The sequence below is a fragment of the Staphylococcus pasteuri genome (genome assembly GCF_003970495.1).
Classification (GTDB): domain Bacteria; phylum Bacillota; class Bacilli; order Staphylococcales; family Staphylococcaceae; genus Staphylococcus; species Staphylococcus pasteuri.
Map to the genome: position 1 here is coordinate 1 of NZ_RXWW01000078.1, position 57,671 is coordinate 57,671.

Genomic DNA, 57,671 nt, shown 5'->3' on the forward strand with positions numbered 1-57,671 from the left:
ATTAAGGAGTACATTATGAGTAAAACATTAATTCAAAAAGCATTAAAAATATCAATCATATTTTTAATTATCTTTTTCTTACTCAATTATTTTTCTGTTAAAACCCCAAATCTACTACCATTAATTGGTAAGTCACTACTGGCAGCAATTGTTTTCTTTATCATATATGTAGTTGCGTTTACCATTTTAAATTCTCCTGAGAGAAAAATGAAATTTGGAACTACTTTGCCAATAGCCATTATTATTGGATTAATTATTGGTGCCATGATTTCACATATAAAAATAGGCGTTTTAATAGGGATTGTAGTGGGTATTATCGCAGGATTTATTTGGGAATATATTGAAAATAGGAACGGAGGACAAAGTTAATGTCTGTCATTATTGGCGTAATTATTCTTATCTTATTAATTATTAGTTTAATACCAAATTATAACGCTTTAAAATTAGCTAAGTCTCAAGGTCAAAAAACCACTCGTTTTGCCATTATGGTTGGTATTGATGCGATATTAATTGTATTGATTCTAGTTACCTTGTTATTAAAAATTATGTAAATGAAATATTTTAATCAGTAAAAATCCGCTTCAAACTGAGTAAGATCTACTCATAATTGAAGCGGATTTTTTTATAATCTACCTTGTAATAATAAGAAATATCCAATAGTCGCTAATATTAAATATATCATCGTACCAACAAGAAAAGATCGCACATGTATGTGTAAAGGAATACTTTTATTAAACATAGGACCTAATATCAAGTTTCCAATACCAATGATGATAGGCCCAGCTATGAAAAACAGGATTGTATAAAACATTCTATACCTCCTATTTACGACTAAAGAAACGCTTAACAATATTATCGAAATCAATATCTTTAGCTACATAATTAACAGTAGAAAAGTCTTGTTCTTCAGTCATAACATTTGTATTTACAATAACATCCAAACCGGCACTATTTGCAGCCGTTGCACCATTTACTGAATCCTCAATCGCTAAGCAGTTAGTCGGATTATAATTTAGTTGTTGTACTGCTGTTAAATAAGGTTCCGGATTGGGCTTAACATTTTCAACATCTTCTCTACCCACAATCACATCTATATATTTATCTAAACCTAGTTTATGGAATGTAGGTAATATATCTTCTCTATGACTACTAGTCGCAATTGCCATCGGAATATGGCGTTGCTTTAAATATTCCATTAATTGTTGAATCGTTTCTATTATTGGTAAATTTCCACTTGTATCAGTATGTTCTTTATAAATAGCTGCTTTTTTCTCTGGGCCAATAAGTGCTTCAAGATAATTGTGAAGTTCAGTTGCTGCCCCACCTATTGATCTTCTATAAAATTCTAAAGTAATTGGTGATTCATTATGTTTAATTAAATGTTTATTAATGATATCAAAAAGATGTTTTTCTGTATCGATTATAGTTCCATCAAAATCAAAAACAACTGCTCTATACATATGCGTACTCCTTTATCTATATATATAAAATTAAATCTCAATGTCTCATATTTTAACATAATCTAGATACTATCTTAGTAAAAAATGGGATTTAACCTTCTGATAAATGAGTCAATTAAATATCTTTACTTCTAGAAGACCAATATTTTGCAAGAATAGGTCCTGAAATATTATGAACTAAGCTAAATACAGCCCCTGGCACAGCAGCTAAAGGACTAAAATGAACTGTTGCAAGTGATACTGCTAAACCAGAATTTTGCATACCTACTTCTATCGCTACGGCTTTTTTATCTTTATAATCCATTCGGAATACTTTAGCTAATACATAACCGATTGTATAACCAAGAATATTGTGTAAGATAACAACTACAAAAATTAACAATCCTGTTTTCAAAATTTGTGTTTTACTAGCTGCGACTACAGCTGCCAAAATAAGAGAAATGGCAATAACAGAAATTAATGGTAATGCTGTAGCTGTCTTTTGAGCAAAACGTCTTGCTACCTTTTGGAATACAAATCCTATAATAATTGGTATCAATACTACTTGAACGACTGACCATAACATACTAGCAAATGAGACCTTCAACCATTCATGTGCAAAAATATAGATTAATGCTGGTGTAACAAAAGGCGCAATTAAAGTTGAGACACTCGTTATCGCTACAGATAATGCTACATTTGCTTTAGCTAAATAACTCATTACATTACTAGATGTTCCACCTGGACAGCATCCAACTAAAATCACACCTATGGCAATTTCAGGAGGTAATTGAAAGCCTTTAGCAATAAGAAATGCTAAGGTAGGCATAATCGTAAACTGTAAAATAACGCCAATAATGACAGGTTTTGGTGATTGTAAAACAATTTTAAAGTCTTTAGGATCTATAGTCATCCCCATTCCTAACATAACAATCCCAAGCATGTATGGTACGAAACCACCTAATATTGAGATGTGTGAAGGAAAAATAAATCCAAGCACAGCAGCAAATAACATCCAAAATATAAATGTTTTTGTCGCAAATTGACTGATTCGATTTAACATATAAACACACCCTTAATAGTTAATAATGACAAATATTATCATAACTATTTATAATGGACAATGTTATTTTCAGAATTTTCTTATATTTTAAGTTATTTACGGTCCCTGTAATTAGATTTTAATAAAGTCCTTTAATCCATGATACTCATAGTATTGGCTAATGAAATATTCTTTTTTACTAGTCTTCATTCAAAAGTCCTAGTGAATATCAAAAAGAAGCATGGTACAATCATTTTAAAGCAACAAAAACTATTACCCTACTTAACAATAAATTTCTAAACCATGAATGTTAGCAATCGGGAGGCATAACATGTTGATAGACAAATTTGAAACTTACATTATAAATATCGCAGATTTAAAATCTCGATCATCTCGCAAAACATTATCAAAGCTATGTAAGCAGATTAAATTTTGCGAATCCTTTCAATATCAAATATTTAAACAACAAGGTATGTACGCTTTAGAAGTAAGCTTACCAAAACAACAATTACCTTATTTTATTAGCTTTTTAAGTTTTCATAATTTCACTATTTATCAAATATTATCACCAAAACAACTTGATGAACTACTTGATTCAGATCATTTATATCAATCAGCTAAACGATTTGAACTATCTATTGACGGATTACAAGATGCCTTTATTAAAGACAAAGTGATAGATATAATGAATATGTTTATGAATCATTATGATATTAGCTATACATTAAATAAAAATTGTGCAAGTATCATTTGTCCACCTGAAGTTTTTTCTAAATTATTACATACAGTAGCAACACGTAATATAGATATCCTATCAGCTGGTTATAAATCTAAAATGATTCATAAAGCTAGAATTTCCTAATTCAATTAACTATAAAAGGGATTCCAAAACGATATATTTTGGAATCCCTTATTTTTATTTATTATTTATCATTTTCATCATAAACCAGATGTTCAAACGATTCTCTAACCTGTGGTACAGACATTCCTACTACCACTTGAACACTTTTACCACTTTTAACTAGACCGTGAGCCATTTGATTATGTGTAAAATAACTACTATCTTCTACTTTATTTTCATCTTTCACAGTTAAACGTAATCGAGTTGTACAGTTAGTCACATCTTTAATGTTCTCTTTACCGCCTAAACCATCTAAATAATATGCTGCTTTATCATCATACTCATTCCCAGTTGACGTATGTTTTGTAGCATCTTCTTGTCCTTTTTTCTCTTTATAATCTTGTTTAGAGAATAGTTTAACTTCTTCTTCATTTTTGCGTCGTCCAGGTAATGGAATATCAAATTTTAATATTAAGAATCTGAATAAAACATAATATATACCTACGAATATAAGTCCTATTACCACTTGAATCACATACGTCATCCAGTGTTCTTTACCAAGTGGTATCCAGTTAGTAGCTAAGAAATCTAGGACGCCACCACCCATATTACCAACTAAACCGAAACCGTACATAATTGTATCCATTGTTGCAGCTAACAATGCGTGTAATACGAATAAGAATGGTGCGATAAATAAGAATGTAAATTCTAAAGGTTCAGTAATACCTGCTACAACAGCTGTTAATGTTGCAGGTATTAATAAAGCTGCTACTTTTTTACGGTTTTCTTTAGGTGTTGTTGAATACATAGCTAATGCAATACCTAAACAACCAAATACTTTACCATTTCCTTGTAGCATAAAGCCATATGGAAATTGTTCTTTTAATGGTTTACTGCTTTCGGCAAATTGATTTAAATGTTGTAACCATTCCGCTTTAAGTCCATGATTCACGACTACTGGTCCAACTTCAATTGGTGCATAAATAAAGTGATGTAAGCCAGTAGGTATTAATACCCTTTCTAAGAAGTGGTATAACCATACTCCTACATAGCCTGAACCAATAATAAAATGTTGGATAGATGCAATACCATTTTGAATAGTTGGCCATACTACGCAAGTAATTGCAGCAACAGGTAACATCACAAAGAAAGAAATCGTTACTACAAATGTTAGACCTTGGAACACACCTAACATTTCTGGTAAACGTTTACTATAGTAGCGATTATGTATCCAAGTAATGATCCCTGAAATGATAATACCACCTAAAATATTAGTATCTAATGTCTCGATACCCGCTATTGCTTTTAATCCAGTAACATTTTCTACACCTTTTTCCAAGTTAGCACCAAATGTATGTGGCCACTGCGTTAATATCGCATTGATAAATGTATTAAACATTAAATAGCCCATTAATGCTGCTAGTGCGGCATGACCTGGTGCTTTTTTAGCTAATGATAGTGGTAATCCTACTACAAATACGATTTCCATATGATTGAAAATAACCCAACCACCAGATTCTATCACTGACCAAAATTTAAACCAAAACGTATGTTGATCTGCTAAACCACCCATTATAGTAGGATTTTTAAATAAAGTTGCAAATCCAAGGACAATACCAAAGAAAGCAAACATTAATACCGGCACAATCATTGCGCTACCAAATCGTTTGATTGCATTCATTATAATAACCTCCACATCCCAATGTCGTTTTATTCGTATAAAACCTCGTATTTATAAACAAGGTGTCACCGAAATATCTTATATCTAATATATAGTAAACGCTTACATACTCTCAATGTCATTGACGAATTTTGAAAGTATTTTGTATAATCAGATTATGTTTTCATATGATGAAAATTTTTTCAACATTAATAAACGAGGTGTCATCATGATTTTAGATGAACGAGTTAATATGAATTTTAATCAACTTAATGACAACGATTTGCAAATTGCACATTTCGTTAATAACCATATAGATTTATGTAAAAATTTAAAAATACAAGACTTATCTCAACACACACATGCATCTAATGCGACTATTCACCGCTTCACGCGTAAATTGGGGTTTGATGGTTATAGTGATTTCAAATCATTTTTGAAGTTTGAAAGTGAAAAGAAAAATCAGTTACCATCTGACTCTATTGAATCTTTTAGACAAGAAATTGAAAATACATTTAGTTATTTAGATAGAATTGATTATGAGTTATTAACAAATAAAATGAACGAGGCTGGAACAATATACTTATATGGTACAGGGCGAGCACAAATGAATGTGGCTGAAGAAGCACAACGTATCTTATTAACTATGCACAAAAATATTATTATTCTCCATGATGTTCATGAATTAAAGATGGTTTTAAACAAGACAGTGCCTCAAGACTTGTTCTTTATCATTTCCTTATCAGGCGAAACATTTCAACTGAAAGAAGTAACTCAGCTATTAAAATTACACCAAAAATACTTTATATCAGTAACAACGATGAAAGATAATACATTAGCCCAGCAAGCCGATTATAATGTTTATGTATCTAGTAATACTTTTTATTTAAATGATGGCACTGATTATTCTAGTTTTATCAGTTATCATATTTTCTTTGAAACATTACTTCGAAAATATAATGAACGTAAGGAAAAAGAAGAACTCAAATAAAAAACGCAAGCATCGGTAACCTAAATGTTTAGGTTAAACCAATTTGCTTGCGTCTTTTTAATTATTTTTTTGTTCTTCAATTTCTTCCAATACAGTATTCATTTTATCAAACATTAATTCGAAACCATGTGCTGTAGAGTCATGATATTCTTTCTTTTTCTGTTTGTACTCAAGATTAGTCAATCTTCTTTCACGTTCAATATAAGATTGGTAATAGAAAAACATTTGTGTGCCACCTGATTCACGTTCGAAGAATTCAACTTCAATAATATCTTCTTCGTTACTTAATCCAGGCATACCAATAGTCATTTTGACAAATTCATCCATCACTAATTCTTCATAAGTACCTTCAATAATATTTTGCTTACCATTTCTACTATCTACAATGCGGTACTTACCGCCTTCTTGAACGTCAGCTTCAAATGATTTATTCGTACGTTTAGACGTCATAAACCATTGTTTTAAAATATCTTCTTTTGTCCAAGCTTCATAAATAGTTTCAGGTGAATATTTAAATAAACGTTCAATATCAATTTCTACATATTCATTTTCCACATTATACTTTGCCACTATATGTCACCTACTTTCACTCTTATTTCTATTCTAACGTATTTACTCAAACTTCCAAACATTTATCCTTAAAAATGCTTAATCTTTATACATTTAATCTAATTTACCATTAAACCCTATTATTTAAACATCTCTATTATAGAAACTAAGGATAACATTACTTTCATAACAACCATTTAAAAAATCCGAGACTTAGTTCAGTCTCAGATTTATATTAAAATATGATTCATTAGTCAACATTTACGCTATCGTTTTTTTAATTTTGGATAACCTAAGATGATTGCTATTAATCCACAAATACCTAACATAATCGGATAAATACTATAAGGTACTAGTAAAAATGGTGAGATGCCTGCTACACCAGCAGCAGAAATAACTTGGGGACTATATGGTAATAATCCTTGGAAACAACCACCAAATATATCTAATATACTTGCTGATTTACGAGGATCAACATCATATTCATCAGCAATATTTTTGGCTAATGGTCCTGACATAATAATTGAAATCGTATTATTAGCAGTTGATATATCTGCAACACTGACTAAACTAGCAATACCTAATTCCGCGCCTCGTTTAGATCTTACTCTGTCTCTAACGAAATTGAGCAACCAATCAATCCCACCATTATGTTGTATCAGACCGACTAAACCACCAATAAGTAAAGCAATCATTGCAATATCTTCCATTCCGATAATACCTTTGGATACTGCATTCAATAAACCTTTCCATCCGAAAGAGCCGTCGATAAGGCCAATCATTCCAGATAAAACTGTCCCACCAATCAGAACAATAATAACATTAACGCCCACTAGTGCTAATATCAGTACAAGTAAGTACGGAATGACTTTAACTAATTGGAAATCATAACTTTTAGAATGATCCATGGAAATTCCATTCGTTAATAAAAATAGAATAATAATTGTTAAAATCGCACCTGGTAATACAATTCTAAAATTGACTTTAAATTTATCTTTCATCTTTGTATGTTGCGTACGTACTGCTGCAATCGTTGTATCTGAAATCATAGAAAGGTTATCTCCGAACATCGCACCGCCAACTACTGTTGCCATTGCTAGTGCTGCTGATACGTCAGTAGCTTGTGCAAAACCAAATCCAACAGGCGCAATCGCTGCAACTGTTCCAACTGAAGTACCCATAGAAATAGAAACAAACATACAAATGATAAATAAACCTACAATGATTAAGTTTTCAGGAATAAGTGACAAACCAAGATTAACAGTTGAACTCACGCCTCCCATTTTCTCTGTAGTCGTTGAGAAAGCGCCTGCCAAAATAAATATGAGCATCATTAAAATAATATTTGAATGTCCTGCTCCTTTAGTAAATACTTCTACCTTAGTAGCAAATTTTTCCTTACGATTCATTAATAATGCAACGATAACAGTTATTGTAATCGCTACATTTAAAGGCATAGTGGTGAAATCTCCTGAAATAATACCTACACCTAAAAATAACAGCATAAATAATAATAAAGGAAATAACGCCCAAGCATTACCCTTCTTAGTTTTTTCCATAATTAGACCTACTTCCTATATTAATAAAAAATACCTCTTTTCTAATTATTTAAGAAAAGAGGTTTGCCTTCAATTACTATCCCCTTATCTTCAAACCTCAATTGGTTTCTGGAATTGGCACATTATTTTATGTTGCCGAAGCTTCATAGGGCCAGTCCCTCCACTTCTCTAGATAAGTGATTTGCATTTAAATTTTACGTTACAAGATAATTCCAATAACGTCAATCATAAATTATAATTTCGTCGTAAAGTATTTATCATAGATAATTAATCCTATTGCTACTAATAATAGTAATCCAACGGCTATACCAAAGACAATCCACCATTTTAGATAAAGTGAAATTATCATAGCTATAATAGAAATAATGGTAACGATTATGGCTACTATTTTAAGTTGACGTTCAAGTTTTTCAGAAATGACTTTATACTCATGATTAGATTTTTTTAACGTTTGTTCATCGATTTTTAATTTAGTTTCTAAAAAGTAAATGAATGAAGATGCTAATAATAATAGTAAAAACCCAATCCAAGGGTTTGCGCTTTGTAATAAAGCTACTGAAGCAAAACCTATATAAAAAATCCCTGCAATACAACCTAATAATCGATCTATGATTGGACTAATCCATATCTTGTTATGTTTAATATTTCGATTTACAAAATATAAATTCTTCAATATATTGCTAATAACGAATATTGGTACTACTAAAAAGAAAAACCATTTAAATGATGGGAAGAATGGAATAAAACTTATACCTATAACTAATGCAATAAAAGGAATTAATCTAATGATTTGATCTTTATTCATATAGTGTGCTCCTTTATATTTAAAAGATATTTATACAACTAACTAATCACTTTCCCCTATTATTTCTGATTACTGTAATTAAAGTTAAAGCACTTTACATAATTTTATTATTTATTTTGTATTGTAATTATACATTATTCGCATTTAATTTCCAAATTCATTTTGAATTTATTTAATTTAAACTATATGTTAAACATAAAAAAGTCGATAAAGCATCTTAGCTTTATCGACTTAAATTTCAATTATCCATTTAAAATTTCTAATCTATTTGAATGCCGCCTGTGACACCAAATACTTGTCCAGTTGTATAACTAGATTCTTCTGCAGCTAGTAAAACATAAGTACCAGATAATTCAACTGGTTGACCTGCTCTACCTAATGGGGTTTGTTGACCAAATTCAAGAATATTAGATTGTGGTTGGCCTCCTGTAATTTGTAATGGAGACCAGAATGGACCAGGTGCGACGCAGTTAACTCGGATACCTTTAGGACCAAGTTCTTCAGATAAACTTTTAGTTAGTGAAATAATCGCTGCTTTTGAAGCGGCATAGTCGTGTAATATTGGGCTTGGATTATATCCTTGTACAGATGATGTTGTAGTAATTGATGCACCTGGTTGTAAATAATCAAGTGCTTTTTGAACTGTCCAAAAAATTGGGTATACGTTAGTTTCAAATGTTTCTGCGAATGATTGTGTATCAAATCCTTTAATGTCATCATGATATTGTTGATGACCTGCGACTAATGTTACATTATCTAATCCACCTAATTGTTCATAGGCTTTTGTGACCATGTCATAGTTAAATTGTTCATTTCTAACATCACCAGGGATAAGCACTGCTTGTTGTCCTGCTTCTTCAATGACGTGTTTAACTTCTTGTGCATCTTTCTCTTCACTCGGAAGATAATTAATTGCGACATCTGCACCTTCTTTAGCATAGGCTATAGCTGCTGCACGTCCAATAGCTGAGTCGCCACCTGTGACTAACACTTTAAATCCTTTTAATCTGTCATGACCTATATATGATGTTTCACCACAATCTGGCTCTGGTGTTAAATCACTTTGCAAACCAGGGAGTGATTGTTCTTGTTTTTCATATTCAGTTGTTTTAAATTTATTTCTTGGATCTTGTGCTGACATTTCAAAATCATCTCCTAATATCTATATGTTCTGTTTATACCCAAGTATATCTACTCTCTAATCATTTTTAATTTTTCTAAAATTTAATTTAATAAAAAACACAGTTACTATTGATTTAGTAATTTTTTAACTAACTCTACAAAATATGAAGGAACCTTTTCCAATATACGTTCATCCGGATCAAATAGAGGATGATGTAAATCATATTCACTGTTTGAACCAATAAATGCAAATACACCAGGATAACTTTCAGTGTAGCCTGAGAAATCTTCTCCGATTGTCAGTGGCAAGTCCATAATTGAAACATTATAACCAACTGTTTCTGCCACTTCAATTGCGGTCTCTGTTAACTGATCATCATTAATAACAGTACCAGGCAATCTAGTATATTGGCATTCTACTTCTATATTAAATGTCTTCGCTAGGCCACTCGCTATATCTTTCATTCTTTGTTCAATATAATCTCGATGTTCAGGTTTAAATGATCGCACAGTTCCTTGTACATATGCATGATCTGCAATAACGTTCCATGTATTCCCACATGAAATTTCTCCAATAGTAACAACCGCGCTATCAAACGCAGATAAATTTCTACTTACAATTGTTTGTAGACTATTGATAAGCTGTCCTAATGCTACAGTTGGATCATTTCCTTGTTCAGGTTTAGCAGCATGTGCCCCTTTACCTTTAATTTTAAATTCAAATCGGTCGACAGCAGAAGTAATTGCTCCTTTTTTAATAGCAAATTCGCCTATATCCATTGTAGGATAATTATGAAAGCCTAAGACCGCTTTGACTCCATCTAATGCTCCTGTTTTAACTATTTTTCGAGCACCATAACCTAATTCTTCAGCAGGTTGAAATATAATTCTTACACGTCCGTTTAATTCATTTTCTTGTGCTTTTAATTGAGTTGCCACACCTAAAATACTAGCCATATGTATATCATGACCACAAGCGTGCATAACGCCTTCATTAGTAGAAGTAAATTCATGTTCTACTTGTTCATTAATTGGTAGCGCATCTATGTCTGTTCTGACAGCTATTAATTGCTCGCCTTGACCTACTTCAGCAACTAATCCAAATCCAGTATCTAATGGTAAATCTAATATGGTAATGTCGTGTGCTTCTAAAATACGTTTAAGTCGTTGTGTCGTTTCATATTCCTTTTCTGATAGTTCCGGAAATTGGTGAAAAGTCCTTCTCCAATTCACATAATCAGTATAATTAGTCATTTGTAACATCACCCTTCTTAAAGAGATAAAATATAATATAATAAATAATCGTGCCCACTATTACACCTATAGCTAAATTATTAGTCATAAGAATAAGTATGATAGTTAATAACATAATACTACTATGCATAATCGGCGCTTCTTTAATATGACTCACTGTACGTCTATCGAATGTATTAAGAGAAACTGTTACTAATACAACAGCTAGCACTACCATTGGAATTAAACCAACTATTGGCCCTAATAACACCATACATAATACTAATAAAATACCAGTCATTAATGTAGATAGCCGAGTTGTTGCGCCCATTTTATAATTAAATTTAGATTGTCCTACTAACCCACTAGAACCATAACCACCGACAATACCTACGATAATGTTAGAAATTCCTTGTCCTCTTATTTCTTTATCTTTATTAGATGTTGTGTTACTGATTGCATCCATCATATTCGCAGTTAAATTAGTTTGAATGACTGCAATCACTGACATCGTAAATGCATACTTAAATATAATCAACCAATCAAAAATTGTCATTGATGAATTTAGGGATGTTAATTGTGGCATTTTAAATTTAATATTAGCTAAATCGTGAACATACTGTAAATGTGGGTGAATCATTGTCGTTAATAACGTAATGATGATAATAGCTACTAATGGTGCAGGTATGGTTTGAATCCATTTTCCAGATAGATAAATCACTATAAAGGTTAAACACGCAACGATATATGTAGATAATGATACACCGAATATATATTTAATTTGAGTAGTTAATAGTAATATCCCCAATGCATTCATAAAGCCAATGACAACAGTTTTAGGGATATAATTAAGTAATTTATCTATATGACAAAAGCTATATATAATTAAAAGGACACCCATCATTATTGTTGCTAAAAATAAATAATGTGTGCCATATTGATTAACTAAAGGTGCACCTATAATAGATATGCCACTACTTGGACCTGAAACCATTGCAATTCTTTTTCCCAGTATACTCATTAAACACATCATTAACCCACAACTCATTAATCCAATTGAAGGTGGAACATGAACAATAAAAGAAAATGCTATAGTTACAGGTAATAAAGCTAACCCCATTAAAATACCGGAAAGTATGTTTTGTCGATATTGGCCTTGCCATTGTTTTAAGTATTGCGTTCGTACCAACATCATGTGTAGCCAACTCCTTATAAATTCATGTTAACACAATTGTCAAACTATTCTAATAAATGTACATTTTTTCTCTTATATATAAAAAGAACCGTGTCTTCATATCGACACGGTTCCACATGGTTAAATTATGAATGAATTAATCTAATGAAAATTCGTTATCAACAATGACTCTACCATCTTTGATAACTTTTTGTGCATGGTTAATACCAAAGTGATAAGGAATATATTCGTGGTTAGGTGCATTCCAAATAACGATATTGGCTTTGTCACCTTCATTAATTGTACCTGCATCTAAATCAATCGCTTTTGCTGCATTAACTGTAACAGCATTCCAAACTTCATTTGGAGATAGTTTTAATTTTAATGCAGCAATCGCCATAGCTAATTGTAAGTTATTCGTTACACTACTACCTGGATTGTAATCCGTTGCAATAGCAATTGCACCGTTATTATCTAACATGCCTCTTGCATCAGCATAGTCATTTTTATCTAAATAAAATGTTGTAGCTGGTAATAGTACTGCTACTGTATCACTATTTTTTAATTTTGCTTTACCTTCAGCGCTTGAAGCAACAAGGTGATCTGCAGAAATGGCATTTTCATCAATTGCTAATTCTAAGCCACCTAATGGGTCTATTTCATCAGCATGAATTTTCACTTTGAATCCTGCTTCTTTAGCTTTTTGCATATAATGTCTAGATTCTTCAACTGAGAATACACCTGTTTCACAGAAGATATCTGCAAAATCAGCATATTCCTTAACTTCTGGAAGTAATTCAATCATTTCATTTAAGAATGCTTCATTTGATTCTGCTTCCTCAGGTACTGCATGTGGTCCTAAGAAAGTATGTTTCATATCTAATCCATATTTCTCAGCTAAAAGATTAGATACTCTTAATTGTTTAAGTTCATTTTCTTTATCTAAACCATAACCACTTTTACTTTCAACACCTAATACACCATGTTGAACCATAGTTAATAAGTCATGTTCTGCTTTTTTGAATAAGTCATCTTCGCTAATTTCACGTGTAGCTTTTACTGTTGAAAGAATGCCACCGCCAGATTCTAATATTTCTAAATAAGATTTCCCTTGACGTTTAAGTGACATTTCGTGTTCTCTTGAGCCACCGAATATTAAATGCGTATGTGCATCAATTAAGGATGGAGATACTACTTTACCAGTAGCATCTATGATTTGTTCTGCTTCATATTTATCTGTATAAGGGCCAGAATAAACAATCTTTCCATCTTTTACTACAACTGTACCATTTTCAATAACATCTAATTCATCAAGTTCTGCACCTTTTAATGGACGATCAGTAGATTTTGGTAAAATAAGTTCTTTGATATTTTGAATAATTAAATCATTCATTATTTATCCTCCGTTTCATCGATCATAGGAATTTTGATGCCTTTGTCTTTCGCAGTTTGAATTGCGATATCATAACCAGCATCTGCGTGTCTCACTACTCCCATACCCGGATCTGTAGTTAATACACGTCCTAAACGACGATCTGCACGTTCTGAACCATCAGCTACAACAACCATACCAGCGTGTAGAGAATAACCCATACCTACACCGCCACCGTGATGGAATGAAATCCAAGAACCACCAGCTGCAGTGTTAATTAAGGCATTTAATACCGCCCAGTCACCAACTGCGTCACTGCCATCTCTCATACCTTCTGTTTCACGGTTTGGACTAGCTACTGAACCTGAATCTAAGTGATCTCGACCGATAACGATTGGTGCTGAAATTTCACCGTCACGAACTAATTTGTTTAGTGCTAATCCCATTTTCGCACGTTCTTCATAGCCTAACCAAGCAATTCTTGATGGTAAGCCTTGATAAGCAATTTTTTCTTCAGCTAAATCTAACCAACGAATTAATTTTTCATTGTCTGGGAATAATTTTCTCATTTCTTCATCTGCACGTTCGATATCTTTTGGATCTCCACTTAATGCAGCAAAACGGAATGGTCCTTTACCTTCACAGAATAATGGTCTAATGTATGCTGGCACAAATCCTGGGAAGTTAAATGCATTTTCTACACCATTGTCGTAAGCAACTTGACGGATATTATTACCATAGTCAAATGCTACTGCACCTTGTTTTTGGAATTCTAACATTAATTCTACATGTTTAGCCATTGAGTCTTTAGATAATTCAACGTATTTCTTAGGATCTTCTTTACGTAATTGTTTAGCTTCTTCTACTGAATAACCTTGAGGTACATAACCATTTAATGGGTCATGTGCACTTGTTTGGTCAGTAATGATATCAATTTTGAATCCTTTGTCTAAAATAGCTTTGTGTAAATCTACTGCATTACCAACTAGACCGATTGATAAAGCTTCCCCTTTTTGTCTAGCATCTTCAGCTAATTTTAATGCTTCATCTAAATCTTTAGTTTTTACATCACAATATTTTGTTTCTACACGTTTATCAACACGTGTTTCATCGACTTCAACACAAATTGCCACACCATTATTCATTGTTACAGCAAGAGGTTGAGCGCCGCCCATACCGCCTAATCCTGCAGTTAATGTCACTGTACCAGTTAAATCACTGTTATATTCTTGGTTACCAAGTTCTGCGAAAGTTTCATATGTTCCTTGAACAATACCTTGTGAACCAATATAAATCCAACTGCCTGCAGTCATTTGTCCATACATAATTAAACCTTTTTTATCTAATTCATGGAAGTGATCCCAGTTTGCCCATTTAGGTACTAAAACTGAATTTGAGATTAACACACGTGGTGCTTCTTCATGAGTTTTAAATACTGCTACTGGTTTACCAGATTGTACGAGCATTGTTTCATCTGCTTCTAAGTCTCTTAATGTATTTTCGATTGCTTCAAATGCTTTCCAGTTACGTGCCGCTTTACCGATACCTCCATAAACAACAAGTTCTTCAGGATGTTCAGCTACCTCTGGATCTAAATTATTATAAAGCATTCGTAATACCGCTTCTTGTTCCCAACCTTTACACTCAATATCTAAACCTTTTTTTGCATGAATTTCTCTCATTACTATCTCTCCCATCCGAAATAATATCTATAAATTCAAAGTTTTTAATATGTACACTTATAGAATAACCTAAATAATCAAATAATTTAGACTATTGAACATGTACTAAATTAAGTTCTTACACGCCCATTATATTATGCTAAAATATAGATAACAAATATAAATAAACTAATTATTTATAGGTATAAACTATAACTAACTGGAGATGACTTATGAAAATCATTCAATTAGAGTACTTTTTAGCCGTTGTTAAATATAATAGTTTTACAAAAGCTGCCAATTTTTTACATATCAGTCAGCCCTCTTTAACAGCTGCTATTAAAAAGATGGAATCAGATTTAGGCTATGATTTATTTATGCGCACTACAAAAGATATTAAAATTACCGAAAAAGGTATTCAATTCTATAAATATGCGGAACAATTAGTTCAACAATATCGATCAACAATAGAAAAGATGTATGATTTAAATATTTCATCTGAACCGAGAATTAAAATTGGTATTTTAGAATCAACAAGCCAATGGATGGCAAATGTTATTCACGCTCATCATACTCAATATCCAAATCAACAATATCGTATTAATGAGGTACATGATCAACATCAATCAATTGAACAACTTATTAACTTTGATGTGCATTTTGCTTTAACAAATGAAGAAATTAGGCACCAAGATATTACTTCAATTGCACTTTACAAAGAATCCTATATTTTACTAACACCTAAAGATGCTTTTCCTAAACAAAAGACAATTCAACTAGATAATCTACCTTTAATATTACCTAATAAAAGCTCACAAGTTCGTAAACATTTAGATGATTATTTTAATAGAATGAGTATACATCCTAATATTATTATGGAATCTGATCGCTTTGAGTCAGCTACTAATTTTGTACATTTAGGTATAGGATATGCTGTTATTCCACGATTTTATTATCAATCGTTTAATACTAGTAATTTAGACTATATTAAAATACGTCCTAATTTAGGTCGCAAAATTTATATCAACTATTTAAAAAAGAGAAAGCACTCTGAACAAGTACTTTCTCTCATCGAACAATGTATTGAATATTGGAATTTATAATAAGAAATGGTGTACTAAGTTAGCAATCAGTTTCGCAGTTCTATTATCTTGATCATACTTAGGATTCATTTCTGCGATACTAACTGATTTAACCTTATCACTTGGTACAATACGTTTAGCTAATTCAAAAACTGTGTGTGGATAGATACCTAATACTGCTGATGCGCTGACACCTGGTGCAAAGGCACTATCTACAACATCCATACAAATTGTAAACATAATCACGTCATGATCATGAATAAAGCGTTCAATCATATCTTTAATTGGTGGGGATACTTGATGTAGCAATTCATCAGCATAAACAAATGAAATGCCTTTTTCCTCTGCGTAGTCAAATAACCCTTGTGTATTGCCACCTTGAGATATACCTAGAACCATATAGTCGGCATTATCATCTTGTTCAAGAATCTGTCTAAAACTAGTTCCTGACGTTGATTCTCCTTCATCACGTGTATCAAAATGGGCATCAATATTAATAACACCAATGGATTGATTAGGATAAACTTTTCTAGTAGCTAAATATTGAGCATAAGCAATATCATGGCCGCCACCTAGAAGAAATGTTTGTTTGTGATTGTGAATAGATTTCGCTGCTAACTCTGCAAATTCTTTTTGTGTATCAATTAGTTGTTCGTTATCGTGCTCTACATTTCCGTAATCAACAATTTGTTCACATTGATTTAAATCTGGTAATCCTGCAAATGATTGTTTAATCGCATTAGGGCCTTCTTTAGCTCCAACTCGACCTTTATTTAGTTCTACGCCTTTATCAACGGCATAGCCTAACATACCTACACCTTTTTGTTCATTACTATACTCCACATTTCTTAAATCATTAAATTGAATCGTTTGAAAATGTCTAAATTGTTTAGAATCTGTTTCACTATCAAGTCTTCCTGTCCATAAGCTTGGTTCGGCTTGTTGATACATTGCTCTTCCCCCTTGATTTCATTCACTAACATTATATTTTAAGTATAACTTTAGCTTATTTTTTATTCAATGTAGTTATTTTATTCCCGATTCACTGAAATTTAATTACGTTTATAATTCATTCCTATTACATTTTGATGATAATTGAAATAGACAATTTATCTAACATCTTATAACATGTATAATTGTAAATAAAAATAATAATTGCTTGTTTCCGTAATGGAGGTTACATAAAATGAAAAACAATCGAATTTCTGGGTTTCAATGGGCAATGACAATATTCGTATTTTTTGTCATTACGATGGCCTTATTCGTAATACTTAGAGATTTTCAATCGGCAATTGGAGTAAAAAGATTTGTCTTCGATATTACTGATCTTTCTCCTTTTATCGCTGCAATCATATGTCTACTCGTCTTTAGATATAAAAAAGATCAGATGGCGAGTTTAAAACTATCATTGAGCCTTAAAGTTGTGGAGCGTATATTACTCGCTTTAATCATACCTTTATTTATATTTATCATAGGTATGTTCTGTTTCAACACGTTTGCAGATAGTTTCATACTTTTACAGGCATCAGATTTATCAGTTTCAATAACTGCTATTATAATTGGCCATTTAATTATGGCATTTGTAGTAGAATTTGGTTTTCGTTCATATTTACAACATATTGTAGAAGTTAAAATGAATACTTTCTTTGCAAGTATCGTAGTTGGTATCATTTACTCAATCTTCAATGCCAATACTACATATGGAATAGAGTTTGCTGGTTATCATTTCTTATATACATTCGCATTCTCTATGATTGTAGGTGAATTGATTCGCGCAACTAAAGGTAGAACAATTTATATAGCTACTATTTTCCATGCTGCTATGTCATTTGGTTTAGTATTCTTGTTCAGTGAAGAAGTTGGTGACTTATTCTCTATGAAAGTCATCGCATTGGCTACTACTGCAGTAGGTTTAATCTATATTATTTTAAGCTTAATTATACGTGCCATCTTCTATAAAAAGACAAAACAAAGTTTAGACGAAGTTGAACCTAATAATTATTTAGATCACGTTAATGACCATTCTAATGATAGTGAAACTAATAATGAAAATAATCATAATGATATTCAAGAAGATGACGCATCTGATTCTCGTAAACATGATCAATCCTCTGATAATGAACAACATTCTAAAACGTCTATTGATGATGAACAAGAACATGACAATGATTCTTCTGATTATTTAAGAGAACATACTTCTTATAAACAAACACGCCGTTCATCACGTCGTTCATCAGTTGTATCTGAAGCACAGGATGAAATCAAGGACTCTGAAAATTCTAGCCCTAATAACAAATACTAATTATATTAAACTCGTCTTATTCAATTTATTGAATGGATGAGTTTTTTGTTTTAAATATAGATATTTGGGGGTAAACTCTTTCAGTAATAATTTAATTATAACTATGAGTTTAAAAGGAGTAATACAATGAATATAAAAGATAGTAACAACCCTATTACAATTATCGGTGGTGGCATTGGTGGGCTGACTTTAGCTAGAGTGCTATATGTAAATGGTATTCCTGCTAAAGTTTATGAATCTGATGCCTCTCGTGATGCAAGAACTCAAGGTGGACAATTAGATATACATGAATATAATGGACAAGTTGCCTTAGAAAAAGCTAACTTATTGGACGAATTCCAATCAATTATACAAAAAGGCGCTGATGCCTCTCGCATCGTTAACCATAATGGTGACATACTTTTAGATTTACCGGATGATGAATCAAATGGACGACCTGAAGTATTACGTGGTGATTTAAGAAATATATTAATAGACTCATTGCCACATGATATGATTGTTTGGAATAAAAAAGTGGATCATGTTGAAAAATTGGATAATACACAATATAAAGTGGTATTTAGAGATGAGACATCTGTAACTACAGACAAACTTATTGGTGCTGACGGTGCTTGGTCTAAAGTTCGTAACATCTTAAAAGATATTAAACCACATTATTCAGGTTATACATTTATTGAAACATATCTATATGATGTAGATAATCAATATCCTAAGACTGCTCAAAAAGTAGGAAAAGGTGCAATGTATGCTTTATCGCCTAGTAAAGGTATTGTTGCACACAGAGAAGCTGGAGACATCCTTCACACATATGTACAAATGAAATGTGATAGTGAATGGATCGATAGTATAGACTTTGCAAATGGTGAAATAGCGACAAAAACAATTGCTGCAGAATTTGAAGGTTGGTCACCAGAAGTAACTGCCTTAATTACTGAAGCGAATAGTTCAATTACACCTCGTAAAATTAATGCGTTACCTGATACACATCGTTGGGAACGTCAATCAGGGGTTACTTTAATTGGTGATGCTGCACACCTAATGGCTCCTTCTGGGGAGGGTGCTAATTTAGCCATGTTAGATGGAGCTGAGTTAGCTGAATTGATAGCTGAACATAACAATAATTTTGATAAAGCAATCGAATTATATGAAGCAAAAATGTTCCCAAGAAGTGAAGCCGAAGCAAAAGAATCTCATGAATTATTAGATATTTGTCTTGGAGAGAATAGTCCTCAAAGTTTAGTTGATTTATTCAAAAGTGCTCAATAAGAATAAAATTTAGAAAAATAGCCTTAAGATGTTCTAACAAACACCTTAAGGCTATTATTTATATAATATAGAAGTAAAAATTTTATTATTCACGGTACATTTTTTTAACACCTTGTTGTGTACCTATAATGGCTTCGTCAGTAATATCAAGGAAATAACCTGTTTCTAATACACCCGTAATATGTATTAAAAACTCATGCATTTCATATGGATCAACACCTTTTGGTAAGGCACAGTCTAAAATATAGTTACCATTGTCTGTAGTTACAGGCACATCTTCAGTAACACGACGTTGCACGATTACTCCATCAATTGTTTCTATTTTTCTGGCAACCTGATACCAATTAAATTTATCTACTTCTACTGGTAATTTAAATGTTTCTCCTAAATAATTGACTACTTTATTTTCATCAGCAATGACCACAAAACGGTCTGCCATTTCATCAATGACCTTTTCTCTAAATAAGGCACCGCCACCGCCTTTAATTAAGTTGAGGTTTGGATCGACTTCATCTGCCCCATCAATAGCTAAATCGATTTTTTCAACATCATTTACATCAACAATTTCAATATTTAGTTCTTTAGCTAAAAAAGCAGTCTTATTTGAAGTACAAACACCTTTGATGTCGTAATTCTTTTCTTCAACAAGTTGTGCTATTTTAGGAACTAACAATTCAATTGTACTACCTGTACCAATTCCTAGTGTCATACCGTCTTCAATTTGATTCAAAACATCATTCAATGTCATCATTTTAAGTTGTTTTACATCATTCATTACGTCATGAGCCTCTTTTCTAAATCGTTTACATTTCCTATTTTACATGACTTTTTTGATTTAACATACCTTATTTATCGTTTAATTTTTAATATATTTTAAAATTTTACATAAAAGCCTTGAGATATAGTAAACTATCATTTAAATACTTTAAGAGGGAGGATAGAAATGATACCTGTTTACGCTATTTCAACTGGGAAAATAGAATCGCTACAATATAAAGACTCAAAACCAATGCAATCAGCTATTAATAAGCGCCCTTTCGAAGGAGATATGTGGTTATCTAAACTAGGTTTTGTTGATGATGAACAAGCCTATTAAGACCACGGTGGACCAGATAAAGCAGTCTGTTGCTTTAGTAAATCAAACTATGACATGTATAAAGATGATTTAGAAAAACTGCCTGATTATGCAATGTTTGGGGAAAACTTAACTATTAAAAATTTAGATGAAAATGAAGTTTATTTTGGTAATCAATATCGTTTGGGTGAAGCAATTATAGAAGTATCGGAAATCAGAGAACCTTGTTGGAAAATACAAGCAAAATATGGTTTACCCAATTTAGTGAAGCGCATGTCTAAATCAGGATAAACAGGATTTTATTGTCGCGTAATTAAAGAAGGATTTGTCAGTCAAAATCATCATTTAGAATTAATTAAAGAAGCAGACCCGAAGACTCAATTATCGGTTCAAGAATTAAATGATATTTATTATAATGATAGAAAAAATACTAAGAGAATTTCACAAGCTTTAAAAAATCCATATTTATCAATGAAAAGATATGAAAAATTAGAAAAGATGTACCAACGTGCAACAAAATCATCATAATTAAAATACTTTCTAAGTATAAAGAAAGAGTGAAACCAATGGAATCAAAACCGTAGGCTTCACTCTTAATAATTACTTTTCATTTATTTCATAACTTGTTTGAGAATAAAATGTATCATTGGCTTTTAAAATAGACGAAGCGTCTTCACCATACATATTAATATCATTTGGTAAAAATTGAGATTCAATAGCTAAGCCAGAATGTGCCTTATAAATATTAGAATCACTATTCCAATCTTTTGGTTGATTAAATGTATATAATACATAATTTGGCATATCAGTTTTTACATCTAATTGAAACTCACCGTTATCTATTGATAATTGATGGCCTCCAACTTTGAATGGATGATCCAAGCCATTAAAAGTGTCAATTTGTTGTGCTAGTTGAGCATGTTTACTTTCAAATATATCTTTAAAGTATATATCACTACCATTAAAAATTTGATGTAAATCTAGTGTTTCATCTGTATTTATTAAATGTTGTTCATTAAGTTGATACATATTCAATTCAGAACTATATAGACGGTGATTATCGATAACATTATTATCTCTGTTCAAATTAAAATAAACATGATTCATCGGATTAAATAATGTTGTCTTCGTTGATGTAGCCTCATATTCAACTGTCCAACAATGATCGACATCATAAGTATGGGTAACTTTAACATCCATATTTCCTGGGTAATTATCATCTGTTTCCTTTAACGTTGTCTTAAAAATAATTTTTACTTGTCCCAATTCTTCGACTACTTCATAGTCAAATAACTTTGTATCTAGCCCGTGACCCCCGCCATGGATATGATGATTACCATCATTTGCTTCTAATTGGTATTTTATTCCATCTAATGTGAACGAAGCATCGGAAATTCGACCACCGTATCTTCCTATAGTCGCTCCAAATTTAAATGGATTATCAAAATAAAATTCGTCCGCTTCAACAACATTCCCTAGTACAATATTATTATCATGATATTTCCATGATACTATTCTTGCACCAAAATTTGTAAATACAATTTTCGTTTCTTCATTATCAATTTTAATTAAATCAACACCATATCTTTGATGCTCAATTTCAACATTCATTACTTATTTCTCCCTTTCAAACACGTTTTATTAGGCCCTATGTGGTAATAACATTATTAAAACGCCAATTACACATACTACAGCACCCAATACATCGTATTTATCTGGCATATTTTTATCAATGAACATAGACCATACTAAGCTCATGACAATAAATATACCGCCATATGCGGCATAAACTCGTCCAAAAGTTGGAAATGATTGTAACGTCGCAATCACACCATATAGGATGAGTATGATACCACCAATAATACCTAGCCACGATGGCTGACCTTCTCTAAGCCATAACCATATTAAGTAGCCGCCTCCTATTTCACAAAGACCTGCTAATATAAAAATCATCGTTGAATATAACATCGTTCTATCTACTCCATCCTAATAAGGGGTTATATTAATCAATTATGGTTGATGATGTGTATCAATCAGTTATTATTTTATATTAACTTCTTTGCTAACTCATACACATTGTTACACTTTTTCACCTAATATTCCATAGATAATTACAATTTAAAGAGGAAGAATGTTATGTAAGCTTTTTCAAAATGACATTAACACTCTTCCCCCTCTTTTATTTATTTTTTCATTACTTTTTTAATTGAGTTAATAAGACCTTTTTCAAATGTTAAAACTGAATCTTTGTATGTTTTAATAGCAATCCATAACAAGATCACCATAACTACTAATGAAATCAACATACTTAATACAATTTCCCAAATTTGTAATTCCGTCGATTGAGCGCGCACCAACATTTCAAATGGGGCTAAAAATGGAATAAAGCTTGTAATTTTAGCCAATAAAATATCAGGTTTATATATACTGAAAATAGCTATATAAAATGCAATCATTGCAAATAAAGTTAAAGGCATTAAGGTTTGATTAATGTCTTCTATTCTGGATGCTAAAGAACCTAAAATGGCTGCTAATAAAACATAAGTTAATATACCGATAATCACACTTAAAATGCCTACTATAATAATTTGCCATGATATGTCACTCATTGATAAATCAAAACCTTTGAGCATACGCTTTAAATCAAAAGCATATATACAAATGATTGCAACCACAATTATCATAGCTATTTGTGTAAACGCTACTGCTATGACACCTGTTATCTTAGCCATAATATGTGTTATCGGAGACACACTCGTAATAATCATTTCTATAACTCTTGATGTTTTTTCAGTTGCAATTTCCATAGCCACTTGTGTTGCATAATTGAAAATAATAAAAAACATTAGCATCAAAATGGCATAAACAAGAATCATATTAAATACTTTTTGGCTTTCACTTAATTGTTGTCCTTTATCATCTGATAAGATGTGGCTATCTACTTTACTTTGAGATTGTAATTTTTTTAAATCATTATCGCTAAGATGCAATTTCGATGCTATTAGTTTTGATTGAAGATTTGTAAGTAAACCAGTCACTTTTTGTTGTTTTTCTTGTGAAACGTTATCTTTACTCAAAATGGTCGCTGAAAGTTGATGGTCTTTATCCATTTTGATGATATAAGCTTCCTTTAATTTTTCACTTTTGACTTGAGATTTCGCTTCTTTTTGACTCACTCTTTCAAACGTTGCTTCCTCATCAATCACATGGCTCTGTTGTTTAATTGCTTTATATAATGGTTCATTATTGGTTACGACACCTATATGGTCATCATCACCTTTGAACATATCTATAATTTTGTCAGCATTTGATAAAGCTACCATCAAAATAATGACAATAACCATAAATATCATAAAGGATTTAGATTTAACCTTACTTTTATATGTTAATCCAAATGTAGCCCAGAATTTATTCATGAAGATCACCTACCTTATCAATAAAGATATCTTTCAGTGATGGTTCTAACACTTGAAATCGACGCACATAACCATGTGTTATAACTTGATTGTATATAGATTCAGCTATAGCCTCATTTTCTATTGTTAGTTTAATGTCATGCTTATTCACTTCTACATCAATAACACCTTGAATGCCTGTTAATTCTGGCATTGATTTATTAGTTTCGATAATTACCTGTTTATATCCATGAGAAGATTTAACTTCTTGTATATCGCCTGAAACTACTAGTTCTCCATGATTTAAAATACATACATCGTCACATAATTCCTCGACATGCTCCATACGATGTGAACTATAAATAATCGTCGAACCTTGGTTATTTAAATCTTTGACCGCTTCTTTTAGTAGTTCAACATTGACTGGATCTAATCCGCTAAAAGGTTCATCTAAAATAAGTAATTCAGGTTGATGAATCATACTTGCTAATAACTGAATTTTTTGTTGGTTACCTTTGGACAGTGAATCAATACGTTTATGACGATTTTCAGTAATTGCAAATCGATTTAACCAATAATCTATATTTTTCTTAATAGCTTTTTTAGACATACCCTTCAAAGTAGCAAGATAAGTTAATTCGTCTTCAACAGTCATTTTTGAATGCAAACCCCGCTCTTCTGGTAAATAACCTATACGATTGTACATCGACTTATCTATAGTATGCCCCTCATATGTAATGTGACCTTCTGTTGGTTCACTTAATCCTAAAATCATTCTAAATGTAGTTGTTTTGCCAGCACCATTACGTCCTAAAAACCCAAGCATTTTTCCTTTCTCAAGTTCAATCGATATATCATTAACTGCTGTAAATTGATTAAATTTCTTTGTCACGTGTTCAATATTTAATGACATGGTTACCTCCCAAATTAATGACTTAATTCTACATAAATATAACATTAATAAACTAATTAATGAATTTAGAATTTACAATATGTCACACTTTACATTCATTTATGTAAGCACTATCATTAATCATATCGTAGAACATTATTTTATTGATAACTTCTTTAAGATAAAACATTACATAAAGGGGATAGACATAATGAGTTATAGTATTGGTATCGATTATGGCACAGCATCTGGACGTGTTATTTTAGTAGATACTTCAGATGGAAAAATTATTTCTAGTTATGAAGAAATATACCAACATGGGACAATTGCTAAAGAATTAGGTGGAGAAACTTTACCTCATAATTACTTCTTACAACATGCTGGCGATTATCACAATGTTTTAGAAAATGGTGTTAAACATGTATTAGAAGAAAGTCAAATTAATAAAGATGAAGTAATCGGAATTGGCGTCGACTTCACAAGTTGTACTATTGTCTTTTTAGATGAAAACTTCAAACCTTTACATATGAATGAAGATTTAAAAAATCACCCTCATGCTTATGTTAAATTATGGAAACATCACGGTGCCCAAGATGAAGCAACACAAATGGTCGAAGCTAATGAAAAAGCAAATCAAAATTGGTTAGACTATTATGGTCACAGTGTTAATAGTGAATGGATGATACCTAAAATTCTTGAGGTAAAACATAAAGCACCTGAATTATTAGAACGTGCTCATTATATTATGGAAGCCGGAGACTATATGACAAGCTTACTTGTTAATCAAAATATCCGATCAAATTGTGGTATAGGATTTAAAGGATTTTACGATGAAGTCAATGGATTTAATTACGATTTCTTTGAAACTGTAGATTCAGAATTACCTCAAATTGTAAAAGATAAATGTGAAGCACCGGTTATTCAAATTGGAGATAGTGCAGGTTCATTATCAGAATACTACCAAAATTTATGGGGATTATCTTCAAATGTTCAAATATCACCTTATATGATTGATGCACATTCTGGCGTATTAGGTGCAGGTGCCATTGAAAAAGGAGAATTCACTCCAGTCATTGGTACAAGTACTTGTCACTTAATGTTAGACCCTAAACAAGAACCCATTCCATCAATTACAGGTTCAGTTAAAGATGCTATTATACCTGGATTATATGCATATGAAGCTGGGCAAGCTGCTGTAGGAGACTTGTTTAGTTACTCTGAACGCATGGCTCCACATGAAATTGTTGAAGCCGCGAAGAACAAAGATATGGATGTATTACAATACTTAGAAACACTAGCAGAGCAAATCCCTGTTGAAGAACAACATGTAGTCGTGCTAGATTGGCATAATGGTAATAGAAGTATTTTAAGCGATAGCCATTTAACTGGTAGCGTCTTTGGTTTAACATTACAAACACCATTCGAAATGGTACACCGTGCTTATTTAGAATCAACTGCATTTGGAACTAAAATGATCATGAAACAATTCGAAGATAATGACATTCCAGTTCATACAGTATATGCGTCAGGTGGTATACCTAAAAAAAGTAAATTACTCGTAGATATTTATGCCAATGTATTAAATAAAAAAGTAGTTGTATTAGAGTCCTCTAATGCTACTGCTCTAGGTGCTGCTATGTTAGGAGCTAACGTCGGCGGTGCTTACGAAACATTACGAGATACTGTACAACATATGAAACAACCAGTTTATTATGAAAAACAACCAGATCCTGAAAAAGTAAAACATTACGAAAAATTATTTAATAAATACCGACAACTTCATGATTTATTAGGTAGAGAACATGCTGAACTATCTTATATTCATGAAACTGAATAAGCAACTTTAAAAACAGCTATCCTTGCCTTTGTTTATCAACATGGCAAGAATAGCTGTTTTTAATTTTTAATACTTTTATATTTAAATGTAATGACTAATGAAATAATAACAATGAACAGGATTGAAATATAACTAGATATTGGCCAATGCCCCATTATTACTTCAATAACTATATCAACAATACTGACTACCATTAAAGCAATTAATTGCCAAATTGTATTACTCGCATATGCATTAACAATTCTACGTCTCTCATATTCATCACTGAAGTTATAATTAGGCAACATATTTAAAGAACGTTCTTGTGTATTAATCTTTTCTTTTGCTGAAACTGTCGGTGTATCAGATATTTGAATACGACTGTCTTTCATCAATATCATCATTATAATTGGAATAAGCAATCCTAAACTAGACCAACTATTAACCATCCCCTCACTGCTTACCACTAAAGGGATAATTACATTATTAATGACGATTAAATAAATCATGAGCACTATAAAAAATATAATGTGTTTCTTTCTGGCTTTACGATTTAAATAGTTTTTCTCATTTTTATTATTTACGTAAATTATTGTAGTATCCGTTGTTTCTTTATTTAAAGATAGTTTACAGACTGTCACGATTAATATAAGTAAACTACCTATCAAATACGGAGACAAATATTCACGTTGAATATCAAACATTGCTTGGAAATAAAATATACAGGCAATTACAAATATAGATATCGCACTCGTTTTTGCTAAATGATTTTTGAATAAATTATTTTTGAATTCATCTTTAAATTCTAATTTATTAAAAATAACTATTCATCCTCCCAAAATAAGTCGTTTAGTGTGACTGACAATGTTTTAGCTATATTTATACATAATTTTAATGACGGATTATATTTATCATTTTCAATCATATTAATTGTTTGTCTGGAAACCCCTATTCGTCTTGCTAGTTCTAATTGCGACATCTTTTGATGTGCTCGATATTTTTTCACTCTATTCAACGCATTCATCCGCTTCTTTCGATAAGTATTATCTTAATTTTACTAAATCATTTACCCATACGTCAAATATATACGACATCTACTAGAATAAATGATGATTTCTTATATAAAAAGCTAAGGTCTCACTATGACCCTAGCTTTACATTACTATTTTAAATTTCATTATTATCATAATTATGTTTCTTATTTGCTTTATCCACTGGATTATAATTATTATCACTTATCATTTCAGACCCTTCATATTTTGGACTTGGTCCATAAATATTTGTTTCTCTCTGACTGTTTAAACAACAAATAACGATATTATAAATACCAAAAATCCAAGAGATGATTGTAATTAACCAATAGATTAGTAATAACCATCCATTTTCAGAATGTCCAGTTGCATTGACCACCCAATTAAATATATTTAAAAATACTGCAATACCAAATCCGATCATAGGTATCCACATTGTGCGTGATGTGTCATGGAATCGACGAGCTAATATAGCTAAATTCGGAATAATTGTCACTAGTGAGTAAATGGCTAAATATAAAACGGATATCACTAGACTAAAGGCACCAATACTAAGTGCAGTCGTACTTTGACCTGAAGAGATACCTATAGTCAGCCCTATTGCACCAATAATCAATAAAATAATACCAGGACACATAAATATTAAATGCCATAATTGCATAAACCAATATTCACTACGTCTTGATCTACCTTTAAAATTAAAATAATTTGACCAATATAATTTAAATGATGCTTTAAAACCAACTTTCTCTCTCATCTTAGCTGCTCCTTTCAAATCATCAATTCAATTTATTTTATTACTCATATCAATTTTGATACATTAATTAAGTAATAATATTGTTAATACGGTCATTGTATCAAATAGATAGACCTAAAAAAATATAAATCAAATATTTTTTAAGAATTTCCAAAATAAATTATAAAAACAAATATTTTTATAGAGGAGTTCCATTATGGATTTTAAAGAACGTAATACAACAGATATTGCAAAATCATTATTAGGAGTCCGTGTCATTTATCAGGATAATCATCAAACTTATAGCGGTTATATTGTCGAAACTGAGGCTTATTTAGGTTTTGAAGATCGCGCAGCTCATGGCTTTGGTGGTAAACAAACACCTAAAGTTACTTCATTATATAAGACTGGTGGAACAATTTATGCACATGTCATGCATACACATTTATTAATTAACTTTGTTACTAAAGATAGTGGTGTTCCTGAAGGTGTGCTTATTCGCGCAGTAGAACCAGAAGACGGGATTGAAGCTATGAGAATCAATAGAGGCAAAGATGGATTTGAATTGACTAATGGACCAGGAAAATGGACGAAAGCATTTAATATTCCGCGTGCCATTGATGGATCTACTATCAATCAATGTCGCCTATCAATTGACATAAAAAATCGGAAACATCCTAAATCGATAGTTGAAAGTGGTCGTATTGGTATTCCAAATAAAGGAGAATGGACAAATAAACCACTTCGCTATACAGTCAAAGGTAATCCATATGTATCTCGCATGAAAAAATCAGATTTTCAAAACCCTGATGATACATGGAAATAAAGGAGAGGATAGCACTAAAAATAGTGCCATCCTCTCTTTTAATAAATTTTATTTTACTGTAATATCACCGGAATCATTAGATAAATTGACTTTGTTGTCTCCTTTACCTATTTGATGTTGTTTTAATTCTTTATCATATATATTCGTATCTCCAGAATCGTTTAAGGCAGTAAATGATGTGTTTTTGGCTTTGTTTTTATAATTTATATGAATATCTCCACTATCATTTGATACATTTAATGGTTGATCAGGAATACTTTGTTTCATTTCTATATCTCCTGAATCATTTTTTATTTTACCTTTTGTGAAATGAATGTGTTTCATTAAAATATCACCCGAATCATTATTGACTTTCAAATCACCTAATTTACTATCTGTCAAAGTGATATCTCCAGAATCAACATTGATATACGTTTTCTTACTAACAACATTATCAACTTTGATATCCCCCGCGTCATCTTTTATTGTTAGTTCATTCATTTCTTTTGGTAAGGTAATAATAATTTTATTAGTGAACATAGTGCCTATTCTAAAATTGATATTAGATTGATTATGTTGGTCATTAATATGCCATGTTCCTTTTTCGACTTTACTATCTACTTTAGCGTCTGAACTACCAATTGATTTTATCGAAAATGTCTTACCATGCTTTATTTCAACATCACTATTCTCAACATCCAATTGAATAGATTTTATATTGTCTTTATATTCTTTATTTAATTGCGTTTCATGATGTGCTGAAGATAACTTCTTACCTTGAGAAATAAGACCTATACCAAAACCAATGCTCAATATTAAACCAATTATAAAAAGTGTGATGATTAACTTTCTCATGGATGAACACTTCCTTTCACGAATGAGACATTCCATTTAAGATACATTACTGTTAATTTTAAGAACCATTTAATGAGAAGAATAGTAATTGCTAATAACATTAAACTAACACCAAACATTAATCCCGCCATATAAACATCATATAAAATAATTGAATTTGAGCCTTCAGTTGCAAATTTGATAATTAAAAATATAGGTGCACTGAAAAGTATTAATGTAAAAACAATTAATGTGAAAAAAATCATTAAAATGAAGAATGCTGGTACTAATACAATAAAGAAATTAAAAAGTCCTAATCCCATCACTGCTAATATAGCTTTAAATATACTTTTTAAATTAGACTTCTCATCTACCTTTTCGATAGCCATAGTGGCGTTCAATTCTTTAGCAATCATTTTAGGATCTCCTAATTGTTTAGCTATATCTTCTTCAGATTTCCCTTCATTTTTACCACTTATAAAATGAGTTTCATATTCGTTATAAATATCTTGCTTGTCAGTATTATCCATATGCTTTAAATTAGCGACCAATTGCTTTAAATATCTTTCTTTATTCATTTGATTCACTCTCCTCAATAAACGTATTTACAGCATTAGAAAACAACTGCCATTCCTCTTTTAACGTCGCCAATCTTCCTTGGCCCTGTTCTGTAAGACGATAATATTTTCTCGCTGGACCTTCTGTTGATGGCTGATAATACGTAGATAGTTCACCGTTTTTAACTAATCTTCGTAATAATGGATATACAGTTCCTTCAGCAATTGTCATATAACGTGAGATATTTTGAACTAATGAATAACCATATTGATCTTCTCTTTTGATAATGAGCAAGACAATTAGTTCTAACGCACCCTTCTTAAATTGCGTATTCATAGGCATTCCTCCATATTTCATTTTAGGTACTAAACATTACACAGTAGTGATTATCTATAATATAGCACTCACTACTGTACATTGCAAGGTACTAAATAATAAATCCTCAACATAGGATATTCTTTTTTAATAATTTTAATATTATTTCTGATAATATCTATTGAAAATTAATACTTTTATGTATAAATACAAATAATATTTATTCTAAAACTAGATTTAATGGATTTATACGTGTATACTAGGTATAGTGGCTTTTTATAACGCTTACATATTTTAATTGAATAACACTTAAACATAGGTTTTGGGGTAACTTCTAAGGGGGAGTTAAAATGTTAGAATTAGATGCTATTACCACATTATGTTTAGCATGTATTTTATATCTGATTGGTCAAACAATCATAAACCATGTCTCGTTTTTAAGAAGAATTTGTATTCCAGCACCAGTGATTGGTGGCTTAATTTTTGCAATTTTAGTTGCGATTTTAGATTCCTTTAATATAGTTAAAATTAAATTAGACTCATCATTTATACAAAATTTCTTTATGTTAGCCTTTTTCACAACAATTGGATTAGGAGCATCATTGAAATTATTTAAAGTTGGTGGAAAGGTCATGTTATTATACTTTATGTTTTGTGGTATTATGGCTTTCTGTCAAAACGTCATTGGTGTTTCCTTAGCTAAAGTATTAAATATCAAACCATTATTAGGTTTAACAGCAGGGTCTATGTCAATGGAAGGTGGTCACGGTAATGCCGCTGCCTATGGTAAAACAATTCAAGATATGGGCATTGATTCCGCTGTAACTGCTGCTCTTGCTGCCGCAACATTAGGTTTAGTATTTGGCGGTTTGATTGGCGGACCTGTAGTTAAATTTTTAATCAAACGTTATAACCTCAAACCTGAACATAGTGATGATTCATTTAAAAACTATGGTGAAGTTGAATATAATCAAGCACTTCACGAAAAATATAAACCAACACAAATTTTCTTTATACAGTTTACAATTCTTGTATTCTGTATGGCACTCGGTACATACATAGGAAATACGTTTACTGATTTAACAAATGTTAATATACCAATGTATGTAGGCTCAATGTTCGTCGCTGTTTTTGTGCGTAACATTTCTGAAGCATTTGGCTTTAACATTGTTGATTTAAAAATTAACGAAGAAATCGGTGATATCTCATTAGGTATCTTCCTATCTCTCGCGTTAATGAGTATTCAATTAACTGAAATCTACTCATTAGCATTACCATTAATTATCATAGTTCTTGTGCAAGTTGTATTCATGATCTTGTTCTCTATCTTCATTTTATTCAGAGGCTTAGGCAAAGACTATGATGCTGCAGTAATGGTTGGTGGCTTTATTGGTCATGGGTTAGGTGCAACACCTAATGCAATGGCTAATTTAGATGTCATTACTAAAAAATACGGTAACTCACCAAAAGCTTATTTAGTTGTTCCTATTGTCGGTGCATTCTTAATCGACTTAATAGGCGTGATTATTGTTATGGGCTTTATACAATTTTTCCAATAATTAAAAAACAGTACACATGATGGAACTAAGACATAAAGTGTTTTTGCTTATGTCCTGACAGTTTCTCATGTGTACTGTTTTATTTTGAATTTATTTTGGCAACTATAGTTAGGCCAATTATCCTCTATGAATATCTAAACCTCTTTGGTCTATCCACGATAATAAATCTTGGCTAAATATCATATCTTTATGAGTTAATTCATCAATATTTTTAGCGTCTAACATAGTCATTATTTTCTTCATATGATCTAAAAATGACTCTACATATTCAATCGTTTGCGTAATACCTGATTGTTCAACTTGATTTAAAAATGGTCGTGACATTCCAACTGCTTTAGCACCTAATGCTAAGCATTTCACTGCGTCTAATGGTGTACGTAAACCACCACTTGCAAAGACATTAAGCTTATCTTGATAATCGGTACTTTCTAATAGAGATTCAACTGTTGATTGTCCCCAATTTGATAAATAATCCATATCTTTATTTGAACGTCTCTCATTTTCAATATCAACAAAGTTTGTACCACCACGCCCGCTTACGTCAACATAAGCTACTCCAACGTTAAGCAGTGATTTGTACGTTTCTTTACTCATACCAAATCCTACTTCTTTTACAATCACTGGAACATCAACTGCTTTAACAATAGCTTCGATATTTTCCATCCAATTGGCAAATTCACGATTACCTTCTGGCATAACTAGTTCTTGTGGTGAATTAACATGTATTTGTAATGCTTGCGCATCTAATAATTCAACGGCTTTTACGGCTTTATCTACAGGCACATCAGCACCCACATTACTGAATATAATACCATCTGGATTAGTTTCTCTTACAATAGTGAATGACTCTGCCATTTTAGGATTTCGTAAAGCAGCATGTGTTGAACCAACCGCCATTGCTAATCCTGTTTCTCTTGCAACAATCGCAAGTTTCTCATTAATTTGTTTAGTCCATTCACTACCACCCGTCATTGCATTGATATAAACGGGATATTTCAAGTCAAAATGTGATGTACGTGTAGTTAAATCAACATCATCTACATCTATATTAGGAATTGAATGATGTACAAACCTTACTTTGTCAAAATCTGACAATGCAGCATCTTGTTGTGCCATCGCGATTTCAACATGTTCATTTTTTCTCTGTTCTCTTTGAAAATCACTCATTGCTATACCGCCCTTTCCAACTCATTCTTATTTTAAAATGCACAATTTAAAACCATTTCTTTTTTTTGAAGAAAATTATTAACACAATAGTGATGATTAACATAATAATTAAGCAAACAAAATAGCTATAATGCCATTTAAGTTCAGGCATATATTCAAAGTTCATTCCGTATATACCTGCAATAAAGGTAAGTGGAGAAAATATAACTGAAACTAATGTTAAAATTTGCATAATATTATTCATTCTAAATGATGTATAAGATTCATAGTTTTCTCTAATTTCATTCGTCATTTCTTGAGAAGTCTTAATGACGTTACTTTGTTTAATTAAGTGGTCATCTATATGTTGTATATACATTGAATGCTTGTTATCTTTAATTAAATTACCTTCAGTTTTAATCGTATCAACTAACTCTTGCATTGGAAATAAAACACGTTTGATTTTAATTAAGTCAGAACGTAATTTAAATACGTTGTCCATTACATCTTTACTAAAGCGATCATCAACATGTCTATCCTCAAATGTATATACCTTATCTTCAATATCGTAAACAAAATTAAAGTATTTATCTACCATACTATCTAATATAAGAATAACAATATCTGCACAATCTAGTTCTGGATCATGGTGTTGTTCATTTACTTTAGCCACTCTTTTAAGCGATTCAAAACTTTGATGATGGTATGTGACTAATAATTTATCCCCTAAAAATACATTTAACGCTATTGCAGAATAATTGCGTACTAATATACTATGAAGAACTAAATATTGATAATCATCATACGATTTATATTTTGCTCGAGGAATACCATTAATGGCATCATCTATTTCTAAATCATTAAAGTTAAAATGATTTCTTAAAAATTCATTTTCTTGTGGTGTTGCGTCCTCAAAATCGTACCAAACAATTGTTGCTTCACTAGGAATATCTTCAATTCGACTCACCTTTTTTAAAGGTTCGGTAGATGTTTGGTATCGAACAGTCATTGTCATCTCCATTTACCCCCTGTTAAGCAGTTCTTCATTATTTTATCATGAATTGAATTACGTGTATGTCTTAATTTAATTTAGTAAAATAATTAGCAAGCACACAAAAAAGGAGTAGTTGTCATGTCTCAAACTTTTAAGGTAAGTAAAACGGTGACTGAAGATTTTATCGATCATAATAATCATATGCATGATGCATATTATAATATCATTTTTAGTGATGTGATTGATGATTTTAATTATAGTCATGGTTTATCATTAGAAGAACGTGAACAATATAAATACACTACATTTACAATTGAAGAACACACTACATTTTTATCTGAATTAACATTAAATGAGCATTATGATGTTGAGTTATATATTTATGATTATGATTACAAACGTGTTCACTTTTTCTTAAGAATGGTCCGTAATGATGGTAATGTTGCAGCTACAAATGAAGTAATGATGATGGGCATTGATCAAAAACAACGACGCTCAGCTGCCTTTCCAGAAGACTATTACAAACAAATGCAACACTATGCTGACCAACAACAGCAAACTATTGAATGGCCAGACCAATTAGGCCATCGAATTGGTATCCCTCACAAGGAGGATAAATAATGAACGATTCTATTCGCTATACAGTACAAAGTGAATTATTAGATTTATTCGATGATGTTAAATATGCGCTTAGTGACTTAAACGAACAAAAAGCTTTAACGATAAATGGTCCAGCTTCAAAATTATTTATACGTGCAACACGAATGAGTTACACTCAAGGTCAAAAACAAGCTATTGATGAAATAAATCAACTTCTTGAAAAATATGATGATGACAATCAATTTCTCGAACACTATAATCAACTTGCGAATCGTGTACGAAATGATAATATTGAAAAAGTCTTTTCATTTAGTAATTTAACCGACATACCAAGTCATTTTGAGGACACAATTGCTGACTTATATTTTTCAAAAGGACAAAACTTTATTATTAAACATATTAATTCTATTATGGAATAATATAAAAAGGACGTTTAGCTAAATATCAACTGCTAAACGCCCTTTTCTTTATTTATACATGCTATTTATTTAAAGCTTTGGTAATTTGTTTAACAACTTTATGTGATTCACGAATCGGATAAAGTGGAAAATCATGAACCATTCTTGGATATTCATAAAATTCAATATCTTGTCCAACTGATTCCAATGTATCCTTAAATAAATGCATATCTGGATTAATAATTTCTCTACCTCCACCAAACATAAACACTGGTGGTAAACCTTCAATCTTGCCATATATCGGTGATACACGTGAATTGGTAAGTGGCAATTCATCTGCCCAACGTTTCATAATTTCATTCACACCAAATCTGCTCACTAATATATCTTTGTCTAATAGGTCATCAGTTATATCTTTGTTTGATAATGTCGCATCTAATAATGGTGAAATTAAATATAATTGACGTGGTACTTGTTCATTTTGTTCGATCAAGCTTTGCACTAAGTTTAATGCTAATCCACCACCAGAGCCATCTCCCATGACAATAATATGTTCTGAACCCACTTCAGATACTAATTGATCATAAACATCTTTAACAGCTTTTTGTGTATCATTGATATGATAATCAGGTGCTTTAGGATAAATAGGAAATACAACTTCATGTAACGTTGATAATGTCAATTTATCTAAGAATCTCCAATGAAATGGTGATGGTTGTAATGTATTATATCCACCATGAAGATACAAAATTTTTCTTTTGGATTCATGTCTAAAATTAAATCTAAAAACTTGCATATCTCCTAGCATAAGTTTATCTAAATTGGCTTTCACATTCAGTGTAGATGGTTGCTTATGTTTTTTCTCATTTTCAATTTGTCTTTTTTCGAAAAATTTATCCACTGCTTCATCATTATCGAAAAATATTGAACGATTGTGTAGAATATATTTGTTTACCACTCTGTTCATTAAACGATTCTTCATAAATAACTAAACCTACCTCTTATCAATTTTTAAAATTAAAAAACAATTTGATTAAAAACCTACATTCGCAACATAAAAAGGGATATAATTTAAAGTATATTTTAATTTAGTCATGAATTTCATTTTATAAATTGTCTAATTTTTTACTGTCTTTGAATAATCATTATTATAACAAAATCAGACTAGAAATGATAAAGAAAGATATGACTATTTCAAGGGAGGTACCTGCATGTCTAATCAACAAAGAAGATTGGAAAACTTTGACGATGCATTTCAAACGCAAGGTTTGCATCGAGGTAAACAATATGGCAAGAAAAAGCGTTCATGGGTAAGCATGATTATTCAATTAATTGTGCTTGTGTTGACTGCAATTACAGGTTATAGCATGTATAAACAACCCATATTCAATATTGTATTTGCCAAACAAACTATTGATTTTCATCAACTTAAAAATTTCCAAGATAATGTTACACAAATTGGAAATATTAATATCAATTTAGGTAATATTGATCAATTACAACAATCAATTGACCGATTATTGATTGTCTTTTACGCCTTTTTCGCATTATGTATTCTTAGTTTAATTTTATCGATTTTAACAATTATTTTTAATCGTAGTGCTTTAAAGGTTGTAAATATGTTGTTTCTTGCCATTATGCTAGTGATAACAATGTACTTTAGCTATATTATTCATACATTAGCTGAGAAAATTTCTGATTCACTTAAACAATATTACTTAACTGTCTCACCAGATCAGGTAGTGGTAGAAGCCGATGCTATTCACAACGCGCTTATTTTATTAGCTTGTAGCATTGGATTACTAATTATTAGTCTATTCTTTAGAAACAGAAAAATCCGTATTAAATAATATATCTTTTAATAATTAAAAGCGTGTCGAAAGATGATCTTGATAAAGATGTCTTTCAACACGCTTTTTGTGTTTTATTTATTCTTTAGTGGCTCTAACTCATTTCATTCGTTCTTTTCGGTTCGCCTTAAACCATTCTGAACTTCGTTCATATATTTGCAGTAGATGTCTGTCTTGAACGTGCGTATTTCATACTTCCTTCAAGTCTAGCCATCCTTGCCGGGGTGGAACGACGATAAAGAACATCTTAGTCAAAACTAAGATGTAAGTACTACTAACCTAATAAAATTAGGAGTAGTACTTCACATTTCTGTTCTACTCCCATAAGTGGCTCCAACTCATTTCATTCGTTCTCTTCGGTTCGCCTTAAAACTTTCTGAACTACGTTCATATATTGGCAGTAGATGTCTGTCTTGAACGTGCGTATTTCATACTTCGTTCAAGTCTAGTCATCCTTGCCGGGGTAGAACGACGAAATGCTTCACATTTCTGTTCTACTCCCATAAGTGGCTCTAACTCATTTCATTCGTTCTTTTCGGTTCGCCTTAGCTTCGCTAATGCATAAGTGGCTCTAACTCATTTCATTCGTAAGAGCCACTAAAAAAAAAGGGATCGATATCAAAATTGATACCGATCCCTTAAAAATCATGCCCCCACAACACAATTTTTTTAATTAAACTTTATTTAATGTCTATCAACAATTAATCTTCTGCTCTTGATTTTGCAGCTGATGCATCAGCTTTCTTCTTACTTTGTAAGAAGAAACTTAAAATAAGTGCTAATAAACTTATCATAGTTGCAATAACGAATGCATCGTTTATACCTTCAACAGAAGCCAATTTATTTATAAATTGTAATAATACTTTCATTGCACCTTGTTCTCCACCATATTGTTGAGCCAATTCACGCATATGATCTTGAACAACTGGATTTGTTTTATCTAATTCTGTGCCAAATGCGGCAACATGATTAGTTGTTTGTGTTGTCATTACTGTAACAAGAATCGCAGTACCAATAGAACCTGCTAATTGTCTCATAGTATTTACAAATGCATTACCATGAGAAATTAATCGACCTGGTAAAGCGTTCAAGCCTGCAGTCATGATAGGCATCATAATAAATGCCATACCAAATGAACGCAACACATAAATACCCATGATTGAGAAATATGGTGTGTCCATATTTAACTTAGTTAATTCCCAAGTTGCATAAGTCATTATAGCAATACCAAAAATAGCTAATGGTTTAATACCAATAGTATCTAATAACTTACCTGCAACAGGACCAAGTACACCCATTACTAATGCACCCGGAAGCATTAATAGGCCTGAATCTAACGCAGAGAATCCACGTAAATTCTGTAAGTAAATAGGTAATAAAATCATACCACCATATAAACTCATCATAACAATCATATTAATAACTGTTGTTAAAGTATATGTTGGGTATTTCAATACTGTTAAGTTTAACATTGGTGCTTTCATTCTTAATTCTCTAATAACGAATAAGATAATGAATATAACACCAATCACAAACATCGTAACGATTTCAGTTGAACCCCAACCTTTATTACCAGCTTCAGAGAAACCGTATAATAAAGCACCGAAACCAATAGTACTGTAAATAATTCCTGGTACATCGGCTTTAGGGTTTGTGGTTCTTTGATAAAGTCTAAACCAGAAATAACCTACTATGATAGCTACTAATCCTATAAAGAACATACCATAGAACATTATATTCCAATGATAATTTTGAACAATATAACCTGATAACGTTGGGCCAATAGCTGGAGCTAATATCATAGCCACACCCATAATACCCATTGCCGTACCACGTTTTTCTGGTGGGAAGATTGTAACAATAACGTTAGAACCTAAAGGCATTAAAATACCAGCACCAATAGCTTGTAATACACGTCCTACCATCATAATAGGGAAATTCATTGAAATAGCACAAATCAATGATCCTATAGTAAATAGTACAAGACCTATAAGAAATAACTTTCTATAAGAATATTTATTGAATAGAAAAGCACTTATCGGTATTAAAATACCATTTACTAACATAAATCCTGTCATTAACCATTGTCCAGTTGATGCAGAGATATTAAATTCAGTATTAATTTTAGGTAGCGCAACGTTTAATAGAGTTTGGTTTAAAATAGCAATAAACATCCCAAATAACATTGCTGCTAAAATTTTACCTCTAGTGATACCATTACCAAAGATAAAATCACTATGTTGTCTCTTGATTTTTTCATTAACTCTGCCCTCTTCTGAGTCAGGGTTAATTGGATTATGCACTTCTTCGTCTACATCTTCTGTTTCTTCTCTATCAATATTGTTACGAGAAGAATCGTCTGAACGACGTAGTTTCTCTTGGTCATGTGCATTGTTGTTGTCATTTTCAGATTCATTCATTGATTCGAAATGATGTTTTCTTTTATCGTCTTCTATATGATTTGAAGTTGAACCAAAATCATTAGGAGATGTTGTACGTGACTCAGATTGTTTGTCTAAATCACTTGCTTTAAATTTAGATTGATATGATTGACTCTCAGAACCTTTTGTTGAGCGTTGTTCCACTTTTTGGTTTTTAGACTTTTTCTTACTTTTAGAAATAAAGAAATTAATCAAACCAAGAAGTATGAGCGCGATTATAATATAAACAATAATGAAGGTCGCTGTCATTTAATGACCCCCTTAATTTTTATGAATTTTGACTTCAGCGTTCATACCTGGAACAACATTTTTAGATGGTTCAGAATCTAGAGAAATTTTAACTGGTACAACTTGTGATACTTTAGTGTAATTACCATCACTATTTGATGAAGGCATTAATGAGAAGCTATTTGCTGTAGCATCACCAATTTGTTCTACTTTACCACTTACAGTTGCTTTTTGACCGTCGATATCAATATCTACGTCATTTCCTTTTTCAATATCAGCAACATCTTTTTCATCAACGTTGGCAGTAACATATAAATCATCTAAATTATACGCATAAGCGATTGGGTTCCCAGCTTGAGCCATTGAACCTTCCATACCATCTGTTTTTACGATTGTGCCATCTTTAGGCATTTTGATGCTCATTTTTTTAGATTGACCATCTTGACCTTGTCCAACTACTTCAGCTACTTTGTCACCTTTTTTAAGTTTGTCACCTTGTTTTGCATCAAATGATTTGATTTCACCTGCAGTTGGGCTTGCTATTTTCATTTGATCGCCGTCTATTTTGGCGTTATCAGTACTAACATAGCTTGTTGCATTGTTCCAGAAGTAAAAGCCTAATACTCCAATAACAATTAATACTATGATAGTAATGATATTAATTAATACCATTTTCTTCATATATACTTCCTCCTATTTGCTTTTAAAATTCACTTTATCTATTATAGTTACATAGACATTAAAAAAACACCGACACTTTAAAAAAATGTGTCGGTTATATGAACAAAGGTGAATACTAATGAAAAGAAAAGCAAAATATAAAATTATACAAAGTATGATTGATCTATTAGATGAGTACCCTTTTGAAGATATTACTATTAAAATGATATGTGCTTACAGTGGTGTTAATAGATCTACTTTTTATGATAATTATAAAGATAAATATGATTTACTAGAAAAAATCCAAAACTATCATCTCTCTAAATATACTAAATTACTTACAGCTTTATATAATAATTTTGAAAGTGTAAGAGTAGATACAAGCAAATTATATAAATTTTTCTTAATTGTAGCTAAATATATAAAACGAAAAGAATCGTTTTATCGTGCTATTTTCATTACTTATCCAAATAAAGGATTAGCGTTTGATTATTTTCAAGCTACAAAAAAAACATATGAACATGTTATTAATGATTATCCAAATTCAATTCGTAATAAGTCTTTATTTATCACTTACTCAATTGGTGGTGAAGTGGGTGTTATATTTTATTGGCTACGTAATGGCTGCCAAGAATCACCAGAAGAAATTGCTGAAAATTTACTAGCAAACACAGTTAAACTACAGCGATAATTATATTTGGTAAATGATGAAAAACAACCAAAGTGATTGTATTAATCACTTTGGTTGTTTAATTGTTACGATGTATTTTTGAATTAAGTAATTGTAATATAATTAAAATAATAGCCGTTGAACTAATAATCGTTACATAGGGCATTACATTATGCTCGCCCATAACATTAACCAATGAAGACATTACGCCACCTAATAGGAATTGTACTAATCCTAATAAACTAGATGCACTACCTCTACCTCGTGTACTTTCATCCATAGCAATTGAAAAACCTAAACTTGCCACTGCTGTTACAGGAGAAACTAATATAATAAATCCAATCACTAAAATCCAAAAACTCATATGATTTAACAAAGTAAAGATAACTAAAACTACACCAAATATTTGAATAAAGGTCACTATTTTTAATAAGCGTTGTCTATCCACATAGTCTACAAGAAAGCCTACTAACTGACTTGAAATAATTAATGTAATACCTATACCGGCAAACATAATACTGAATTGTAAAGCTGACATGTGATAGATTTTTTGAACTATAAATGGAGAAGCTGAAATATAGGTAAATAACATAATAAAAGAAAAACCTTGAATTGCCATCGGTAGTACAAACTTAGGTGTAAATAATAAATGCTTAAAGTTTTTAAACATTTCTCTAATACCATTACTATCTTTTTCATCTTCTTGTAAAGACTCTGGCACCTTCGTTAATGTACCAATAACCATTAATACACCAAATACAGTTAAAATAATAAATACCATTCTCCATACCGCAAAGCTTAGTATAACGCCACCAATAGCAGGCGCTATAACTGGTGCAACACCATTAACTAACATTAGTAAAGATAAAAATTTAGTTAATTCTTTACCTTTATACATATCACTAGCAATCGCTCTCGAAATAACAGATGCCGCCCCACCAGTAATTCCTTGTATAAAACGCAAAGCTATCATCACTTGTATATTCGTAACGAAGACAATACCTAAACTTGCAATAGTATAAATAAGCATTGATATCCATAACGGTTTCCTTCTACCAATAGAATCTGATATTGGTCCAGCAAATAAATTACCTAATGCTAAACCAATCATAAATAGAGATAATGTTAATTGAGCATTTGAAGTTGTTGTATGAAAGTCATTTTGTATATCTGGCAACCCAGGTAAAAACATATCTATAGATAATGCGCCTATTGCAGTAAGTGCTCCTAAGATGATTACAAATATAAGAGATTGTGATTTTGCTCGTACTTTACTATTCATTTTTTGAAACCACCTTGTTTTTATTTTTAATAATAAAAGTTCTAATATTATATGATATAGAAATATTTAACATATGAGATTTTGATAATTAAAAAAATGAGACGTAGGACAATGTCCATAAATGTAAATGAACTTCATTGTACTACGTCTATTTCTCTAATCTGTTTCTTTAATTAAGTTAAAGTCATTCCCACTAGAATCTTGCTCTAACTCATACTCTTTATTAACATACTGACCATTTTCATCGATATGTTGTACAGTTGTTAATATTTTATCTCCACTTTTGCTAGCACTCAATACTTGTGGTGATTGTAATGATACAAGTTGTTGATTACTAATACTATTTTTCATTTTGTCATACATTGAAGAATTCTTTTTAAAATAACTTGATATTAAATCAAAGTTACTTTGATTTTTGGCTGAAGTTAAAGCCATAGAATAACCACTAAAGAATTGTGTGAGTTTGTTCTTCAAACTATTTTCTTCTTTTTCTTTTTTAGTCACATATTTACTTATTTCATCACTATCAAAATCTAAAGTAACTGACGTATTATCTTTTAAGTTAGACGCTTTAATTGTCTTAGTTTCAGATTCAAATGTTTTACCTTTCGCCTTACCTTGAGCTGAAATTGTTATATCTTTATTTTTAGGATAAGGACCGAATTCTTTAGAATTTGAATATGACATTGTACGATCATTAATGATTACTTTTTTCGATTTACTTGTCAGTTTCGTTGCACCTTTTAATTTGATATTTAAATGCGCTTCTTCAAAGTTTTCGTTAACATCTACAGTTTCACTATTACTATTCTTGAAATTAAAATCAAGTGTACCTGTGAATACGCCATTTTTTGTTTCTTTAGTTGCGTCTATGTGATAATTACCAGGAATAAAATAACCTAATGGTGTTGTTTTATTTGCATCTGCAATGACTGTTTTACGTTTACCACCTGATTTAAATTCATATTTAGTATCCACTTTAGGTTTAACGATAGGTTGTTTTGTAGGTGCATTAAAACTCATATTATCAAAAATAAAATATCGTCTTCCGTTTTTACTTACACGTAAAATATCTTGCCCATCTTTAGTTTGGATATACGATGCAACACTTGAATCGCTTTTGTTTAATTTATCAACCGTATTTCTAACATCTCTAACGAAATGCTTCATGCCCACTTCTTTTTTAATATATTTGATGTACGCAGCCGCTTCATCAGGATCGACCTTTTTGTCTTTCGTACCAAGTAAGGTTGCTACCTTTTGATTATCGTCGTTATCAATTGCATTCACTAAAATTTTAGCTTGAGCATTGGGTGAATTATAATTTCTTAGAAGGAAAAATAAAATAACTAATAGTATGATAATAAAAAATATAATTGCCACTGGCACAACTTTTCTGATTTTAATATTCGATGATTGATTAGTTGATTTGTTAGTTCTATCTTTTCGTTTAATATTGTTATTTTTACTACTTTTCTGATTTATTTCTTTTTTTAATGACTGGCCGCAATTATGACAAGTGTGCTCATCATTTTCAACAGAGACGCCACACTGAGGGCACTGTTTCATCGTATCACCTCTATTCACTTTCCAAACTTACTACCATTTATAAATAGTTATATCACTATATTTATATCAAGGGGGGTTATTACTTATGCATCATTTTTTAATATTTAAAATTTATAAATCTTTATTTTTTCAGATATTTTCATTATATGACTAAATGAATAACAGTAACATACGTATTTAGTCTTATGTCCAATGTATATACAAATTATATTCCTAACTCTTCTATTGTGTATAGTCTTTATTTAATAATTTTTAAGATAGTTTAGAACTATAATTCGTCATTCTATGATTAATAATATCTAAAACATGTCTTACTTGTTCTAAATCTTCCGCAGAAAAATCATTTGTAAAGTCATGAGCAATACTATTAATCAAAGCTTTACGCTCTTTTATATATGATTTTCCGTTATCAGATAACGTAATAAATTTGAGTCGTTGATCTATATTAGCGTTAGGTTTTTCTAAAATAACTAAACCTGCATCTAGCAATTTACTAATTCTTCTACTCACTGCCGCTTTATTAACGCCTTGCTTCTCCGTAATTTGACTAATAGTCATAGATTCGTTACTAAGCATCGTTAATACATTAGATTGTTCTAAAGAAATGCCATATTCATTTTGCAAATCTTTCAATAATTTAGCCGTTAAAGTATTTACATTATTGATAAATGTTTCTAAAAATGCAATATGATCTTCTAATTGTCTAGTCATATGTATCTCCTCAAACACGCGTAGATTTATATAAAATATTTATTTTTCATCTTATAAATGATATCAAGAAAAATTATAAAATGAAACCTTAAAAACAGTTTTAACTCAATATCTTTTAAGTTGCTTATTTAACTCTTATCAACTACATTTATATATACATATATGATAGAGGTGGCCCTTTCATGATTCCATTGCTTTTCACTTTATTAATTTTAATAATATTGTTTTCTTTATTTTTCAACCAATTTATAACTTTAAGTATAACTGGATTTATTTCTACTATTATATTAGGTTTTATAACTCTAATTTACCATCTGATTAGTTATTCAATACCTTATGAACTAATAGCAATAATAATAATGATATTTATGTATATCATATTAAAGCATGCCTCTATCTTTCGTAATAAACAAGGGCGTCGTTTTATTAAGCAAATGACTTTAAGTGGAGTTCGGTTAATCCTATTTATAATTGCTTGTTTCTACATTAGTACTTGTCCTATTCCAATATTGAATGGCATTATACTATGGCTTAGTTTCATTGGTTTGTCTACTTTATTCGCTTTCTTTTGTTATGTCTTTTGGTCTTCTGCATATGGTTCAACTCATTTTCAAAAACCAATCGATTTAATCATTATTTTAGGGGCAGGTATTTTTACTGAAGAAGTTACACCTATGCTTAAAGAACGTTTAGATCGAGCATATGATATTTACCGACAGTTCCATAATTCTCCTATGATTTTAGTTTCTGGTGGTCAAGGTCCAGATGAACCTATTACTGAAGCTTTAGCTATGCAACGCTATTTAATTCATCGCGGTGTCCCAAAAGAACATATATTATTGGAACAACAATCAACAAATACTAATACTAACTTTATATATTCGAAAGAAATAATTAGAAAACATTTCAATATTAAACCCAAAATACTGTGTGTAACTAGTCAATTTCATATTTTAAGAGCACTTAAATTAGCTAAAAATCATGATATTCAAGCCTATGGTATTGGCAGTCATACACCATACCATTTTTTCCATATTGCGTTAATCAGAGACTTTTTAGGTGTAATGTACCAGTATCGTCTTTTACTAACCATATACTTTGCACTAACCTTTTGGTTAAGTATTATCATTTTATGGATTAAATAAAAGAGACAGTGTACATTCTATACGAATGTATTACTGCCTCTATTTTTATATTAATTTTTAATTAGACCATCTTCTAAGTAAATAACTTTATCTGCATATTCAAACAATCGTTGATCATGTGTCACCATAATTCCACACATTTGATTGTTTGAAATTTCTTTTTTAATCATTTTTACAACAGATAACGCTCTTTTAGCATCTAAACTTGCTGTTGGTTCATCAGCTAATAACACTTTAGGATTATTCATTAGCGCTCTCATAATAGCTACTCTTTGTTTTTCACCACCTGATAACATATGGGGGTAAGCATTCATTCTTTCATACAATCCTATATCACTTAATAATTTTTCTGCACGACGATATGCTATTTTTTTAGACATTCCTGCTTCACGTCCTACAATTATCAATTGATCAATGACGCTTAAATAAGGTACTAAGTGAGAAGATTGGAAGATAAAGCCTATCTCTGATAATCGACGTTCACTATTTTGTTTAGACGATGAAAATAAAGGTTGTTGTTCATAGTTTATATCCCCATCAGTAGGAGAAAGTAGACCTCCTAATATAGATAACAATGTTGATTTACCCGAACCTGATGCACCTGAAAGAATTACAAATTCACCAGGCTCTATTGTTAAATCGATACCCTTTAATACTTCTGTCTTAGTACTACCTTCTCCAAACGTTTTAATTAATTGTTTAACTTGCAATGTCACTATTCTCCACCTCCAATAGCATCTAATGGATCGATTTTAACGACTTTAATAAATGATAGTAATGAGCCTATGCATGCTACGAGAATGAAAATGACAATAACTAAAATGTAATTAGCGTAGGCTAAATGAAATGGCATTGTTACTGGTATTATGAACGAAACACTTATAATCATAGCGACTGATATTAAAACTGATAATATTGTAATCATTAAAATTTGTGAGGTTAAGGATTTAAGCAAGTGTCTTGTCTTTATACCAATCGCTTTTAAAATACCTATTTCTGATACTTTTTGGATTGTCATGACATAAAAGAAGGCACTAAGAACAATAGCAGAAATAACGAGTAAACTCACTATCATCATGTTTAGTGGTGCTTGTTCAGCTTTATAACTAGCAATATTATCTTTTAATTCATTTTCATCTGTAACTTGGATACCTGTAATATCCTTTAGCTGTTGTTGTTCATGCTTCGATAGTTTATTGAATGGATAAAATGTAGCATACTGTCCTTTAATATCACTGAATCCTTGTTGATTCATCATTACGATTGAACTATGTGAATACATCGCATCTTTAAGAAATCCTGTTACTTTATACGCTTTCTCTTGATTTTTAAATTGGACTTTATCTCCAATATTTATCCCCTTTCCTGTTAATTTTTCATTCACAACAATTTGATTATCGTTTTTCGGATAATGGCCCTTTGACAACTTAAACTTATGTTGTAATGAAGAATCGATTGCTAATACATCTTCATTATTTTCTCCTTTAACATTTAAAGTTTGTTGTTTCATTTTCAAGGGTTTAGTGTTAATGATATTTTCAACCTTAGATTGTTGTTTTTTCGTTAATTGAGATTTTTCAATTTGAGGTGCTTTCATATCTTGGATAATATAATGTTTTGATTTAAGCTGACTAAATAATGAAACATTTTCTCTGCCAAGCCCTTGTGCTAAACCACTAATAAATAACACCATCATACTTAATAAGACAATAATTAGCATAATCAATATATATCTTAGCTTATAAAATTTTATTTCATTCCATGCTAATTTCATTCATATTCACTCCTATTCGATATTTTCACTAGTTGTATATTAATTACTTTTTATGAACTGAATATGAACAATTTCATACATTGTTTTATAAATTTTGCTCATAGTATAATTAAGTAAAAAAGATAGGAGTGTGTATATGAATCGCTGTCTTATCGTCGATGATGATTTAAAAATATTAAATTATGTCTCGACACATTTAGAAAAAGAACACTTTCAAACTTATACTCAAATGAATGCTAAAGATGCACTTGAATGTTTAAATCGTAATCAAATAGATATTGCTATTGTCGATATTATGATGGAAGGTATGGACGGGTTTGAATTATGTCAAATTATCAAAGAAGATTTTGAGTTACCTGTCATTATGTTGACTGCAAGAGATGCACTAAGTGATAAAGAACGAGCATTTCTAAGTGGTACGGATGACTACTTAACGAAGCCATTTGAAGTCAAAGAACTCATATTTCGTATTAAAGCTGTTTTACGTAGATATGATATACATGCAGAAGAACAATTAGTAATAGGTGATTTAACACTCCAACAAGCGTATATGGAAGTTATAGTAAACGATAAAACGATGATGTTACCGAATAAGGAATTTCAACTTCTTTTTCTATTAGCCACTAATAAGAAGCAAATACTTACAAGAGAGCATCTTATTGAAAAAATATGGGGGTTTGATTATGAAGGTGATGAAAGAACAGTTGATGTCCATATTAAGCGTTTACGACAACGTTTAGCTCAATTACATTCTAATGTCACAATTAAAACAGTTCGTGGACAAGGATATAAGGTGGAAGTAAATGTTTAAATCTTTATATATTCGAATTGCTGTATATACAATCGTCGTCATTTTATTTAGTGCGTTTATCAGTTTTATTTTCACAAACATTTATTATCATTTTAATCTAAAACCCTCTAATGATGCGAAAATTATGAAGACATTAAAAGAAGCTAAGGAATTTGAAGATAAACAATCATTTGAACATATTAATACATATTTTAAACACTTGGGAGATATGAATTATCAAATTATGACTGTTGATCAACATGGTAACAAACACTTTTATGGCGCTCCTTTTAGAAAGGATAGCTTACCCAAACATGATATCCAAAAAGTTTTACACGGCGATACTTATCATGGGATAAAAGAGAAGCCTTTTAAACTTTTTGTAACTGGTTTCTTTGATAATGAAACTGATAATACTGTAGGTCTTCAATTTAAAAATAATCATCAAGCTATTGCAGTATTTATGCGTCCTGATATAGGGGAAACATTTAGCGAATTCAGAATATTTTTAGCAGTGCTATTAGCATTATTGTTGATAATTTCAATCTCGTTAGTTATAGCTTCTACCTATTCTATAGTAAGACCTGTAAAACAATTGAAACGTGGTACAGAAAGATTAATGAATGGAGATTTTAACACGCCGATTAAACAAACACGAAAAGACGAAATCGGCACATTACAATATCGTTTTGACACAATGAGACAATCTTTAAAGCAAGTTGATGAAATGCGACAACACTTTGTACAGAATGTTTCTCACGAGATCAAAACGCCCCTAACTCATATTAAACAATTATTAGTGGATTTAGAACAAACCGATAATGAAAATAAACGACAAAATAAAATAGAAGAAATCAATCAAATTACAACTCAACTTAGTGATTTAACAAGAGAATTGTTATTATTATCGGAACTTGATAATGCACAACATCTTACATTTTCAGACAATATACAACTTAATATATTGATCAAAGACATTATTCGACATGAACATTTCGCACTAGATAATAAGTCATTAATGATAATGTCTAACTTGGAATCTATTTATTTCCTTGGAAATGAAAGACTATTACACCAAGCTATAAATAATCTTATTATCAACGCCATTAAGTATGCTTATCACGATTCAGTTATTAACATTGCATTAACGCAAACATCACAACATGTTTTAATTCAAGTTACTAATCATGGTGATGTTATAAGCGAAACACAACAATCACGAATGTTTGAACGCTTTTATAAACTTAGCCATGATAACAATAGTAATGGCTTAGGTTTGGCAATTACAGAATCAATTATTAAACTTCATCACGGTAAAATTTACGTCTCAAGCACTCAACAAGAAGGAACTACATTTACGATTCAATTACCTAACACTTAAATAGCCTATAATATACGATATGCGGTTAATATGATTATATTTTAACCGCATATCTTTATATAGCTACCACATATCTCAATTTAGAGGTATATATACTTAATTCATGATTAAATATGATGTATAGAGGAGGTTAACATTGTGCAATTAAAGTTATTTATCAGTCCTAAAGAAAAAGAGCGTTTTGTAGAGATTCATTCCCCTAGTATGGATAATGATATTAATCACATCATTGAAGCCGTCCAAAATATTGAAAAATTAACTGAAATCAATGGAAGACAAGAAGAAGATATTTATAATTTGAAAATAGAAAATATCACTACATTTCGTACTTTTAATAAACAAGTTATAGCTATTACAAAAGGCGAAATCTATTACATCAAATATAGACTTTATGAATTAGAGCAACATTTGCCAACATCATTTATTCGTATATCCAAGTCTGAAATCGTAAATCGCGATGCAATTATAAAACTTCAATTAGAACCTAATGGATTGATTCGCATTTATTTAAATAACTTAGATAATGATTTTACATACTCCTCTAGAAGATATTTAAAATCTATAAAGGAGAGATTATCATTATGAAAAATATTTATAAATCTCTATTCATTAGTTTAATGATTGGATTAAGTTTGTCTATTATATTTAGTTATCTTTATGCTGAGGGGAATTATCATCCATTATCACCAGTATCTACAATAGGCAAAATTTATTACCAACATTTAACAGAACCAATCATCATGCTTTTATCTATCCTCATTTGGATGCTAATAGGTTTATTATTCTCTATTAATAATTTGATATTTAGTGCAACTGATTGGGGTATTACAAAAGCTACTATTGTCCATTTTATTTGTAGCTATTTCCCTTTTACCATACTAGCTATTTTAGCCGGATGGTTCCCATTAAAATATGATAGTTTAGTTTTCTTCACATTCACCTTTATCATTATTTATATTATTATTTGGTTTGTTAGCTATATAAAAACTAAGAAAGAAATTTTAAAAATAAACCAACAACTTAAAAACTCGCATTCCAAATAAACAAGGATCTGGGACATAAAGTTCTTGGACAAATGAAAAAAGGTAATTTCTATTTTATTTTAATAGAAATTACCTTTTTATTACTTCTTTAATTTTTTAATATGAAATCACATATAAATACGTAGTATTTATGGCAAGACTCCTGAGGGAACAGTACTAGTTGAAGACCTTAGAAATTCTCACAAATTTATCTGTGTAGTATTTCTGGCTGAAACTGTACCATAGGAAGGGACCCAACACAGAGAAACTGATTAAATCAGTTTCTACAAGCAAAGCAAGTTGGGCATAGCGTAGCCATACAATACGAAGTATTGGCATAAAGAAAGTACTAAGATTATTAACATAAATCACCTTAGTGCTATTATTTTGGATTTATGTCCCAGCCTCTTTACTATTTATTTAACTTTCAAATATTTAACTATTTCTTTATTAACAGCATGATAAACATCTTCATGTTCAGTTAATTTTAATCCGAATGAAGGAACCATTTCTTTTATAGCAGATTCCCAACTGTCAAAGTCATCTTTATAACATTTTTGAAGTACATCGAACATAATATCTACAGCAGTAGATGCACCTGGTGATGCACCAAGTAAAGCAGCTAACGTACCGTCTTCTGATGTAATTACTTCAGTACCAAATTGTAAATTACCTTTTGAATCTTTAGTATCTTTAATCACTTGAACACGTTGTCCTGCAGTAATAACTTCCCAATCTTCATCTTTAGCATTTGGTAAGAATACACGTAAGTCATCTATTCTTTCCTCATTAGAAAGCATTAATTGTGATACTAAATATTTTGTTAAGTCAAATTCTTTAACACCTGCAGTTAACATCGTAACGATATTATTAGGTTTCACTGATTTAATTAAATCTAAATATGATCCAGTTTTTAAGAATTTTGGTGAGAAACCTGCAAATGGTCCAAATAGTAATGAACGTTCACCATTTACAAATCGTGTATCTAAATGCGGTACTGACATAGGTGGCGCACCCACCTCAGCTTTACCATAAACTTTTGCATGATGACGTTTAATAACATCCGGATTTTTACATCTTAAGAATAAGCCACTAACTGGGAAGCCACCGATATGTTTAGATTCTTTAATTCCAGTTTTTTGTAGTAATGGTAGGCTTGCACCTCCAGCACCAATAAATACGAAATCAGTTTCATAAGTTGTAACTTGATTATTAGCTAAGTTTTTAACCTCAACTAACCAAGTTCCATCATTTTGTTTAGTTACATCTAAAACTTCATGTTTATAATTAATATCTACATTTTTTTGTTGTAAATTACTAAATAACTTTTTAGTTAGAGCTCCAAAGTTAACATCTGTACCAGTTTCATCATAAGTGATAGCAATTGGTTCTTCGTCTGTTCTACCTTCCATCATGAGAGTTACCCATTCAGCAATTTTATTTTTATCTTCAGAAATTTCCATTTTACTAAATAAAACATTCTTTTGAAGACTTTCAACACGTCTTTTTAAGAAATCAACATTATTCGCACCTTTAACGAAGCTCATATGAGGTACTGTTTTAATAAAGTTTTCTGGATTTTCTAATTGTCCTGTTCTAACTAAATAAGCCCAAAACTGTTTAGAAATTTGAAACTGCTCGTTGATTTTAATCGCTTTAGTAATATCTACAGATCCATCTTTACCTTCTTTAGTATAATTCAACTCACATAATGCTGAATGCCCTGTACCAGCATTATTCCAAACATTTGAACTTTCTTCACCGGGTTGATTCAACTTTTCAAATATTTTAATTTCTTTATCAGGTGATAATTCTTTCAATAATGTTCCTAACGTTGCACTCATGATACCGCCACCGATTAAGATGACATCTGTTTTGCTATGTTGTGTACTCATAACAAATACAGTCCCCCTTTTTTAGTTGATTAATAAAACTATCAAATGACCTAGATTTATATTAAAGCGCTTTCTAAATAGGTAAAAAAATAAAATCAACGATTTCCATTAATTCTAAACAACTTTTATTTTAGATTTATAATTAATGTAATCTAGTCATAATTACTCAATACATTACCTAAAATATGACACTTAAAACATTTAATATTGTACCATATAATCAATACTTAAATGAAATAAACACCTATTTGAAAATGTCAATTTCTTAGTAACATCACACATAGATCAAAATGATATATCTCATTTATTGTTAATACTTATATTTTAACATATTCATTTAACTCATTTGTGAACTATGTCATGATATAATCAATATAAATTCATAAAAATTAAGAGGTGTTCAAATGAAGTCGTTCACATTTTTCATGCATAACATCTATGCAATGGGCGGAACGGTTAAATCTATTTCACAACTTGCTAATGCATTAGCTGAAAAAGGTCATCCAGTTACTATTATTTCTGTCTTCAGAGGTGCCGACAAACCCTATTTCAAATTGCATAAAGATATCAATATTAAAGTATTAATTGATTACCGTATGAAACCATCTAATATTAATGCTATTATTGCGAATCGTATTAAAAAATATACACCGTTCTTAAAACCTAAACAATTATCACAGTATGAACCTGGACTTAATCAATTTTCGAGTTATGTTGAGAAGAAAATGATAAAAGCTATTAAACATGTTTCTACGGATGTTCTCATAGGTACAAGAGCAAGTTTTAATATTTTAATCGCTAAATATCAAAATAAAAAAGTTACAACTATCGCTATGGAACATATGAATTTCAATGCACATGATACAAAGTATCAAAATCAAATCATTAATGCATATCGAGAAATCAATAAAGTCACAACTTTAACTTCAGCAGATCGCGATATTTATCAATCAAAACTAAAAACACCTGTTTATGTTATACCTAATATCATTGATAACAAGAGAATTGCTTCTCAAAAGAAAAATATTATTATTGCTGCAGGAAGATTAGAATATGAAAAAGGATTCGATCTTTTATTAGAAAGCATTAGATTAATTCAAGACGATTTGAGACATTTAAACTATGTATTGCACTTATATGGCGATGGACAAGAAAAAGATTCATTAATTCAATTTATAAATCAATATCATTTACAAGATATTGTCGAACTTTATCCATCAACACCTAAACTTGATCAAAAGCTTGCTCAAAGTAAAATTACTGTCGTTCCATCAAGAAATGAAGGCTTTGGTATGGTCTTACTTGAAGCGATGGCTCAAGATAACATTGTCATTAGCTTTGCTGGTAATACTGGCCCTGATTCTATTATTAAAAATGGTAAAAATGGTTATTTAGTAGAACATGATGATACATCTCAATTGGCTAAACGAATTGATTTAACGATGCATAATGATAGTGAACTCCAATATATCATCAATGAGGGTCGACATACGCTAGAAAATTATACTGCCGAAGCTGTTTATAAAGATTTCATGAAAATGTTCAGCTAAAGTACATTATTAATTAATATTAGCTTTAAAATTTTTAACAGTATATACGTCAAGACACCTTAAAAAGCATATTAATAATATACAAAAAACTGATTTCCCGATATATGAGAAATCAGTTTTTTAAGTTTAACTACTAAATTTAATTTTATAATAATACTGATAAGATAAATGTCCAAATACAGATGAATATTAGTAAGCCAATACTATATCTCAAAGTCATTTTTAGTAATTCAGATTCTTTACCTACTTCTTTAACAGCTGCAGTTGCAATAGCAATAGATTGTGGTGAAATTAATTTAGCTGCAACCCCACCAACTGTATTAGAAGCAACAAGTAATGAACCACTCGTACCAATTTGTTGTGCTACAGATGCTTGGATAGGCGCAAATAATGAGTTGTTATTAACTACTGATCCAGTCATGAACACGCCAATCCAACCTAATATTGGAGAAAGTAATGGGAATACGTTTCCAGCTTTAGCAATACCTTGACCCATTGCACTACTTAATCCACCATAAGTAGTTATTTTAGAAATAGCTAATATGAAGCAAATTGTTAAAATAGGTAACCATAATTCTTTGAAAGTTACACCGAATAAACGTCCCGCATCACCAAAGCCAACTTTTTTAGACATTAATACTGTAATAATAATAGTGATTAAAATCGCAGTACCAGTTTGACCTATAAGATTTAATGATAATGTAATTGGTTTATGTGCAACTTCACTAAATGTTCCCGGTAAATTAAAGTTAAATACTAATCCAGAAAGTTTACCATTAGGTAAGAATAAATTTTTAAATGATGGTGCGCTCCAAATCATAACGATAACTGTTAAGATAACAAATGGGCTCCATGCATAGAAAATTGATTTTGCGCTATGATGTTTAACTGGTTCAGGTTCAACATCTTTTTGTATTCTAAATGTATGTTTCGGTTGGAATTTTCTTGAGAATAAAGCTAAAGCTAACATTGATGCTAATGGAGGAATAATATCTGCTAATTCTGGTCCATTAAATACAGTTAGTAAAGCTTGTAATACAGTATACGTAATAGAAACGACTAATATTGAAGGTAATGTTTCTTTAATTCCTTTAAAACCATCAATTATAAAGATTAATAAAAATGGTATGAAGAAGTTAATAATAACTAAAGTAAATACTGATGTTTGGGATACTCCCATTGCTGTTACACCACCAGGTAAATGAAGTGTATCAACAATCCCCACTGGAATACCAATGGCACCAAATGCACCTGAAGCTGCGTTAGCTACTAAACACAACATAGCAGCTTGTAAAGGTTTAAAGCCCAATTGCGCTAATAATAAAGCACAAATTGCAATCGGAACACCAAATCCTGCTGCCCCTTCTAAAAAGGCATTAAATGAAAAACCTATCAATAATAACTGGATACGTTGGTCTTGAGAAATACTTGTAATACTATCTTGAATCGTAGAAAATTGTCCAGATTCTAATGTGATTTTATATAGTAATACAGCCATCATTACAATATAACCAATTGGAATAATACCTTGGAAGAAACCTTCCACTACCGCACCTGAAGCAATTCCTACAGGTAATTTAAAGAATGGAATTGCAATCAATAAAGTAACGACTAATGTTGTTATAGCAGCATAAATCCCTTTCATTTTGAAAACAGTTAAACATAATAAAAATAAGATAATTGGTACTGCAGCAATAATACTTGATAACACTAAATTATCAAATGGATTGAATGAATTTACTAACATAGTATGACTCTTCCTTTACTTTAAATTTGTTTGTCTCTAGCTAGAGTTATATCAAAATAAAAATATTTATTATCTTTGATTGTGAGTCTTCTTCAAATTGAATTCATTTATAACTTGTGAACTTTTTCACAATTAAAATATATCATCTTATCGTTAAAATTACAACATTGATTTTATAGTTTTGCCCAATTATTTCCCTTTATTTTTTTATTCTTTATTTTTGTCTCAAAAGCTTGTAATGATAACGCTTACATAAATCGTTAAACGTCCTCATTATGAATTAATGTGTTACACATGATAAAATAAGAAGAATAAATTTAGCCTAAAGAGGTCAGCGATATGATAAAGCAAATTAATATAACTAGTTTAGAAAACTTAGATATTCAACTTATGAAAGCTTTAGATGAAGGATATACACATTTTGTTCCATACTCTAATGATATAATGCTTCATCAAAAAATGCTTGATGCTGTTGAATTAAAGAGCACTTCAATTATTGTTGATTATACAATAGATAAAACCTATTTAAATGATTGCAGATATTTTGGGTTAGAAACAGTTGATTTTATAGATTGGGTTAAAAATATTAATCACTTTCCTAATGTGATTTATGAAATTAAATCTGCCCTAGTTCATCTTGAAAAATTTAATATTGAGACTATTTTTGATTTAGCTTTAGTAACCATTTTAAAAGGCCAACTTGC

Annotated in this window: 57 protein-coding genes, 1 pseudogene and 1 riboswitch (1 of these 59 running past the window's edge); of the genes and pseudogenes, 22 read left to right on the plus strand and 36 right to left on the minus strand. The window is 30.9% G+C overall.

Translation table 11 applies throughout. The features are described 5' to 3' along the window. Positions 1 to 15 precede the first annotated feature (15 nt). On the plus strand, positions 16 to 369 hold the full coding sequence (locus CD121_RS10510; protein WP_107999880.1) for a hypothetical protein: 354 nt from the start codon (positions 16 to 18) through the stop codon (positions 367 to 369). Beyond that, positions 369 to 551 carry a hypothetical protein gene (locus CD121_RS10515; protein WP_017636465.1) on the plus strand — a complete coding sequence of 61 codons (183 nt, stop codon included), beginning with the start codon at positions 369 to 371 and terminating at the stop codon, positions 549 to 551. The genes CD121_RS10510 and CD121_RS10515 overlap by 1 nt, the downstream gene beginning before the upstream one ends. 71 nt (positions 552 to 622) lie before the next feature. Here CD121_RS10515 and CD121_RS10520 read toward each other — a convergent pair whose 3' ends face one another. From CD121_RS10520 to CD121_RS10530, 3 genes are all read right to left on the minus strand, one after another. Then, positions 623 to 811: a hypothetical protein gene (locus tag CD121_RS10520; protein WP_126568205.1), complete on the minus strand. Its 189-nt coding sequence runs from the start codon at positions 809 to 811 to the stop codon at positions 623 to 625. A 10-nt stretch (positions 812 to 821) separates the two neighbouring features. Further along, entirely contained in the window at positions 822 to 1,460 is a 639-nt protein-coding gene (locus tag CD121_RS10525) for an HAD family hydrolase (protein ID WP_126568207.1), read from the minus strand. A gap of 115 nt (positions 1,461 to 1,575) precedes the next feature. Continuing rightward, the gene (locus tag CD121_RS10530; RefSeq protein WP_126568210.1) at positions 1,576 to 2,502 is read right to left on the minus strand and encodes a bile acid:sodium symporter family protein; all 927 of its coding nucleotides are present in this window, start codon (positions 2,500 to 2,502) and stop codon (positions 1,576 to 1,578) included. Between the two features lie 310 nt (positions 2,503 to 2,812). Here CD121_RS10530 and CD121_RS10535 point away from each other — a divergent pair, with 310 nt between their 5' ends. Further along, positions 2,813 to 3,343, plus strand: a complete 531-nt coding sequence (locus tag CD121_RS10535; RefSeq protein WP_046467118.1) for a hypothetical protein — start codon at positions 2,813 to 2,815, stop codon at positions 3,341 to 3,343. A 61-nt stretch (positions 3,344 to 3,404) separates the two neighbouring features. On the opposite strand, the gene CD121_RS10540 is transcribed toward CD121_RS10535, so the two are convergent. Further along, positions 3,405 to 5,003 (minus strand): alpha-glucoside-specific PTS transporter subunit IIBC, encoded by a 1,599-nt coding sequence (locus CD121_RS10540; protein ID WP_017636470.1) that lies wholly within the window; start codon positions 5,001 to 5,003, stop codon positions 3,405 to 3,407. 208 nt (positions 5,004 to 5,211) lie between these two features. On the opposite strand from CD121_RS10540, the gene CD121_RS10545 reads away from it, so the two are divergent. Further along, positions 5,212 to 5,973 carry a MurR/RpiR family transcriptional regulator gene (locus CD121_RS10545; RefSeq protein WP_126568212.1) on the plus strand — a complete coding sequence of 254 codons (762 nt, stop codon included), beginning with the start codon at positions 5,212 to 5,214 and terminating at the stop codon, positions 5,971 to 5,973. A 57-nt stretch (positions 5,974 to 6,030) separates the two neighbouring features. Here CD121_RS10545 and CD121_RS10550 read toward each other — a convergent pair whose 3' ends face one another. From CD121_RS10550 to hutU, 8 genes are all read right to left on the minus strand, one after another. Beyond that, a complete protein-coding gene (locus CD121_RS10550; protein WP_017636472.1) occupies positions 6,031 to 6,543 on the minus strand; it encodes an SRPBCC family protein in 513 nt (170 codons plus the stop codon). Between the two features lie 245 nt (positions 6,544 to 6,788). Further along, positions 6,789 to 8,081: a Na+/H+ antiporter NhaC family protein gene (locus CD121_RS10555; protein ID WP_017636473.1), complete on the minus strand. Its 1,293-nt coding sequence runs from the start codon at positions 8,079 to 8,081 to the stop codon at positions 6,789 to 6,791. Positions 8,082 to 8,162: 81 nt separating this feature from the next. After that, a riboswitch (SAM riboswitch) is annotated at positions 8,163 to 8,260 on the minus strand. Positions 8,261 to 8,313: 53 nt separating this feature from the next. Further along, the gene (locus CD121_RS10560; protein WP_046467115.1) at positions 8,314 to 8,886 is read right to left on the minus strand and encodes a hypothetical protein; all 573 of its coding nucleotides are present in this window, start codon (positions 8,884 to 8,886) and stop codon (positions 8,314 to 8,316) included. Positions 8,887 to 9,145: 259 nt separating this feature from the next. After that, on the minus strand, positions 9,146 to 10,027 hold the full coding sequence (locus tag CD121_RS10565) for an SDR family oxidoreductase (RefSeq protein ID WP_126568215.1): 882 nt from the start codon (positions 10,025 to 10,027) through the stop codon (positions 9,146 to 9,148). A gap of 107 nt (positions 10,028 to 10,134) precedes the next feature. Beyond that, complete coding sequence (locus tag CD121_RS10570) at positions 10,135 to 11,262, minus strand: amidohydrolase (RefSeq protein ID WP_126568218.1); 1,128 nt, start codon at positions 11,260 to 11,262, stop codon at positions 10,135 to 10,137. Beyond that, positions 11,255 to 12,436, minus strand: a complete 1,182-nt coding sequence (locus CD121_RS10575; protein ID WP_017636478.1) for a SulP family inorganic anion transporter — start codon at positions 12,434 to 12,436, stop codon at positions 11,255 to 11,257. The genes CD121_RS10570 and CD121_RS10575 overlap by 8 nt, the downstream gene beginning before the upstream one ends. Positions 12,437 to 12,572: 136 nt before the next feature. Next, positions 12,573 to 13,808, minus strand: a complete 1,236-nt coding sequence (hutI, locus tag CD121_RS10580) for an imidazolonepropionase (RefSeq protein WP_126568221.1) — start codon at positions 13,806 to 13,808, stop codon at positions 12,573 to 12,575. Beyond that, positions 13,808 to 15,469 carry a urocanate hydratase gene (gene hutU / locus CD121_RS10585; RefSeq protein ID WP_046467112.1) on the minus strand — a complete coding sequence of 554 codons (1,662 nt, stop codon included), beginning with the start codon at positions 15,467 to 15,469 and terminating at the stop codon, positions 13,808 to 13,810. Before hutU ends, hutI begins: the two co-directional genes overlap by 1 nt. A 212-nt stretch (positions 15,470 to 15,681) precedes the next feature. Here hutU and CD121_RS10590 point away from each other — a divergent pair, with 212 nt between their 5' ends. Then, positions 15,682 to 16,551 carry a LysR family transcriptional regulator gene (locus tag CD121_RS10590; protein WP_017636481.1) on the plus strand — a complete coding sequence of 290 codons (870 nt, stop codon included), beginning with the start codon at positions 15,682 to 15,684 and terminating at the stop codon, positions 16,549 to 16,551. Here the strand turns inward: CD121_RS10590 and hutG are convergent. Then, positions 16,546 to 17,481 (minus strand): formimidoylglutamase, encoded by a 936-nt coding sequence (gene hutG / locus CD121_RS10595; RefSeq protein WP_017636482.1) that lies wholly within the window; start codon positions 17,479 to 17,481, stop codon positions 16,546 to 16,548. The two genes, CD121_RS10590 and hutG, sit on opposite strands and share 6 nt — an antisense overlap. A 235-nt stretch (positions 17,482 to 17,716) precedes the next feature. Here hutG and sdpC point away from each other — a divergent pair, with 235 nt between their 5' ends. Both sdpC and CD121_RS10605 read left to right on the plus strand, forming a co-directional pair. Continuing rightward, the gene (gene sdpC / locus CD121_RS10600) at positions 17,717 to 18,832 is read left to right on the plus strand and encodes a peptidoglycan release complex CPBP-like subunit SdpC (RefSeq protein WP_017636483.1); all 1,116 of its coding nucleotides are present in this window, start codon (positions 17,717 to 17,719) and stop codon (positions 18,830 to 18,832) included. Between the two features lie 126 nt (positions 18,833 to 18,958). Beyond that, positions 18,959 to 20,098: an FAD-dependent oxidoreductase gene (locus tag CD121_RS10605; RefSeq protein WP_107999871.1), complete on the plus strand. Its 1,140-nt coding sequence runs from the start codon at positions 18,959 to 18,961 to the stop codon at positions 20,096 to 20,098. Between the two features lie 85 nt (positions 20,099 to 20,183). Here CD121_RS10605 and CD121_RS10610 read toward each other — a convergent pair whose 3' ends face one another. Continuing rightward, positions 20,184 to 20,873, minus strand: a complete 690-nt coding sequence (locus CD121_RS10610; protein WP_107999870.1) for a ribose 5-phosphate isomerase A — start codon at positions 20,871 to 20,873, stop codon at positions 20,184 to 20,186. A gap of 168 nt (positions 20,874 to 21,041) precedes the next feature. Between CD121_RS10610 and CD121_RS10615 the strand changes: the two are divergent. Next, positions 21,042 to 21,701: pseudogene (locus tag CD121_RS10615) on the plus strand (MOSC domain-containing protein). A 72-nt stretch (positions 21,702 to 21,773) separates the two neighbouring features. Here CD121_RS10615 and CD121_RS10620 read toward each other — a convergent pair. From CD121_RS10620 to CD121_RS10635, 4 genes are all read right to left on the minus strand, one after another. Next, entirely contained in the window at positions 21,774 to 22,784 is a 1,011-nt protein-coding gene (locus CD121_RS10620) for an aldose epimerase family protein (protein ID WP_046467106.1), read from the minus strand. A gap of 30 nt (positions 22,785 to 22,814) precedes the next feature. Further along, on the minus strand, positions 22,815 to 23,141 hold the full coding sequence (locus CD121_RS10625; protein ID WP_017636488.1) for a YnfA family protein: 327 nt from the start codon (positions 23,139 to 23,141) through the stop codon (positions 22,815 to 22,817). A 215-nt stretch (positions 23,142 to 23,356) separates the two neighbouring features. Then, positions 23,357 to 24,589, minus strand: coding sequence for an ABC transporter permease (locus CD121_RS10630; protein WP_017636489.1), 1,233 nt, complete (start codon positions 24,587 to 24,589; stop codon positions 23,357 to 23,359). After that, on the minus strand, positions 24,582 to 25,481 hold the full coding sequence (locus CD121_RS10635) for an ABC transporter ATP-binding protein (protein ID WP_126568223.1): 900 nt from the start codon (positions 25,479 to 25,481) through the stop codon (positions 24,582 to 24,584). The genes CD121_RS10630 and CD121_RS10635 overlap by 8 nt, the downstream gene beginning before the upstream one ends. 190 nt (positions 25,482 to 25,671) lie before the next feature. On the opposite strand from CD121_RS10635, the gene CD121_RS10640 reads away from it, so the two are divergent. Beyond that, positions 25,672 to 27,297, plus strand: a complete 1,626-nt coding sequence (locus tag CD121_RS10640) for a ribulokinase (protein ID WP_126568225.1) — start codon at positions 25,672 to 25,674, stop codon at positions 27,295 to 27,297. Between the two features lie 59 nt (positions 27,298 to 27,356). Here CD121_RS10640 and CD121_RS10645 read toward each other — a convergent pair whose 3' ends face one another. The 3 genes from CD121_RS10645 to CD121_RS10655 form a co-directional block, all read right to left on the minus strand. Beyond that, positions 27,357 to 27,725: a hypothetical protein gene (locus CD121_RS10645; RefSeq protein ID WP_017636492.1), complete on the minus strand. Its 369-nt coding sequence runs from the start codon at positions 27,723 to 27,725 to the stop codon at positions 27,357 to 27,359. 374 nt (positions 27,726 to 28,099) lie between these two features. Beyond that, positions 28,100 to 28,300 (minus strand): helix-turn-helix transcriptional regulator, encoded by a 201-nt coding sequence (locus tag CD121_RS10650; RefSeq protein WP_185817764.1) that lies wholly within the window; start codon positions 28,298 to 28,300, stop codon positions 28,100 to 28,102. Between the two features lie 143 nt (positions 28,301 to 28,443). Then, a complete protein-coding gene (locus CD121_RS10655; RefSeq protein ID WP_126568231.1) occupies positions 28,444 to 29,064 on the minus strand; it encodes a DUF805 domain-containing protein in 621 nt (206 codons plus the stop codon). A 196-nt stretch (positions 29,065 to 29,260) separates the two neighbouring features. On the opposite strand from CD121_RS10655, the gene CD121_RS10660 reads away from it, so the two are divergent. Beyond that, positions 29,261 to 29,869 (plus strand): DNA-3-methyladenine glycosylase, encoded by a 609-nt coding sequence (locus CD121_RS10660; protein ID WP_017636495.1) that lies wholly within the window; start codon positions 29,261 to 29,263, stop codon positions 29,867 to 29,869. A gap of 48 nt (positions 29,870 to 29,917) precedes the next feature. Here the strand turns inward: CD121_RS10660 and CD121_RS10665 are convergent, their stop codons facing one another. From CD121_RS10665 to CD121_RS10675, 3 genes are read right to left on the minus strand one after another with little or no spacing between them, the layout of a single operon-like run. Beyond that, the gene (locus tag CD121_RS10665; protein WP_126568233.1) at positions 29,918 to 30,703 is read right to left on the minus strand and encodes a DUF4097 family beta strand repeat-containing protein; all 786 of its coding nucleotides are present in this window, start codon (positions 30,701 to 30,703) and stop codon (positions 29,918 to 29,920) included. Beyond that, on the minus strand, positions 30,700 to 31,260 hold the full coding sequence (locus tag CD121_RS10670; RefSeq protein WP_107999865.1) for an HAAS signaling domain-containing protein: 561 nt from the start codon (positions 31,258 to 31,260) through the stop codon (positions 30,700 to 30,702). The genes CD121_RS10665 and CD121_RS10670 overlap by 4 nt, the downstream gene beginning before the upstream one ends. Next, the gene (locus tag CD121_RS10675; protein ID WP_070453479.1) at positions 31,253 to 31,576 is read right to left on the minus strand and encodes a PadR family transcriptional regulator; all 324 of its coding nucleotides are present in this window, start codon (positions 31,574 to 31,576) and stop codon (positions 31,253 to 31,255) included. Before CD121_RS10675 ends, CD121_RS10670 begins: the two co-directional genes overlap by 8 nt. 329 nt (positions 31,577 to 31,905) lie before the next feature. Here CD121_RS10675 and gltS point away from each other — a divergent pair, with 329 nt between their 5' ends. Next, a complete protein-coding gene (gene gltS / locus CD121_RS10680) occupies positions 31,906 to 33,114 on the plus strand; it encodes a sodium/glutamate symporter (protein ID WP_017636499.1) in 1,209 nt (402 codons plus the stop codon). A 117-nt stretch (positions 33,115 to 33,231) separates the two neighbouring features. Here gltS and fni read toward each other — a convergent pair whose 3' ends face one another. Both fni and corA read right to left on the minus strand, forming a co-directional pair. Beyond that, positions 33,232 to 34,281, minus strand: coding sequence for a type 2 isopentenyl-diphosphate Delta-isomerase (gene fni / locus CD121_RS10685; RefSeq protein ID WP_117238898.1), 1,050 nt, complete (start codon positions 34,279 to 34,281; stop codon positions 33,232 to 33,234). A gap of 46 nt (positions 34,282 to 34,327) precedes the next feature. Continuing rightward, entirely contained in the window at positions 34,328 to 35,275 is a 948-nt protein-coding gene (corA, locus tag CD121_RS10690; RefSeq protein WP_126568236.1) for a magnesium/cobalt transporter CorA, read from the minus strand. Positions 35,276 to 35,392: 117 nt separating this feature from the next. Here corA and CD121_RS10695 point away from each other — a divergent pair, with 117 nt between their 5' ends. Both CD121_RS10695 and CD121_RS10700 read left to right on the plus strand, forming a co-directional pair. Continuing rightward, positions 35,393 to 35,875 (plus strand): thioesterase family protein, encoded by a 483-nt coding sequence (locus tag CD121_RS10695; RefSeq protein ID WP_017636502.1) that lies wholly within the window; start codon positions 35,393 to 35,395, stop codon positions 35,873 to 35,875. After that, positions 35,875 to 36,273, plus strand: coding sequence for a hypothetical protein (locus tag CD121_RS10700; protein WP_126568238.1), 399 nt, complete (start codon positions 35,875 to 35,877; stop codon positions 36,271 to 36,273). Before CD121_RS10695 ends, CD121_RS10700 begins: the two co-directional genes overlap by 1 nt. A 61-nt stretch (positions 36,274 to 36,334) precedes the next feature. On the opposite strand, the gene CD121_RS10705 is transcribed toward CD121_RS10700, so the two are convergent. After that, complete coding sequence (locus tag CD121_RS10705; RefSeq protein WP_126568241.1) at positions 36,335 to 37,234, minus strand: alpha/beta hydrolase fold domain-containing protein; 900 nt, start codon at positions 37,232 to 37,234, stop codon at positions 36,335 to 36,337. A 229-nt stretch (positions 37,235 to 37,463) separates the two neighbouring features. Here CD121_RS10705 and CD121_RS10710 point away from each other — a divergent pair, with 229 nt between their 5' ends. Then, positions 37,464 to 38,102 carry a hypothetical protein gene (locus CD121_RS10710; protein ID WP_126568244.1) on the plus strand — a complete coding sequence of 213 codons (639 nt, stop codon included), beginning with the start codon at positions 37,464 to 37,466 and terminating at the stop codon, positions 38,100 to 38,102. Positions 38,103 to 38,803: 701 nt separating this feature from the next. Here the strand turns inward: CD121_RS10710 and CD121_RS10715 are convergent. Then, the gene (locus CD121_RS10715; protein ID WP_017636506.1) at positions 38,804 to 40,792 is read right to left on the minus strand and encodes a DHA2 family efflux MFS transporter permease subunit; all 1,989 of its coding nucleotides are present in this window, start codon (positions 40,790 to 40,792) and stop codon (positions 38,804 to 38,806) included. Between the two features lie 12 nt (positions 40,793 to 40,804). Beyond that, on the minus strand, positions 40,805 to 41,452 hold the full coding sequence (locus CD121_RS10720; RefSeq protein WP_017636507.1) for an HlyD family efflux transporter periplasmic adaptor subunit: 648 nt from the start codon (positions 41,450 to 41,452) through the stop codon (positions 40,805 to 40,807). Between the two features lie 118 nt (positions 41,453 to 41,570). Here CD121_RS10720 and CD121_RS10725 point away from each other — a divergent pair, with 118 nt between their 5' ends. Further along, the gene (locus CD121_RS10725) at positions 41,571 to 42,122 is read left to right on the plus strand and encodes a TetR/AcrR family transcriptional regulator (RefSeq protein ID WP_029055793.1); all 552 of its coding nucleotides are present in this window, start codon (positions 41,571 to 41,573) and stop codon (positions 42,120 to 42,122) included. 58 nt (positions 42,123 to 42,180) lie between these two features. Here CD121_RS10725 and tcaB read toward each other — a convergent pair whose 3' ends face one another. From tcaB to tcaR, 3 genes are all read right to left on the minus strand, one after another. Further along, a complete protein-coding gene (gene tcaB, locus CD121_RS10730; RefSeq protein ID WP_029055792.1) occupies positions 42,181 to 43,383 on the minus strand; it encodes a putative multidrug effflux MFS transporter TcaB in 1,203 nt (400 codons plus the stop codon). Positions 43,384 to 43,539: 156 nt separating this feature from the next. After that, positions 43,540 to 44,952 carry a membrane-associated protein TcaA gene (gene tcaA, locus CD121_RS10735; RefSeq protein ID WP_126568246.1) on the minus strand — a complete coding sequence of 471 codons (1,413 nt, stop codon included), beginning with the start codon at positions 44,950 to 44,952 and terminating at the stop codon, positions 43,540 to 43,542. Positions 44,953 to 45,204: 252 nt separating this feature from the next. Further along, positions 45,205 to 45,663: a MarR family transcriptional regulator TcaR gene (gene tcaR, locus CD121_RS10740; RefSeq protein WP_107999859.1), complete on the minus strand. Its 459-nt coding sequence runs from the start codon at positions 45,661 to 45,663 to the stop codon at positions 45,205 to 45,207. A 182-nt stretch (positions 45,664 to 45,845) separates the two neighbouring features. On the opposite strand from tcaR, the gene CD121_RS10745 reads away from it, so the two are divergent. Then, the gene (locus tag CD121_RS10745) at positions 45,846 to 46,808 is read left to right on the plus strand and encodes a YdcF family protein (protein ID WP_126568249.1); all 963 of its coding nucleotides are present in this window, start codon (positions 45,846 to 45,848) and stop codon (positions 46,806 to 46,808) included. 50 nt (positions 46,809 to 46,858) lie between these two features. Here the strand turns inward: CD121_RS10745 and CD121_RS10750 are convergent, their stop codons facing one another. After that, positions 46,859 to 47,524: an ABC transporter ATP-binding protein gene (locus tag CD121_RS10750; protein WP_017636512.1), complete on the minus strand. Its 666-nt coding sequence runs from the start codon at positions 47,522 to 47,524 to the stop codon at positions 46,859 to 46,861. After that, entirely contained in the window at positions 47,524 to 48,582 is a 1,059-nt protein-coding gene (locus CD121_RS10755; RefSeq protein WP_126568251.1) for an ABC transporter permease, read from the minus strand. The genes CD121_RS10750 and CD121_RS10755 overlap by 1 nt, the downstream gene beginning before the upstream one ends. A gap of 136 nt (positions 48,583 to 48,718) precedes the next feature. On the opposite strand from CD121_RS10755, the gene CD121_RS10760 reads away from it, so the two are divergent. The 4 genes from CD121_RS10760 to CD121_RS10775 all read left to right on the plus strand — a co-directional run bounded on the left by CD121_RS10760 (position 48,719) and on the right by CD121_RS10775 (position 51,796). Beyond that, positions 48,719 to 49,393 (plus strand): response regulator transcription factor, encoded by a 675-nt coding sequence (locus CD121_RS10760; RefSeq protein WP_108000680.1) that lies wholly within the window; start codon positions 48,719 to 48,721, stop codon positions 49,391 to 49,393. Beyond that, entirely contained in the window at positions 49,386 to 50,753 is a 1,368-nt protein-coding gene (locus tag CD121_RS12565) for a sensor histidine kinase (RefSeq protein WP_126568254.1), read from the plus strand. The genes CD121_RS10760 and CD121_RS12565 overlap by 8 nt, the downstream gene beginning before the upstream one ends. 135 nt (positions 50,754 to 50,888) lie before the next feature. Continuing rightward, positions 50,889 to 51,338 (plus strand): LytTR family DNA-binding domain-containing protein, encoded by a 450-nt coding sequence (locus CD121_RS10770; protein ID WP_232159957.1) that lies wholly within the window; start codon positions 50,889 to 50,891, stop codon positions 51,336 to 51,338. Beyond that, positions 51,335 to 51,796: a DUF3021 domain-containing protein gene (locus tag CD121_RS10775; RefSeq protein ID WP_126568256.1), complete on the plus strand. Its 462-nt coding sequence runs from the start codon at positions 51,335 to 51,337 to the stop codon at positions 51,794 to 51,796. The genes CD121_RS10770 and CD121_RS10775 overlap by 4 nt, the downstream gene beginning before the upstream one ends. 395 nt (positions 51,797 to 52,191) lie before the next feature. Here the strand turns inward: CD121_RS10775 and mqo are convergent, their stop codons facing one another. Beyond that, on the minus strand, positions 52,192 to 53,670 hold the full coding sequence (gene mqo / locus CD121_RS10780) for a malate dehydrogenase (quinone) (RefSeq protein ID WP_126568259.1): 1,479 nt from the start codon (positions 53,668 to 53,670) through the stop codon (positions 52,192 to 52,194). Between the two features lie 404 nt (positions 53,671 to 54,074). Here mqo and CD121_RS10785 point away from each other — a divergent pair, with 404 nt between their 5' ends. After that, positions 54,075 to 55,220, plus strand: coding sequence for a glycosyltransferase family 4 protein (locus tag CD121_RS10785; protein WP_017636519.1), 1,146 nt, complete (start codon positions 54,075 to 54,077; stop codon positions 55,218 to 55,220). Positions 55,221 to 55,365: 145 nt separating this feature from the next. On the opposite strand, the gene CD121_RS10790 is transcribed toward CD121_RS10785, so the two are convergent. After that, positions 55,366 to 56,967: an L-lactate permease gene (locus CD121_RS10790; protein ID WP_029055783.1), complete on the minus strand. Its 1,602-nt coding sequence runs from the start codon at positions 56,965 to 56,967 to the stop codon at positions 55,366 to 55,368. A gap of 339 nt (positions 56,968 to 57,306) precedes the next feature. Between CD121_RS10790 and CD121_RS10795 the strand changes: the two genes are divergently transcribed. Next, positions 57,307 to 57,671 carry the beginning of a CDP-glycerol glycerophosphotransferase family protein gene (locus CD121_RS10795; protein ID WP_046467088.1) on the plus strand. 1,318 nt of this gene lie beyond the right edge of the window, so 365 of the gene's 1,683 nt are visible here — the first part of the coding sequence; the start codon lies at positions 57,307 to 57,309; the stop codon falls past the right edge of the window.

Bases quoted from the DNA above. Each gene is read 5' to 3' on its own strand.
- CD121_RS10650 (WP_185817764.1), bottom strand. From the start codon at position 28,300: ATGAATGCGTTGAATAGAGTGAAAAAATATCGAGCACATCAAAAGATG.
- CD121_RS10715 (WP_017636506.1), bottom strand. From the start codon at position 40,792: ATGACAGCGACCTTCATTATTGTTTATATTATAATCGCGCTCATACTT.
- CD121_RS12565 (WP_126568254.1), top strand. From the start codon at position 49,386: ATGTTTAAATCTTTATATATTCGAATTGCTGTATATACAATCGTCGTC.
- CD121_RS10520 (WP_126568205.1), bottom strand. From the start codon at position 811: ATGTTTTATACAATCCTGTTTTTCATAGCTGGGCCTATCATCATTGGT.
- CD121_RS10655 (WP_126568231.1), bottom strand. From the start codon at position 29,064: ATGAGAGAGAAAGTTGGTTTTAAAGCATCATTTAAATTATATTGGTCA.
- hutI (WP_126568221.1), bottom strand. From the start codon at position 13,808: ATGAATGATTTAATTATTCAAAATATCAAAGAACTTATTTTACCAAAA.
- CD121_RS10610 (WP_107999870.1), bottom strand. From the start codon at position 20,873: ATGAATGATGTAAAACAACTTAAAATGATGACATTGAATGATGTTTTG.
- fni (WP_117238898.1), bottom strand. From the start codon at position 34,281: ATGAGTGATTTTCAAAGAGAACAGAGAAAAAATGAACATGTTGAAATC.
- hutU (WP_046467112.1), bottom strand. From the start codon at position 15,469: ATGAGAGAAATTCATGCAAAAAAAGGTTTAGATATTGAGTGTAAAGGT.
- CD121_RS10545 (WP_126568212.1), top strand. From the start codon at position 5,212: ATGATTTTAGATGAACGAGTTAATATGAATTTTAATCAACTTAATGAC.
- CD121_RS10570 (WP_126568218.1), bottom strand. From the start codon at position 11,262: ATGACTAATTATACTGATTATGTGAATTGGAGAAGGACTTTTCACCAA.
- CD121_RS10775 (WP_126568256.1), top strand. From the start codon at position 51,335: ATGAAAAATATTTATAAATCTCTATTCATTAGTTTAATGATTGGATTA.
- CD121_RS10695 (WP_017636502.1), top strand. From the start codon at position 35,393: ATGTCTCAAACTTTTAAGGTAAGTAAAACGGTGACTGAAGATTTTATC.
- CD121_RS10560 (WP_046467115.1), bottom strand. From the start codon at position 8,886: ATGAATAAAGATCAAATCATTAGATTAATTCCTTTTATTGCATTAGTT.
- CD121_RS10575 (WP_017636478.1), bottom strand. From the start codon at position 12,436: ATGATGTTGGTACGAACGCAATACTTAAAACAATGGCAAGGCCAATAT.
- CD121_RS10540 (WP_017636470.1), bottom strand. From the start codon at position 5,003: ATGAATGCAATCAAACGATTTGGTAGCGCAATGATTGTGCCGGTATTA.
- CD121_RS10760 (WP_108000680.1), top strand. From the start codon at position 48,719: ATGAATCGCTGTCTTATCGTCGATGATGATTTAAAAATATTAAATTAT.
- tcaA (WP_126568246.1), bottom strand. From the start codon at position 44,952: ATGAAACAGTGCCCTCAGTGTGGCGTCTCTGTTGAAAATGATGAGCAC.
- CD121_RS10640 (WP_126568225.1), top strand. From the start codon at position 25,672: ATGAGTTATAGTATTGGTATCGATTATGGCACAGCATCTGGACGTGTT.
- mqo (WP_126568259.1), bottom strand. From the start codon at position 53,670: ATGAGTACACAACATAGCAAAACAGATGTCATCTTAATCGGTGGCGGT.
- CD121_RS10665 (WP_126568233.1), bottom strand. From the start codon at position 30,703: ATGAGAAAGTTAATCATCACACTTTTTATAATTGGTTTAATATTGAGC.
- CD121_RS10790 (WP_029055783.1), bottom strand. From the start codon at position 56,967: ATGTTAGTAAATTCATTCAATCCATTTGATAATTTAGTGTTATCAAGT.
- CD121_RS10625 (WP_017636488.1), bottom strand. From the start codon at position 23,141: ATGTTATATTCAACGATGATTTTTATATTAGCAGGTCTTTGTGAAATA.
- CD121_RS10725 (WP_029055793.1), top strand. From the start codon at position 41,571: ATGAAAAGAAAAGCAAAATATAAAATTATACAAAGTATGATTGATCTA.
- gltS (WP_017636499.1), top strand. From the start codon at position 31,906: ATGTTAGAATTAGATGCTATTACCACATTATGTTTAGCATGTATTTTA.
- CD121_RS10700 (WP_126568238.1), top strand. From the start codon at position 35,875: ATGAACGATTCTATTCGCTATACAGTACAAAGTGAATTATTAGATTTA.
- CD121_RS10755 (WP_126568251.1), bottom strand. From the start codon at position 48,582: ATGAAATTAGCATGGAATGAAATAAAATTTTATAAGCTAAGATATATA.
- CD121_RS10660 (WP_017636495.1), top strand. From the start codon at position 29,261: ATGGATTTTAAAGAACGTAATACAACAGATATTGCAAAATCATTATTA.
- CD121_RS10785 (WP_017636519.1), top strand. From the start codon at position 54,075: ATGAAGTCGTTCACATTTTTCATGCATAACATCTATGCAATGGGCGGA.
- sdpC (WP_017636483.1), top strand. From the start codon at position 17,717: ATGAAAAACAATCGAATTTCTGGGTTTCAATGGGCAATGACAATATTC.
- CD121_RS10590 (WP_017636481.1), top strand. From the start codon at position 15,682: ATGAAAATCATTCAATTAGAGTACTTTTTAGCCGTTGTTAAATATAAT.
- CD121_RS10525 (WP_126568207.1), bottom strand. From the start codon at position 1,460: ATGTATAGAGCAGTTGTTTTTGATTTTGATGGAACTATAATCGATACA.
- tcaR (WP_107999859.1), bottom strand. From the start codon at position 45,663: ATGACTAGACAATTAGAAGATCATATTGCATTTTTAGAAACATTTATC.
- CD121_RS10530 (WP_126568210.1), bottom strand. From the start codon at position 2,502: ATGTTAAATCGAATCAGTCAATTTGCGACAAAAACATTTATATTTTGG.
- CD121_RS10670 (WP_107999865.1), bottom strand. From the start codon at position 31,260: ATGAATAAAGAAAGATATTTAAAGCAATTGGTCGCTAATTTAAAGCAT.
- CD121_RS10635 (WP_126568223.1), bottom strand. From the start codon at position 25,481: ATGTCATTAAATATTGAACACGTGACAAAGAAATTTAATCAATTTACA.
- CD121_RS10710 (WP_126568244.1), top strand. From the start codon at position 37,464: ATGTCTAATCAACAAAGAAGATTGGAAAACTTTGACGATGCATTTCAA.
- CD121_RS10745 (WP_126568249.1), top strand. From the start codon at position 45,846: ATGATTCCATTGCTTTTCACTTTATTAATTTTAATAATATTGTTTTCT.
- CD121_RS10705 (WP_126568241.1), bottom strand. From the start codon at position 37,234: ATGAAGAATCGTTTAATGAACAGAGTGGTAAACAAATATATTCTACAC.
- CD121_RS10515 (WP_017636465.1), top strand. From the start codon at position 369: ATGTCTGTCATTATTGGCGTAATTATTCTTATCTTATTAATTATTAGT.
- CD121_RS10630 (WP_017636489.1), bottom strand. From the start codon at position 24,589: ATGAATAAATTCTGGGCTACATTTGGATTAACATATAAAAGTAAGGTT.
- CD121_RS10675 (WP_070453479.1), bottom strand. From the start codon at position 31,576: ATGAATACGCAATTTAAGAAGGGTGCGTTAGAACTAATTGTCTTGCTC.
- CD121_RS10605 (WP_107999871.1), top strand. From the start codon at position 18,959: ATGAATATAAAAGATAGTAACAACCCTATTACAATTATCGGTGGTGGC.
- CD121_RS10645 (WP_017636492.1), bottom strand. From the start codon at position 27,725: ATGGTTAATAGTTGGTCTAGTTTAGGATTGCTTATTCCAATTATAATG.
- corA (WP_126568236.1), bottom strand. From the start codon at position 35,275: ATGACAATGACTGTTCGATACCAAACATCTACCGAACCTTTAAAAAAG.
- CD121_RS10555 (WP_017636473.1), bottom strand. From the start codon at position 8,081: ATGGAAAAAACTAAGAAGGGTAATGCTTGGGCGTTATTTCCTTTATTA.
- CD121_RS10510 (WP_107999880.1), top strand. From the start codon at position 16: ATGAGTAAAACATTAATTCAAAAAGCATTAAAAATATCAATCATATTT.
- hutG (WP_017636482.1), bottom strand. From the start codon at position 17,481: ATGTATCAACAAGCCGAACCAAGCTTATGGACAGGAAGACTTGATAGT.
- CD121_RS10620 (WP_046467106.1), bottom strand. From the start codon at position 22,784: ATGAATGTTGAAATTGAGCATCAAAGATATGGTGTTGATTTAATTAAA.
- CD121_RS10720 (WP_017636507.1), bottom strand. From the start codon at position 41,452: ATGAAGAAAATGGTATTAATTAATATCATTACTATCATAGTATTAATT.
- CD121_RS10565 (WP_126568215.1), bottom strand. From the start codon at position 10,027: ATGTCAGCACAAGATCCAAGAAATAAATTTAAAACAACTGAATATGAA.
- CD121_RS10535 (WP_046467118.1), top strand. From the start codon at position 2,813: ATGTTGATAGACAAATTTGAAACTTACATTATAAATATCGCAGATTTA.
- tcaB (WP_029055792.1), bottom strand. From the start codon at position 43,383: ATGAATAGTAAAGTACGAGCAAAATCACAATCTCTTATATTTGTAATC.